Below are 54,459 nucleotides of genomic sequence, written 5' to 3' on the forward strand. Positions count from 1 at the left end.
TCTGGTGCCAGGACGAGCCGCAGAACCAGGGCGCCTGGTTCTTCGTGCAGCACTACATCCACGAGAACATGCAGGAAGGCCAGAAGCTCGGCTACTCCGGCCGCGCCGCTTCGGCATCGCCTGCAGTCGGCTATTCGCACCTGCACCAGGAACAGCAGAAGGCGCTGGTCGATGGCGCATTTGGCAAGCTCAAGGGCTTCGTGCTGACCAAGTAATTCCAAGCCTCTTTTTCACACGAACACCTGAAGAACAAAACGGAGCTCACTCCAAATGTCTATCGTAGAAGTCAAAGTCCCCCAGCTTTCCGAATCCGTGGCCGAAGCCACCATGCTCACCTGGAAGAAGAAGGCCGGCGAAGCCGTCGCCGTCGATGAAATCCTGATCGAGATCGAGACCGACAAGGTCGTGCTCGAAGTGCCCGCGCCCTCGGCAGGCGTGCTGGCGGAAATCGTGCAGCCCGATGGCGCCACCGTGGTGGCCGACCAGCTGATCGCGAAGATCGACACCGAAGGCAAGGCCGGTGCCGCAGCGCCTGCAGCGGCACCTGCTGCAGCCCCGGCAGCTGCTGCGCCTGCTCCGGCGGCTGCCGCCGCCGCCGCCGTCGGTGGTTCGAAGTCCGACGTCGCGATGCCCGCCGCTGCCAAGCTGCTGGCCGACAACAACCTGAAGACCGGCGACGTGGCCGGCACCGGCAAGGACGGCCGCGTCACCAAGGGCGACGTGCTCGGCGCGGTCGCTTCGGGCGCCAAGCCCGCAGCCACCGTGGCCGCACCGGCCGCCAAGCCGGCGCTGCCGCAAGTCGCCGCGCCCACCAGCGCGCCCGACCTGGGCGAGCGCCCCGAGCAGCGCGTGCCGATGAGCCGCCTGCGCGCCCGCATCGCCGAGCGCCTGATCCAGTCGCAGTCGACCAACGCCATCCTCACGACCTTCAACGAGGTCAACATGGCGCCCGTCATGGAACTGCGCAAGCGCTTCCAGGACAGCTTCACCAAGGAGCACGGCGTGAAGCTCGGCTTCATGAGCTTCTTCGTGAAGGCCGCGGTGCATGCGCTCAAGAAGTACCCGGTGATCAACGCCTCGGTCGATGGCAACGACATCCTGTACCACGGCTACTTCGACATCGGCATCGCCGTTGGTTCGCCGCGCGGCCTCGTGGTGCCCATCCTGCGCAACGCCGACCAGATGAGCTTTGCCGACATCGAGAAGAAGATCGCCGAATACGGCAAGAAGGCGCAGGACGGCAAGCTCGGCATCGAAGAGATGACCGGCGGCACCTTCTCCATCTCGAACGGCGGCACCTTCGGTTCGATGCTCTCGACGCCGATCATCAACCCGCCCCAGTCGGCCATCCTCGGCGTGCATGCCACCAAAGACCGCGCCGTGGTCGAGAACGGTCAGATCGTGGTTCGCCCGATGAACTACCTCGCCATGAGCTACGACCACCGCATCATCGACGGCCGCGAAGCCGTGCTGGGCCTGGTGGCCATGAAGGAAGCGCTCGAAGATCCGTCGCGCCTGCTGTTCGACATCTGAGGGGAAAGAATCAGATGGCCAACAAACAATTCGACGTCATCGTCATCGGCGGCGGCCCCGGCGGCTACATCGCCGCGATCCGCGCGGCGCAACTGGGCTTCAACGTGGCCTGCATCGACGAGTGGAAGAACGGCAAGGGCGGCCCGGCACCGGGCGGCACCTGCACCAACGTCGGCTGCATTCCGTCCAAGGCGCTGCTGCAATCGTCGGAGCACTTCGAGCAGGCCGGCCACCACTTCGCCGACCATGGCATCAAGGTCGAAGGCCTGGGGCTGGACCTCGACAAGATGCTGGCCCGCAAGGACCAGGTCGTGAAGCAGAACAACGACGGCATCCTGTACCTGTTCAAGAAGAACAAGATCAGCTTCTTCCATGGCCGCGGCTCGTTCGTGAAGGCGGGCGAAGCCGGCTACGAGATCAAGGTCGCGGGCGCCGCCGAAGAGTCGATCGACGGCAAGCACGTCATCGTGGCCACGGGCTCCAACGCCCGTGCGCTGCCGGGTGCGCCGTTCGACGAGGAGAACATCCTCTCGAACGACGGCGCGCTGCGCATCGGCGCGGTGCCGAAGAAGCTGGGCCTGATCGGCTCGGGCGTCATCGGCCTTGAAATGGGCTCGGTGTGGCGCCGCCTCGGCGCCGAAGTCACGGTGCTCGAAGCGCTGCCGACCTTCCTCGGCGCGGTCGACGAGCAGATCGCCAAGGAGGCCAAGAAGGCCTTCGACAAGCAGAAGCTCAAGATCGAACTCGGCGTGAAGGTCGGCGAGATCAAGTCGTCCAAGAAGGGCGTGAGCGTGGCCTGGACCAACGCCAAGGGCGAGGCCCAGGTGCTGGAAGTCGACAAGCTGATCGTCTCGATCGGCCGCGTGCCCAACACCATCGGCCTGAATGCCGAAGCCGTGGGCCTGAAGCTCGACGAGCGCGGCGCCATTGCCGTGGACGACGACTGCAAGACCAGCCTGCCCAACGTCTGGGCCATCGGCGACGTGGTGCGCGGCCCGATGCTCGCGCACAAGGCCGAGGAAGAGGGCGTTGCCGTGGCGGAGCGCATTGCGGGCCAGCACGGCCACGTCAACTTCAACACCGTGCCGTGGGTGATCTACACCAGCCCCGAGATCGCGTGGGTCGGCCAGACCGAGCAGCAGCTCAAGGCCGCGGGCCGCGCCTACAAGGCCGGCACCTTCCCGTTCCTCGCGAACGGCCGCGCGCGCGCACTGGGCGACACGACCGGCATGGTCAAGTTCCTGGCCGACGCGGCCACGGACGAGATCCTGGGCGTGCACATCGTGGGCCCGCAGGCCAGCGAGCTGATCTCCGAGGCCGTGGTGGCGATGGAATTCAAGGCGAGCGCCGAAGACATCGCGCGCATCTGCCATGCGCACCCGTCGCTGTCGGAAGCCACGAAGGAAGCGGCACTGGCCGTGGACAAGCGCACGCTGAACTTCTGATCCATTGACCACCAGCGTCAAACAGGCCTATGAGGCGGAACTCGCCGTGCGCGGGTTCCAGAGCGATCCCGCGCAACTGCGCGCCGTGGAAGCGCTGGATCGCTGCGCCCGGGAGTGGGCCGAGTACAAGGCCCAGCGCTCCAACGCGCTGAAGAAGTTCATCAACCGGCCTGAGCTGCCGCGCGGCGTCTACATGTACGGTGGCGTCGGGCGGGGCAAGAGCTTCCTGATGGACCTGTTCTTCAACGCGGTGCCGCTCAGGCGCAAGACCCGGCTGCACTTCCACGAGTTCATGCGCGAGGTGCACCGCGAACTGCGCGAGCTGCAGGGCACGGTCAACCCGCTCGACGAGCTGGGGCTGCGCATCTCCAAGCGCTACAAGCTGATCTGCTTCGACGAATTCCACGTGGCGGACATCACCGACGCGATGATTCTTCATCGCCTGCTGGTGGCGCTGTTCGAGAACGGCGTGGGCTTTGTCACCACCTCCAACTTCAAGCCCGACGATCTTTACCCCGGCGGGCTGCACCGCGACCGCATCCTGCCCGCGATTGCGCTGCTCAACCAGAAGCTCGAGGTGCTGAGCGTGGACAACGGCACCGACTACCGGCGCCGCACGCTCGAGCAGCTGCGCATGTACCTGACGCCGAACGATGCCTCGGCCGAAAAGGAGATGCGCAAGGCCTTCGACCGGTTGGCCGAAACGGCCGATGAAAACCCGGTCCTGCACATCGAGCAGCGCGAGATCCGCGCCAGGCGCAAGGCCGGCGGCGTGGTCTGGTTCGACTTCAAGACGCTGTGCGGCGGACCGCGTTCGCAGAACGACTATCTGGAGATCGCCAGCCAGTTCCACACGGTGCTGCTGTCCGACGTGCCGCACATGCCGGTGCGCATGGCCTCCGAAGCACGCCGTTTCACCTGGCTGGTCGACGTCTTGTACGACCGGCGCGTCAAGCTCATCATGTCGGCCGAGGTACCGCCGGAGGCGTTGTACACCGAAGGGCCGCTTGCGCATGAATTCCCGCGAACGGTTTCCAGGCTCACCGAAATGCAATCGAGCGAGTTCCTCTCGCTGGAACGCCGTATCGTCGACACTCGACTGACATGAAAAAAATTGTTCTTGCCATGCTGATGGCCTTGGGCAGCCTGCCGCTCTGGGCACAGTCCAACGCGGCCGCGGGCAATGCGAACTTCGAAGCGGAGCGCAGCCGGCTGGCCGCCGAGCGCGCGGCCATCGACGCGCGCTTCGAAAAGGAGCGGGCCGCCTGCTACCAGAAGTTCGCGGTCGAGGACTGCCTGCGCGACAGCCGCAAGCGCCGCCGCGTCGAGACCGACCACATCAAGCGCCAGGAAACGGCCATCAACGACATCGAGCGCCAGCGCCGTGGCGCGGCCGAGCTCGAGAAGCTCGACCAGAAGGCCGCCACGCGGCGCCCGCAGGACACGCCCGAGAAGCAGGAAGAGGCTAAAAAAGCCCAGCAGGACCGCGAGCAGCGCGCGACCGACCATGCGGCGAGCCGCGCCACGACGGCGGCCGAGGCCGACGAGCGCCGGCGCCAGTTCGAGGCCAAGCAGAAGGCCCACGCCGACGAGCAGGCCAAGGCCGCCCAGCGGCGCGCCGAGGCACCGGCGGCGGTCGAGCGCTTCGAAAGCAAGCAGCAAAAGGCGGCCGAGCACCGGGCCAGCCGCGAGCGGCAGAACGCCGAACGCACCAAGCCGCGCGGTGCACCCTTGCCCCCGCCGCCGGCATCGCCTGCTTCGGCGCCCAGCCGCTGAGCCGCCCACCTCGCCGGGCGAGCGTCCTGCGGCGGCGGTGCTCAGTCTTGCGGAAGCGCTTCGAGCTTCAGCACCACGATCGAGATGTTGTCGCCCGTGCCGCGCGCCCGGCGGCGCGCTTCTCCCACCAGGATTTCCACCGCTTCGCGCGGCGGTTCCGCATACAGGACGCTGGCCAGCTCTTCGGGGCTGAAGTAGTGCCAGAGCCCGTCGCTGCAGGCCATCAGCAGGTCGCCCGGCTGCATTGCGGGAATGTAGTGCGGCTCGACGGGCGGGGGCGTCGTGGTCATGCCCAGGCATCCGAGGAGGATGTTGCCCTTGGGATGGACATTGGCCTCGGCCTCGGTGATTTCGCCGCGGTCGATGAGCACCTGGACATAGGAATGGTCGCGCGTGCGCCTGACGAGCTCGCCGTTCTGGAAGTGATAGATGCGCGAGTCGCCGGCATGGATCCAGGCGCAGTCGCCCCTGGGGTTCATCAGAAAGGCGGCGAGCGTGCTGTGGGGTTCCTGCTCGCTCGACAGGGCCGTGAGCTTGATGACGGTGTGCGCATCCTCCAGCAGCTGCCGCAGCACGGCCGCGGAGCTGTCGCGGTCGGGGTGGTAGCGCGTGAACAGCTGGCGCGCCGTCATCAGCACCTGGTCGGAGGCCTTGCGCCCGCCGCTGCGCCCGCCCATGCCGTCGGCAATGATGCCCAGCATGCAGCCGGGCACGCGCGGATGGCTCATCATCAGGACCTGGTCCTGCTGATAGGGGCGATCTCCCTTGTGGAGACCGGTGGCGGCGGCAAGCCGAAAGCCTTGTGTCATGAGCGCAAATGCGCCAATGGCGCGCCTTCTGTCTTCTCGTGGATTCGTAGCAGGACGTATTATCGAGTGAACACGAGCTGTGGGCGGAATACGTTCGCAGCGCCAACGTTGGACTCCAATCTTCACTCCCTTTCCCGCCAATTGATCGAGCTGCGCATCGAACACGCCGATCTCGACGCCACCATCGACCGCCTGGCCGAAGCTTCGCCGCAGGACGAGCTGCTGCTGCGGCGCCTGAAGAAGCGCCGGCTTGCGCTGCGCGACCAGATCACGCGGCTCGAGAACGTGCTCGATCCGAAAGAACCCGCGTGAGTGAAACACTCGAGGACAAGGTGCGCGACGCCTTCGCGCAGGGCGGCGTCCTGTCGCGTGCCGCCGAGCAGTTCCGCGAGCGCTCGGGGCAGACCGAAATGGCGCTGGCCGTTGCCCGCACCATCGAGGACGGCGGCGTGCTGGTGGTCGAGGCCGGCACCGGCGTGGGCAAGACCTTTTCCTACCTCGTTCCGGCATTGCTGAGCGGCGAGCGCGTGCTGCTGTCGACCGCCACCAAGACCCTGCAGGACCAACTGTTCGGCCGCGACCTTCCGCGTCTGGTCGAGGCGCTCGAACTGCCGGTGCGAACGGCGCTGCTCAAAGGGCGCGCGAGCTACCTGTGCCTGCACCGGCTCGACCTGGCGCGCCACGATGCGTCGCTGCCGGAGCGCGGCAGCCTGCGAACGCTTGCCAAGATCGAGCAGTGGTCCAAGGCCACGCGAACCGGCGACCTGGCCGAGCTGCCCGGGCTGGACGAGCGCTCGCCGCTCATCCCCCTGATCACCTCCACGCGCGAGAACTGCCTGGGCGCCCAGTGCCCGCAGTTCAAGCCCTGCCACGTCAACCTGGCGCGGCGCGAGGCGCTGGCGGCCGACGTGGTGGTCATCAACCATCACCTGTTCTTCGCCGATCTTGCGGTGCGCGAGACCGGCATGGCGGAATTGCTGCCGACCGTGAGCGTGGTCGTGTTCGACGAGGCGCACCAGCTCAATGAAACCGGCGTGCAGTTCCTGGGCGCGCAGCTCGGCAGCGGGCAGGCCCTGGACTTCGCGCGCGACCTGCTTGGTGCGGGCTTGCAGCATGCGCGCGGACTGGTCGACTGGCAGCAGTTGGTGGCGGCCGTCGAACGCGCCGCGCGCGAGCTGCGGCTTGCGGTCGGCAAGCAGTGGCCCGGCACCAAGCTGCGCTGGGTCGGGCCGTCGCCGGAAGGCATCGATGCGCAGGCCTGGCAGGACGCACTCGAAGCCCTGCAGCATGCCTTTGAAATGGCCGCCGAAGGGCTCGACACCGTCAGCGAGATATCGCCCGATTTCGTGCGCCTGTACGAACGGGCGCAGCAGCTCGCCAAGCGCGCGGCACGCTTCGCGCTGCCCTGCGAAACCGATTCGGTGCGCTGGGTCGATGTGGGCACGCAACTGCGCCTGGTCGAATCGCCGCTCGACATAGCCGAGGCCATGCGCACGCGCGTGCTCAAGATCGGCAGCGGAGCTGCCCATGAAGACGGCGACGAGCAAGAAGGCCGCGCCGCGCCGGAAGACAACGGACGCGCCTGGGTCTTCACCTCCGCCACGCTGGGCGACGAACCCACGCTGCGCTGGTTCACCGAGCCGTGCGGCCTGGGCGATGCGCAGGTGCTGCGGGTGCAGAGCCCCTTCGACTATGCCGCGCAGGCCGGGCTCTATGTGCCGCGTGCCTTTCCCAAGCCCAACGATGCCGCCCACAGCACGCGGGTTGCGCAGCTGGCCGCGCGCGGCGCCGCCGAGCTCGGCGGCCGGACCCTGGTGCTGACGACCACGCTGCGCGCGCTGCGCGCGATCGGCGACGAAATGAAGCAGCAGTTCGAGCGGCTCGAGGCGGACGTGCGGCCCGAGGTGCTGGTACAGGGCGAGCTGCCCAAGCGCGTGCTCATGGACCGCTTCCGCGAAGGCGCGGAGGGTGGGCGCGCCGGCTGCGTGCTGGTGGCATCCGCATCGTTCTGGGAGGGCTTCGATGCGCCCGGGGACGCATTGCAGCTGGTGGTGATCGACAAGCTGCCGTTCCCTCCGCCCAACGACCCGCTGGTCGAGGCGCGCTCGCAGCGTCTCGAAGCCCAGGGACGCAGTTCATTCAGCGACTACTCGCTGCCCGAGGCGGCCGTGGCGCTGAAGCAGGGGGCAGGGCGGTTGATCCGCCGCGAAACGGACTGCGGCGTGCTTGCCATTTGCGACACCCGCCTGGTTGCCATGGGCTATGGCCGGCGGCTGCTGGCCGCGCTGCCGCCGATGCGCAGGCTGGAAAGCGAAGCCGACTTCGAGGCGGCGATCGGCGAACTCAGGAATTCGCTCTCGGCCTGAAGGGCGCAGACGAAAAAAAAGCCCCGAAGGGCTTTTTTTCGTTCCAGCGGATTACCAGACCTTCCACCAGGGATCGTCCTTGCCCTTGAAGCCGCGCGCGAGGTATTCGCTGTTCGGGTAGTTGGTGGTCAGCACGCGCTGGGCGTCGTCGCGCAGGTCCTTCATGCCGAGCGCATCGTAGGAGCGCACGATGATGTACAGCGCTTCTTCGAGCGCGGGCACCTCGCGGTAGTCGGACAGCGCAAGCTGCGCCCGGTTGATCGCTGCGAGGTAGGCGCCGCGCGAGTAGTAGTAGCGCGCCACGTGCACTTCGTACTGCGCGAGCGAGTTCACGATGTAGTTCATGCGCTGGCGCGCGTCGGGCGCGTAGCGCGACTCGGGGAAGCGCGTCACCAGTTCCTTGAACGACTCGAACGATTCCTTGGCGGCCTTCTGGTCGCGCTCGGACAGGTCCTGGCGCGTGAGGAACGCGAACATGCCGAGGTCGTCGTTGAAGTTGATCACGCCCTTGAGGTAGAGCGCGTAGTCGATGGCCGGGCTGGCCGGATGCAGCTTCAGGAAGCGGTCGATCGTGGCGATGGCATTGGCCTTTTCGCCGGACTTGTACTGGGCGTAGGCCTTCTCGAGCTGGGCCTGCTGCGCGAGCGGCGTACCGGCTGCGCGGCCTTCGAGCTTTTCGTAAAGCGGCACGGCCTTGTCGTAGGCGCCGGAACCTGCTTCGTCCTTGGCTTCGGCGTAGATGCGGTTGGGGCTCCAGTTGGCGGTCTTGTCGACGGAGGTGGAGGAGCAGCCGGCTGCAAGCAGCGCTGCCGCGCTGAGCGCGATCCAGGAGGGGACCGATAATTTGGCGCGAAACATCACATACGGCTTTCGTGAAACAGTTGCCCTCAATTATATCGACCGCCCCCCTGGACACGGTCCCCGACCCAGCCGAGGCCGACGAGGGCGCCGACCCGGTCGAATCCAGCGAACTGCGGCCCTTCACGGTGGGCCAGGCCGAGCATGGCCAGCGGCTGGACCGCGCGCTGGCCGCCCTGGTGCCGGAATTTTCTCGCAACTATCTGCAACAGCTGATCGAAGCCGGCGCCGTGGAACTGCAGGGACGCACCCTGCTGAAGGCCTCCGCGACGGTGCGCGTCGGGCAGACCGGGCGCATCGAGCTGCGCCCGACGCCCCAGAGCCAGGCCTTCCGGCCCGAGGCGATGGACATCGTCACGGTGCACGAGGACGAGCATCTGCGCATCATCGACAAGCCGGCCGGCCTGGTGGTGCATCCGGCGCCGGGCCATTGGAGCGGCACGCTGCTGAACGGTTTGCTCGCGCTCGACCCCAAGGCCGCGTTGCTGCCGCGCGCGGGCATCGTGCACCGGCTCGACCGCGACACCAGCGGGCTCATGGTCGTGGCGCGCACCCGGGCCGCGATGGATGCCATGGTGGCGCTGATCGCGGCGCGCGAAGTCAAGCGGCAGTACCTCGCGCTCGGCCACAAGCCCTGGGCCGGTGCGGCAGCCCGGCAGGTCGACGCGCCGATCGGCCGCGATCCGCGCAACCGTTTGCGCATGGCCGTGGTCGACCTCGAACGCCATGCCGGCAAGACGGCGCGAACGCTCATCGAGCGCCTGGACAGCAACGCCGAGGCTTGCGCCGTGCGGTGCACGCTCGAAACGGGCCGCACGCACCAGATCCGTGTGCACATGGCGTCCATCGGGCATCCGCTGATCGGCGATGCGCTCTATGGCGGGGCTCCGGCCGCGGGGCTGGGGCGGCAGGCGCTGCACGCCTTCAGGCTCGCGTTCGTGCATCCCGTCACGCAAGCGGCGCTGGAACTGCGCTCCCTTCCGCCGGCCGATCTGGTTCAGGCGTTCCAGGCCCTGGGGCTGGATTACAATCGCGCCTGACGGCCCGAGGGCCGCGCCGGCCACCCCGATGCCGGCCTTGCGTTGCACTCGCCGCGTGCCGGCAGCGCCTCCTTTCATCCTTCTGAACAAGCGTCCCCGAGACGCCTTTTCCCGGATAACGCAAACCATGAATACGGCGGATGCCAAGCGCATTCTCGAAACCGCCTTGATCTGTTCGAGCCAGCCGCTGCCAGTGCGCGACATGCGCGTGCTGTTCGACGACGAGCTGGGCGTGGACACCATCAAGGTGCTGTTGCTCGAACTGCAGGAAGACTGGGCGCAGCGCGGCCTGGAACTGGTGAACGTTGCCAGCGGCTGGCGCTTCCAGAGCCGGCCCGAGATGCGCGACCACCTCGACCGCCTGCATCCCGAGAAGCCGCCGCGCTACACCCGCGCCGCCCTCGAGACGCTGGCCATCATTGCCTACCGCCAGCCGGTCACGCGCGGCGACATGGAAGACATCCGCGGCGTCACCATCAACTCCCTCATCCTCAAGCAGCTCGAGGACCGCGGCTGGGTCGAGGTCATCGGCCACCGCGAAACCGTCGGCCGGCCGGCGCTGTACGCCACCACGCGGCAGTTTCTCGACGACCTCGGCCTTGCGTCGCTCGACCAGCTGCCGCTGATCGAAACGCCGGCCCAGCAGGCGGCGCTGGTCGACGCGCTCGACCAGGCATCGGGCAACCAGCCCGGGCTGCCGATGGACGTGCCGAACGAATCCGACGCCGATGCCTCGGCCATGCCGGAGGCCGACTCGGAAACGGGTGCGCCAGCCGGCCTGGCCGCCGCCGAGGCTCCTGAAGCCGTCGAAGCCGCCGCTGCGCAGTTCGCCGAGGACGCGGCCGCTCCCGAAGAGCCCGCCGACATCCCGGCTCCCCCGGAAGTCGAGCCATCCGTCGAGCTCGAAACCGAAGCCCCGTCGCCCGACGAGACCGATCCCTACGCTGTTCCCCCCGGAAAAACCTCATGAGCCCCTCCGACATCGACGACGCGGCCATCGTGCCGGCCCAGCCCGAATCCAAGAAAAAGAAGGCGAAGGCGGCTGTCTCCGGCCCGTCTGCGGACGCCGAAGCGGGCGTGCCCGCGGCCGAGGCTCCAAAGAAGCCGCGCGCCCCGCGCCGCAAGAAGGTCGTGGAACCGGCGGCCGGCGAGAGCGAGCCTGCGGCAACCGAAACTTCCGAATCCGCGGTCCAGGTGGCCGATGCGGCGCCTGCCGCCGCGCCGGCCGTGCCCGTCGAGCCCCTGGTGCATCGCGCGCAAGACCGCGCCGAAGAAGATGCTCGCGCGCCTTCCTACGACGACGAAGATGAGGAAGAAGAACCCGACGAGGAAGAGGACGACCTCGACCGCGCACGCCGCGCCGCCGAGCGCGAGCAGCGCAACGCGCCGCCGCCCGAGCCGATCCGCTTCGCAGACGTCATCTCGGGCCAGTTCGACGCCGACGAAGAGAGTCCCGAAGTCCCGCCGCTCAAGCGCGTGCTGCTGCCGGAGGCCGATTCGCCCAAGCTGCACAAGGTGCTTGCGCAGGCGGGCCTGGGCTCGCGGCTCGAGATGGAAGCGCTCATTCTCCAGGGCCGCATCTCGGTGAACAACGAGCCGGCCCACATCGGCCAGCGCATCCAGTACGGCGACCAGGTCAAGATCAACGGCAAGCCGATCCGCTACCGCATCGCGCCGCCGCCGCCGCGCGTGATCGCCTACCACAAGCCGGTGGGCGAAGTCGTGACGCACGACGATCCGCAGAACCGCCCGACGGTGTTCCGCAAGCTGCCGCGCCTGCAGCAGGGCAAGTGGCAATCGGTCGGCCGGCTCGACCTGAACACAGAAGGCCTGCTGCTGTTCAGCAGCTCCGGCGACCTCGCCAACCAGCTGATGCACCCGCGCTTCGGCCTGGAGCGCGAATACGCCGTGCGCGTGCTGGGTGCGCTCAATGCCGAGGAAAAGAAGAAGCTGCTCGAAGGCGTTCGCCTGGACGATGGCATGGCCCAGTTCGGCACCATCGAGGAGGGCGGCGGCGAGGGCTCCAACCACTGGTACCGCGTCACCATCTCCGAGGGCCGCAACCGCGAAGTGCGGCGCCTGTTCGAATCGGTGGGCCATGCGGTCAGCCGGCTGATCCGCATCCGCTACGGCGCCATGGTGCTGCCGCGTGGCCTGAAGCGCGGCGCCTGGATGGAGCTCGACGAGCGCGACATCAACGCGCTGTTCCAGGCCTCGGGCGGCGGCGCGCCGCGTCCGCCGCAGCAGCAGCGCGGCCCGGGCCAGGACGGTGCCGGCGGCGGGCGCAACGGACGCAACAAGAAGCGGCGCGGCAACCGCAATGCCGGCGGCGGACAGCAGCAGCCGCGCGACATGCGCGATGACGGCCGCGAGGCGCCCATTCCGAGTCCGCTGGGCGACGGCCGCCCGCCGCGCGGCGGGCGTGGCAACCGCGGCGGTGGCGGCGGCAACGCCGGCATGCCGCCGCAGGGGCGCCGTGGCAACAGCAACAACCGCGGCAACCGCCAGGGCGAGGAGCGTCCGCCGAGCGGCGCGAACCAGCCCGATCCGATGAAGACCTCGCTCGGCTACATCGGCGCCGACAGCTTCTCGCGCCAGCGCAAGGAGCAGCGGCAGGGTCCGGGACGCCGCGGCGGCGGCCCGGGCGGCGGCGGCGGCTTCGGCGGCCAGGGCGGCCCCGGCGGAAACCGGCGCCGCGGGCGCTGAAAGCCAGTTCTCCAGCGCAGCCTTTCGCGGGGTTTTCACCAATCCCGGGGGCTGCGCCGGTTAAAATCAGAGGCTTTGTCGACTTACGATGCAACATGTTTGTTGCAATTGTGACAAATCACTTCAAAATCAAAGCTCAGGAAGCACTTCAATGGCTATCGAACGTACCCTTTCCATCATCAAGCCCGACGCCGTCGCCAAGAACGTCATCGGCAAGATCGTTTCCCGCTTCGAAGCTGCCGGCCTCAAGATCGTCGCCGCCAAGCTCGTGCACCTGTCGCGCAACGAAGCCGAGCAGTTCTACGCGGTCCACAAGGAACGTCCGTTCTTCAAGGACCTGGTCGATTTCATGATCTCCGGCCCGGTGTTCGTGCAAGTGCTCGAAGGCGAGAACGCCATCGCCAAGAACCGCGACCTGATGGGCGCCACGGACCCCAAGAAGGCGGCCCCGGGCACCATCCGCGCCGACTTCGCCGACAGCATCGATGCCAACGCCGTGCACGGTTCGGATGCGCCCGAAACCGCCGCCAACGAAGTGGCGTTCTTCTTCGCCGGCCTCAACGTCTACGCGCGCTGAAGCCGCGCGCCAGCTGATTTCATGACCACGGCCAACCTGCTCGAATTCGATCTCGAGGGGCTGGCTGCGTTCTGCGAAAAGCTCGGCGAGAAACGGTTCCGCGCCACGCAGCTGTTCCGCTGGATCCACCAGCGTGGCGCCAGCGACTTCGCCCAGATGACCGATCTGGCCAAGTCGCTGCGCGAAAAGCTCGCCACCACCGCTCGCGTCGAGGCCTTGCCGGTCATCACGCAGCACGAATCCAAGGACGGCACGATCAAGTGGCTGTTCGACGTCGGCGACGGCAATGCCGTCGAAGCCGTATTCATTCCCGAGGACGACCGCGGCACGCTGTGCGTGTCGTCCCAGGCCGGCTGCGCGGTAGGTTGCCGCTTCTGCTCCACGGGGCACCAGGGCTTCAGCCGCAACCTGAGCACGGGCGAAATCGTCGCCCAGCTCTGGTTTGCCGAACATTTCCTGCGCAAGCATCTGAAGCGCGACGACCGCGTCATCTCCAACGTGGTGATGATGGGCATGGGCGAGCCGCTGCAGAACTACACCGCGCTGGTGCCGGCGCTGCGCACCATGCTCGACGACAACGCCTACGGGCTGTCGCGCCGCCGCGTGACCGTCTCGACCTCCGGTGTCGTGCCGATGATCGATCGCCTGGGCGCCGATTGCCCGGTGGCCATGGCCGTGTCGCTGCATGCACCCAACGATGCGCTGCGCGACGACCTCGTGCCGCTCAACCGCAAGTATCCGATCGCCGAGCTGCTCGAGGCCTGCAAGCGTTACCTGGCGCATGCGCCGCGCGACTTCATCACCTTCGAGTACTGCATGCTCGATGGCGTCAACGACCAGCCCGAGCATGCGCGGCAGCTGGTGGAGCTCGTGCGCAGCCACAACATCTCGTGCAAGTTCAACCTGATTCCGTTCAATCCGTTTCCGGCTTCGGGGCTGCTGCGTTCGCCGCAGCCGCGGGTCCTGGCCTTTGCCAGGGCGCTGAGCGAGGCTGGCCTCGTGACCACCGTGCGCAAGACGCGCGGCGACGACATCGATGCGGCCTGCGGACAACTGGCCGGCGACGTCAAGGACCGTACGCGCGCGGCCGAACGCATGGCCCAGCGCCGAGTCTCCGAGCGCACCGTTGTTCTGCATCCGGTTCGCAAGACCGCCCCCCAGGAGCATTGACCTAATGAGGATGGCCTTTCCGATGACGACCGCGAGCGCGCAGCGGCTTCTGGCTGCAAGCTTTGCCGGCGTCGCCGCGGCGTTTCTGCTTGCGGGCTGTGTCAACACGCGAACCACCACCACCAGCCTGGCCGACACCAGTTCGGGCAAGGGTGCCGAGATCGTGACCGAGTCCGACGAGAGCAGCCGGCAGCGCCGCGCGCGCCTTCGCATGGAGCTCGCGGCCGGCTACTTCGAGCAAGGCCAGACCACCGTGGCGCTCGACGAGATCAAGCAAGCGCTGGTCGCCGATCCCAACTACGCAGACGCCTACAACCTGCGCGGCCTGGTCTACATGCGCCTGGAAGACCCCGGGCTGGCGGAAGACAGCTTCCGCCGTGCCATTGCCATCAATCCGCGCGATCCCAACACGCGCCACAACTATGGCTGGCTGCTGTGCCAGCAGAACCGCTATGGCGACGCAGCCCAGCAGTTCACCGAGGCCCTGGCGATGCCGAGCTACACCGACCGCCCCAAGACGCTGATGACCCAGGGCGTCTGCCAGCTCAGGGCGGGCCAGCGTGCCGAGGCGGAGCGCAGCCTCATGAAGGCCTACGAGATCGACGCCGGAAATCCGGTGGTCGGATTCAACCTGGCCTCGCTGCTGGCGCAGCGCGAGGAGTGGTCGCGTGCGCAGTTCTACATCCGCCGCGTCAACAACAGCCCTTCGGCCAGCGCCGAGACGCTCTGGCTCGGCATCAAGATCGAACGACGGCTCAACAACCGCGAAGCAGTGGCGCAGTTGGGAGGGCAACTGCAGCGGCGCTTCCCGCAGTCCCGGGAGGCAATAGCGTACGAGCGCGGGAATTTCAATGACTGAACGGGTTTCGGAGTTCGGCACTTCCGCGGCACTGCCGCTCGGGGAAGGCGACATCACGCACAAGACAGCCGGCGACATGCTCCGCGAAGCGCGCGAGGCGCACGGCCTGCACATCGAAATGGTGGCCGCGGCGCTCAAGGTGCCGCCGCAGAAGCTCATTGCACTCGAGGCGGACGACATCGCTTCGCTGCCCGACCCGGTCTTTGCGCGGGCCCTGGCCAGCAGTGTCTGCCGAGCCCTGCGCATCGATCCCGGTCCGGTGCTCGCAAAGCTGCCGGGCGCGCAGCGTGCGGCGCTGGCCGATGCCGACCGCACGCTCAAGGGCAATATCGTTTCCGGAACGCCGCGCTGGAATGGCGGGCGCTCCAGCGGGCTTCCGTCGCGCGCGTTGCTGACGGTGGTGGGGCTGCTGCTGGTTGGCGCGGCCGTGCTGTTCTGGCTGCCCCAGTCGGTGTTCGACCAGGTCGGGGCCTCGGTGTCGCGCTGGACATCGCGTGGCGATGGCGACACCAGTGCTGCGGCCGAGGCACCGGCGGCTGCGCCGGCTTCGGGCGGACCGTCCGTCGTGGTCGAGAACGCGCCGGTGTCGCCGGTGGTCCCCCCGACATCGGCTGCACCCGCGGCGCCGGGCGCGCCCTCCGCGGCAGCTCCGCCGGCGGGCAGCGCGACCGCTGTGGCAGCGGCTTCGCCTGCTGCCGTTGCCGCGGCACCTGCCAGCAGCCAGCAGCTGGTCTTCGTCGCGCGCGAGGAATGCTGGATCACCGTCACCGAAGCCGGCGGCAAGCAGCTGCTGCGCCGCAGCCTGCAGGCTGGCGAAACGGTGGCGTTGTCGGGAACGCTGCCGCTGTCGGTGGTGGTGGGGCGTGCATCGGCGGTCGATGTGCAGGTGCACGGAAAGCCCTACGATCTGAAGCCTGTCACGCGCGGCGGCGGCGTGGCGCGTTTCGAGGTGAAATCGTGACCGATTGCGCTCCACAACCCATCGAATCGGCGGCGCCCAAGGCGCGCCGTTCGCGCCAGGCCCAGGTGGTCTGGGGACCGCGCACCGTGACGGTGGGCGGCGATGCGCCCGTGCGGGTGCAGTCCATGACCAACACCGACACCGTCGATGCCGTCGGCACGGCCATCCAGGTGAAGGAGCTCGCCATTGCGGGTTCGGAGATGGTGCGCATCACCGTCAACACGCCGGAGGCGGCGGCCCAGGTGCCGTACATCCGCGAGCAGCTCGACCGCATGGGCATCGACGTGCCGCTGATCGGCGACTTCCACTACAACGGCCACCGCCTGCTCACCGACTATCCGGCCTGCGCCGAGGCGCTGAGCAAGTACCGCATCAATCCCGGCAACGTGGGCAAGGGCGACAAGCGCGATCGCCAGTTCGGCCAGATGATCGATGCGGCCATGCGCTGGAACAAGCCGGTGCGCATCGGCGTCAACTGGGGCAGCCTCGACCAGGAACTGCTGGCCAGCCTGATGGACACCAACAGCCAGCGCGCCGAGCCGTGGGATGCGAAGCAGGTGATGTACGAGGCGCTCATCACCTCGGCCATCGAATCCGCCAAGCTCGCCGAATCGATGGGCATGGCCGGCAACCAGATCATCCTGTCGTGCAAGGTGAGCGGCGTGCAGGACCTGATTTCGGTCTACCGCGAACTCGCGAAGCGCTGCGACTATCCGCTGCACCTGGGGCTCACCGAGGCCGGCATGGGCACCAAGGGCACGGTGGCATCGGCCACGGCGCTTTCCATCCTGCTGCAGGAGGGCATCGGCGACACCATTCGCGTGTCGCTCACGCCGCAGCCGGGGGAGTCGCGCACGCAGGAGGTGCTGATCGCCAACGAGATCCTGCAGGCGCTGGGCCTGCGCGTGTTCGTGCCGAGCGTCACCGCCTGCCCGGGCTGCGGCCGCACCACGAGCACCACCTTCCAGGAACTGGCCAAGCAGATCGACGACTACCTGCGTCTGCAGATGCCGGTCTGGCGCAAGAAGTACCCGGGCGTCGAGACGCTGAAGGTGGCCGTGATGGGCTGCATTGTCAACGGCCCCGGCGAGAGCAAGCACGCCGACATCGGCATCAGCCTGCCCGGCACCGGCGAGGCGCCCGCCGCCCCGGTCTTCATCGACGGCGAAAAGGCGCTCACGCTGCGCGGCGACAATATCGCCAACGAGTTTCACCAGCTCGTCGAAACCTACATTCAAAAGCGCTTCGGCCAGCACCAGGCTGCCGACGTCGCCTGACCACTTTCTCCCATGGCTGACAAGATCAATGCCGTCAAAGGCATGAACGACATATTGCCGGCGAGCGTGCCGCGCATCGACCGCCTGCCCGATTCGGCCCTCTGGTCGTGGTTCGAGCAGACGGTGCGCGGGCTCCTGGCCCGCTACGGCTACCAGTACATGCTGACGCCGGTGGTCGAGCCCACGGCGCTGTTCGTGCGCGGACTGGGCGAGGTGACCGACATCGTCGAGAAGGAGATGTACTCCTTCACCGATGCGATGAACGGCGACAAGCTCACGCTTCGGCCCGAGGCCACCGCCGGCATCGTGCGTGCCATGGTCGAGCACAACGCGCTCTACAACGGCCCGCTGCGCCTGTGGACGATGGGGCCGATGTTCCGCCACGAGCGTCCCCAGAAGGGGCGCTACCGCCAGTTCCACCAGCTCGACGTCGAGGCGCTGGGCTTTCCCGGCCCGGACGTGGACGCCGAGCTGATCCTCATGGTGCGGGCGCTGTGGCGCGAGCTCGGGCTGGTGGAGGGCGAGCACGTGCGCCTGGAGATCAACAGCCTGGGCCAGCCGGCCGAACGCCAGGCGCACCGCGAAGCGCTGATCCGCCATTTCGAGGCGCATGCCGACGTGCTCGATGCCGACGCGCAGCGGCGCCTGCACAGCAATCCGCTGCGTATCCTCGATACCAAGAATCCCGCCATGCAGGCAGTGGTGGAGGCCGCCCCCCAGCTGATGGACTTCCTCGGCGAGGAGTCGCGCGCGCACTTCGATGCGGTGCGTGCCGTGCTCGACGCCGCGGGGCTGGCCTACCGCGTCAACCCGCGCCTGGTGCGCGGGATGGACTATTACAACCTGACGGTCTTCGAGTGGGTCACCGACCAGCTCGGCTCTCAGGGCACCGTCTGCGGAGGAGGGCGCTATGACGGCCTCATCGGACAGATGGGCGGCAAGCCTGCACCGGCCGTCGGCTTCGGCTTGGGCATCGAGCGGCTGCTGCTGCTGATCCAGGAACTCCGCCTGCCGGTGCCCGCCGCGGCGCCCGCGGCCTACGCGGTCGTCCCGGTGGCGGCCGCGCTGCCGCAGGTCATGGCCGTGCTCGAGCAGTTGCGCGCCGCCGGGGTCAGCGTGCTGCAGCATGCTGGCGGCGGCAGCATGAAGGCGCAGTTCAAGAAGGCCGACGCGAGCGGAGCGCGCTATGCGCTGATCTTTGGCGAAGACGAGCTGTCGCGTGGCGAAGTCACCATCAAATCGCTGCGCGAGGGCGGCGCTGAACAGGTGGCGCGGCCGCTCGCCGAGGTGGCCACCTGGGCCGCCACCCTACAATCGCCGGCTTCCAACATCTGACACGCATGGCAACCCATCTCGATCTCGACGAACAGGAACAGCTCGACCAGCTCAAGCATTTCTGGAACACCTACGGCACCCTGATCACCTGGGTGGTGTTGCTCGTGGCCGGGGCCTTCGTGGCCTGGAACGGCTGGCAGTATTTCCAGCGCAACAAGGCGGCGCAGGCCGCGGCGCTCTACGACGAGGTCGAGCGCAGCACGCAGTCCGGCGACGTGGAACGCATCCAGCGCGTGCTGGGCGACATGAAGGAACGCTTCGCCGGCACCGCCTATGCGCAGCAGGCTGGCCTGCTGGCCGCCAAGGCGCTGTACGAGAAGGGCAAGCTCGAGGCCTCGCAGGCGGCACTCGGCTGGGTTGCGCAAAGCGCGGTCGATCCGGGCTACAAGGCCGTTGCCAAGCTTCGGCTGGCAGCCGAGCTGCTCGACAGCAAGTCCTACGACGAAGCGCTCAAGCAGCTCTCGGGCGACGTGCCCAAGGAGTTCGAGCCGCTCGTGGCCGATCGCAAGGGCGACATCTACATGGCCCAGGGCAAGCGCGCCGAAGCGCAGGCCGAATACCGCAAGGCCTGGACCGGCCTTGGCACGGCGTCCGATTACCGGCGCCTGGTCGAATTCAAGCTCAACGCCGCCGGCGTCGATCCGAAGAGCCTGGCACCTGTGATCACGGTCACGCCGGCAGCCCCCAAAAATTCCTGATCGCACTATGAATTTCAAGCGTTTCATGCCTGAGTCGTCCGTCCTGCGTGCAGGTTCGGCCATTGTCCTGGCCGCGATGCTGGCAGCCTGCTCGGGCACCAGCAAGCCCAAGCCGGCCGAACTGCCCGCCAACCCCGCGTTGTTCGGCGTGCGCCAGGCCTGGAGCGTGCGCATCCCGGCCGTGGGCTTCCCGCTGGCCACCGACGTCAGCGGCGACATCGTCACCGTGGCCGGCAGCGACGGCACCGTGGTGGCCATCGACGCCCGTGCCGGCCGCGAAAGCTGGCGCGCGAACGCGGGCGCCAAGCTCGCAGCCGGCGTCGGCAGCGACGGTTCGCTGGCCGCGGTGGTCACCACCGACAACGAACTCGTGGCCATCGAAGGCGGCAAGGTCCTGTGGAAGCAGCGGCTCTCGGCCCAGGCCTTTACCGCACCGCTGGTGGCCGGCCGCCGCGTCTTCGTGCAGACCGCCGACCGCAGCATCAGCGCCTGGGATGGCCAGAGCGGCCGCCGCCTCTGGCTGCAGCAGCGCACGGCGGAAAACCTCGTGCTCAAGAAGTCGGGCGTGCTGATCGCCGTGGGCGATACGCTGATCTCGGGCATCGGCGGCCGGCTGGTCGGCATCAACCCGGCCAACGGCACCTCGCGCTGGGAAGCGCCCATTGCCGCGCCGCGCGGCACCAACGACGTGGAGCGCCTGGTCGACCTGACCGGCAGCGTGAGCCGCGTCGGCGACACGGTGTGCGCGCGTGCCTACTACGCCAACGTCGGCTGCGTCGACACCTTGCGCGGCCAGTTGCTCTGGAGCAAGCCTGCGGTGGGCGCCGAGGGCGTCAGCGGCGACGAGGGCTTCGTCTACGGCACCGAGTCCGACGGCAGCGTCGTGGCCTGGCGCCGCGCCGATGGCGAGCGGGCCTGGCAGTCGACCCGCTTCAAGAACCGCGTCCTGACCGGGCCGCTCGCGGTGGGCCGCTCGCTGGTGATCGGCGAGGACAACGGAACGCTGCACTTCGTCTCGCGCGAAGACGGTGCGCTTCTCAATCGCGTCACGCCCGATGGCTCCGCCATTGGCGTCACCCCGGTGATGGCCGGCAACACGGTGGTCGTGGTGACCGCCAACGGCGGTGTGTTTGGATATCGCCCTGAATAACTCTTTGCAAGGCCCGACCATGAAAACCGCGCCCCTGAAAGGCCGGCCATGAAGCCGGTCGTGGCCCTGGTCGGGCGGCCCAACGTCGGCAAGTCGACCCTCTTCAACCGCCTGACGCAGACGCGCGACGCCATCGTCGCCGACTTTGCCGGACTCACGCGCGACCGCCACTATGGCAACGGCCGCCTGGGCAAGCACGAGTTCATCGTGATCGACACCGGCGGCTTCGAGCCCGATGCGGGCAGCGGCATCTACAAGGAAATGGCCAAGCAGACGCGGCAGGCCGTGGCCGAGGCCGATGTCGTGATCTTCGTGGTCGATGCGCGCGAAGGCCTTTCGGCGCAGGACCACGACATTGCCAACGAACTGCGCCGGCTCGGCAAGCCCTGCGTGCTGGCGGCCAACAAGGCCGAAGGCATGCACGACGGCACCAAGCTGGTCGATTTCTACGAACTCGGCTTTGGCGACGTGCATGGCGTGTCCGCAGCGCACGGGCAGGGCATGCGCGACCTGGTCGAGCTGGCGCTCGCGCCGCTGAACCTGCCCGATCCCGACGACGAGGCGGACGAGGACGACGTCAACAAGCCCATCAAGCTGGCGGTGGCCGGACGGCCGAACGTCGGCAAGTCCACGCTGATCAACACCTGGCTCGGCGAAGAGCGACTGGTGGCGTTCGACTTACCGGGTACCACGCGCGACGCCATCTCGGTGCCGTTCGAGCGCAACGGCCAGCGCTTCGAACTGATCGACACCGCCGGCCTGCGCCGCAAGGGCAAGGTGTTCGAGGCGATCGAGAAGTTCTCGGTGGTCAAGACGCTGCAGGCCATCGAGTCGGCCAACGTCGTGCTGCTGCTGCTCGATGCCACGCAGGGCGTGACCGACCAGGATGCGCACATTGCCGGCTACATCCTCGAAAGCGGCCGCGCGGTGGTGATTGCCATCAACAAGTGGGACGCGGTCGACAGCTACCAGCGCGAGCAGATCCAGCGCCAGATCGAGACCCGGCTGCCGTTCCTCAAGTTCGCGTCGCTGCATTTCATCTCGGCCATCAAGCGCCAGGGCCTCGGGCCGGTGTGGCAGGCCATAGCACAGGCCCACAAGTCGGCCACGCGGAAGATGTCGACGCCCGTGCTGACCCGGCTGCTGCTGGAGGCGGTGCAGTTCCAGTCGCCCAAGCGCGCGGGCATGTTCCGGCCCAAGCTGCGCTATGCGCACCAGGGCGGCATGAATCCACCGGTGATCATCATCCACGGCAATTCGCTGGAGCACGTCACCGAGGCCTACAAGCGCTTTCTCGAAGGGCGCTTCCGCAAGGAATTCGACCTCGTGGGTACGCCCTTGCGCATCCAGTTCAAAAGCTCGCAAAATCCCTTTGCGGACAAGGACGATTGAGCACGCTTGGCTGCCGATGGCGGCCGATGAGCCATGGCCGGGTCGAAAGTTCCGCCTTTTGAGAGACGTTATTTTTCAAAGGCTTTTGACCCTGATTGCTGCAGCGCAGAAACCCTGTGTTAAGGTCATCTCTCCAACAACTACTCTTGAACACGGAGAATATCGTGAGCAATAAAGGGCAACTTCTACAAGACCCGTTTCTGAACACCCTGCGTCGCGAGCATGTGCCGGTCTCCATTTATTTGGTGAACGGTATCAAGCTGCAGGGCCAGATCGAGTCTTTCGACCAGTATGTCGTGCTGCTTCGCAACACGGTGACGCAAATGGTCTACAAGCACGCCATCTCCACCATCGTGCCGGGTCGTGCCGTCAACTTCTCGGCTGCCGAGAACGACGACGCCGCAGCCTGATCGCGCGGAGCGCGGCGGCTAACCCCGCCGCGCTTTTTCCATATTGATCCCGCTTGTCTGAATTGAACTCCCGCCAGGAAGGCGCCGCCGTTCTCGTCGGCGTCGATTTCGGGTTGCCCCATTTCGACAGCGAACTCGAGGAACTCGGCCTGCTCGCGCAGACCGCGGGCCTCGCGCCTGTCGCGCGCCTCGTCTGCAAGCGCAAGGCGCCCGACGCGGCCCTGTTCGTCGGCAGCGGCAAGGCCGAAGAAATCAAGGAACTGGCCGCCATGCACCAGGCCAGCGAGGTCATCTTCGACCAGTCGCTGAGCCCGGCGCAGCAGCGCAACCTCGAGCGCCAGCTCGACGTGGCGGTGTACGACCGCACCTTCCTCATCCTCGAGATCTTCGCCCAGCGCGCCCGCTCCCACGAGGGCAAGCTGCAGGTCGAACTGGCTCGGCTGCAATACCTGAGCACGCGCCTGGTTCGCCGCTGGTCCCACCTCGAGCGCCAGACGGGCGGCGCGGGCGTGCGCGGCGGCCCCGGTGAAAAGCAGATCGAACTCGACCGCCGGATGATCAGCGAATCGATCAAGCGCACGCGCGAGCGCCTGGCCAAGGTGCAGAAGCAGCGTGGCACGCAGCGCCGCCAGCGCGAGCGCCGCGAGACCTTCAACATCTCGCTCGTGGGCTATACCAACGCCGGCAAGTCCTCGCTGTTCAATGCGCTGGTCAAGGCCCGCGCCTATGCGGCCGACCAGCTCTTTGCCACGCTCGACACCACCACGCGCAACCTCTACCTGGGCGACGCCCGCAGGCAGGTCTCGATTTCCGACACCGTCGGCTTCATCCGCGAACTGCCGCACGGGCTGGTCGATGCCTTCAAGGCCACGCTGCAGGAGGCCGTCGATGCCGACTTGCTGCTGCACGTGGTGGACGCCTCCAATCCGCATTACCCGGAGCAGATGGCCGAGGTGCAGTCCGTTCTTCGCGACATCGGCGCCGACTCTGTTGCGCAGCTTCTGGTGTTCAACAAGCTCGATGCCCTTGAAACTGCGCAGCACCCGCTGCATCTGCAGGACGACATGGAAGTCGACGGCGTGCGGGTTCCGCGCATCTTCCTCAGCGCCCGCAGCGGCGAGGGCCTGCCCCTGCTGCGCGCCGAGCTGGCCCGCCGGTCGGGCTCCCTGGGCGACGCGATGACCCCAGAGGCCGACACTGAATTGCACGACACCGCCAATTGATTGGGCACAATCCCGCCACTGACAAGAGAACGAAGCGAATGAATGCAAAGCCAGCGTGGAGAGGGTTTCTGGGCATGTTCAACCTGAACGATGGCCGATGGGGCCGTGGCGACGAGCCGTCGTCCAACGGCGACCGCCCAACCGGCAACCGGCCTCCCGACGCAGACCCGCCGGGCGCGCCGACGCCACCACCCTCGGGCAACAACAACGGCAACCGCCCTCGCGGCCAGGGCCCGAACCAGGGGCCGCCCGACCTCGATGAACTCTGGCGCGACCTCAACCGCAAGCTGGGCGGCTTCTTCGGCGGCAAGGGCGGCGGCAATCGTCCCACCGGCGGCAATGGCGGTGGCGGCAACGGCTATCGGCCGGACATGAAGAATGCCGGCTTCGGCCTCGGACTGGTGGCAGCGGTTGCCGTTCTCATCTGGCTCGGGACCGGCTTCTTCATCGTGAACGAAGGCCAGCAGGCCGTGGTGACGCAGTTCGGCCGCTACAAGTCGACGGTGAATGCCGGCTTCAACTGGCGCCTGCCGTATCCCATCCAGCGCCACGAAGTGGTGGTGGTCACGCAGATCCGATCGACCGACGTCGGCCGCGACGCGATCGTGCGTTCGACCGGCCTGCGCGAGTCGGCCATGCTGACCGAAGACGAGAACATCGTCGAAATCAAGTTCGCCGTGCAGTACCGCCTGAGCAATGCGCAGGCCTGGCTCTACGAGAGCAAGTCGCCGGCCGAAACCATCGTGCAGGTGGCCGAGAGCTCCGTGCGCGAAGTGGTCGGCAAGATGAAGATGGATGCGGCGCTGGCCGAGGAGCGCGACCAGATCGCTCCGCGCGTGCGGCAATTGATGCAAACCATCCTCGACCGCTACAAGATCGGTGTCGAAGTGGTCGGCATCAACCTGCAGCAGGGGGGGGTGCGTCCTCCCGAGCAGGTGCAGGCAGCGTTCGACGACGTGCTCAAGGCCGGCCAGGAGCGCGAGCGCACCAAGAACGATGCCCAGGCCTACGCCAACCAGGTCATCCCGCTTGCCGCCGGTACATCCTCGCGTCTCAAGGAAGAGTCCGAAGCCTACAAGGCGCGCATCGTCGCACAGGCACAGGGCGATGCCGGCCGCTTCAGTGCGGTGCTGGCCGAATACCAGAAGGCGCCGCAGGTGACGCGCGACCGCATGTACACCGACGCCATGCAGCAGATCTACGCCAGCACCACCAAGGTGCTGGTCGATACCAAGCAAGGCTCCAACCTGCTGTACCTGCCGCTGGACAAGCTCATGCAGCTGAGCGGCAACAACCCGGCCGCAACGCCGGTCGATGCGGCCAGTCCCAGCGTGGCGGGGACCGCGCCCGCCCAGTCGTCGGTGATTCCGGTGGTGCCGCCATCGAGCGAGAGCCGCGCCCGCGATGGCCGTTCGCGTGACCGCGACGTGCGTTGAAAAGGCCAGGAAAAACATGAACAGAATCGGATTCATCGCCTCGTCGATCCTCGTCTTGCTCGTGCTGCTGAGCTCGACCCTCTTCGTGGTCGACCAGCGCCAGTTCGGCGTGGTCTATGCCCTGGGCCAGATCAAGAGCGTCATTACCGAGCCGGGCCTCAACTTCAAGCTGCCGCCACCGTTCCAGAACGTGTCGTACATCGACAAGCGGCTGCTCACGCTCTCCAGCCTCGACACCGAGCCGATGCTCACGGCCGAGAAGCAGCGCGTGGTGATCGATTGGTACGTGCGCTGGCGCATCACCGATCCGCAGGCCTACATCCGGAACGTCGGCCTCGACGAAAACGCGGGCGCCACCCAGCTCAACCGCGTGGTGCGCAATGCCTTCCAGGAAAACATCAACAAGCGCACTGTGCGCGACCTGATCTCGGTGCGCCGCGAAGCGCTCATGGCCGACGTGCAGCGCGAAGTGCTGGCCGTGGTGAAGGGCTCCAAGCCCTGGGGCGTGGACGTGGTCGACGTGCGCATCACGCGCGTGGACTATGTGGAAGCCATCACCGAATCGGTCTACCGCCGGATGGAGGCCGAGCGCAAGCGCGTGGCCAATGAACTGCGTTCGACCGGTACGGCTGAAGGTGAAAAGATCCGCGCCGACGCCGACCGCCAGCGCGAAGTGATCGTGGCGAACGCCTACCGCGATGCCCAGAAGATCAAGGGCGAGGGCGATGCCCAGGCTGCTGCTGCGTACAGCGAGGCCTTTGGCCGCGACCCGCAGTTCGCACAGTTCTATCGCAGCCTCGAGGCCTACAAGCAAAGCTTCAACAAGAAGAGCGACGTGATGGTGCTTGACCCATCCTCGGACTTCTTCCGGGCCATGCAAAGCTCGGGCACGCCGGGCAACGCTCCCCGCCGCTAAGTCGGTCCTGGAGCCGTGAGCGCCGAGACCTTCTGGAGTGCGCTGGCGCTCGTCCTGGTGATCGAGGGCATCCTGCCTTTCGTCTCGCCGGGCGGGTGGCGGCGCGGCTTCGGGCAGCTCATGCAGCTGCGCGACGGCCAACTGCGCTTCTTCGGACTTTGCAGCATCTTGCTGGGTTTGGCCCTTCTTTGGCTGCTGGGGTAGCGCGGCCCGGTAGAATCCCGGTTTAACCACGCCCCCGATCCCCATGTCCGCCTGGGTCCTCCCGGATCACATTGCCGATGTGCTGCCTTCCGAGGCGCGCCACATCGAAGAACTTCGACGCCAGCTGCTCGATACCGCCCGTGGCTATGGCTACGAGCTGGTGATGCCGCCGCTGCTCGAGCACCTCGAGTCGCTGCTGTCCGGCACCGGCGAGGCGCTCGACCTCCAAACCTTTAAGCTGGTCGACCAGCTCTCCGGCCGCAGCATGGGCCTCAGGGCCGACACCACGCCCCAGGTGGCGCGCATCGACGCCCACCTGCTGAACCGCGAAGGCGTGGCACGGCTGTGCTACTGCGGACCAGTGCTGCACACCCGCCCCGACCGGCCGCACGCCACCCGCGAGCCGCTGCAGTTCGGGGCCGAGATCTATGGCCATGCGGGGCTCGAGGCCGACACCGAAGTGCTGCTGCTGGCGCTCGATTGCCTGCATGCGTCGGGCCTGAGCGACGGCGTGATCGTCGACCTGGCCGACGCGCGCATCGTGCGGGCGCTGTTCGCCGGCGTGCCGGTCGATGCCACCGTGCTGGCGCGCGTGCACGCGGCGCTGGTTGCCAAGGATGCGAGCGAACTGCACGCGCTCACGCGCGATTTCCCGGCTGCGTCGCGCGATGGCCTGCGCGCACTGGTCCAGCTTTATGGCGATGCGTCGGTGCTCGACGAGGCCGCCAAGGCCCTCAAGGGCACGCCGGCGGTGAGCGCGGCGCTGGCCGGATTGAAGCAGCTGGCCGCGAGCCTCGGCGCCGGGCCGGCGCGCCAGATCAGCTTCGACCTGGCCGACCTGCGCGGCTACGCCTACTACAGCGGCATGCGCTTCGGCATCTACGTGCCGGGCGCGGCCGATGCGCTGGTGCGCGGCGGCCGCTACGACGAAGTCGGCGCCGTGTTCGGCCGCAACCGGCCGGCGGTCGGCTTCAGCCTGGACGTGCGCGAACTGGTCGGCGTGCTGCCGGCGCGTCCGCTGCGCGCAGCCATCCGCGCGCCCTGGAGCGACGCGGCCGGCCTGCGCGAGGCCATTGCCGGGCTGCGCAGGGCCGGCGAGATCGTGGTCTGCGCGCTGCCGGGCCACGGCAGCGAAATCGATGAATTCCATTGCGACCGCGAGCTCGTCGAGCACGCCGGGCAGTGGCAAGTCCGAGCCCTCTGAATTTTTGAAGTAATGGAACGAGCATGAGCGTAACCACCGGAAGAAACGTGGTCGTCGTCGGCACCCAGTGGGGCGATGAAGGCAAGGGCAAGCTGGTCGACTGGCTGACGGAAAGCGCCCAGGGCGTGGTCCGCTTCCAGGGCGGCCACAACGCGGGCCACACGCTGGTCATCAACGGCGTGAAGACCGCGCTGCACCTGATCCCGAGCGGCATCATGCGGCCCGGCGTCAAGTGCTACATCGGCAACGGCGTGGTGCTGTCGGCTGCCAAGCTGTTCGAGGAAATCGAAGGGCTCGAGAAGGCCGGCGTCGAAGTGCGTTCGCGCCTGCGCATCAGCGAGGCCTGCCCGCTGATCCTGCCTTTCCACGCGGCCCTCGACATCGCACGCGAAACGTACCGCGAAAAGGGCGGCGTCGAGAAGATCGGCACCACCGGCCGCGGCATCGGCCCGGCCTACGAAGACAAGATCGCGCGCCGCGCGCTGCGCGTGCAGGACCTGAAGCACCCCGAGCGCTTCGCAACCAAGCTGCGCGTGCTGCTCGACCTGCACAACCATGTGCTGACGCAGGTGCTCGGTGCGCCCGCCATCGACTTCGACCTGGTGTTCGACGAGGCCATGCGCCACGCCGTGCTGCTCAAGCCGATGATGGCCGACGTGTCGCGCGAGCTGAACGACGCGCACAAGGCCGGTGCCAACCTGCTGTTCGAAGGCGCGCAGGGCACGCTGCTCGACGTCGACCACGGCACCTACCCCTACGTCACTTCGAGCAACTGCGTGGCCGGCAATGCCGCCGCGGGCTCGGGCGTGGGTCCGGGCATGCTGCACTACATCCTGGGCATCACCAAGGCCTACTGCACGCGCGTGGGCGGCGGTCCGTTCCCCACGGAACTCGACTGGGCCACGCCGGGCACGCCGGGCTACCACATGAGCACCGTGGGCGCAGAAAAGGGCGTCACCACGGGCCGCAGCCGCCGCTGCGGCTGGTTCGACGCCGCGCTGCTCAAGCGCTCGGCGCAGGTCAACGGGCTGTCGGGCCTGTGCATCACCAAGCTCGACGTGCTCGACGGGCTCGAAAAGCTCGAGCTGTGCACCGGCTACGAGCTCGACGGCGAGACCACCGACATCCTGCCCATGGGGGCCGACGAGATCGAGCGCTGCACGCCCATCTACGAGACCCTCGAAGGCTGGAGCGAAAGCACCGTCGGCGTCACGCAGTACGACAAGCTGCCCGTGAATGCGCGGCTCTACCTGCAGCGCATCGAGCAGATCACGGGCGTGCCGATCCACATGGTTTCCACGAGCCCCGATCGCGACCACACGATCATGATGCGCCACCCCTATCTCGCGGACTGAACAGGAACGAACCCCCACCATGTTGACCGAAGACGGCAAGCATCTCTACGTCAGCTACGACGAGTACCACAACCTGATCGAGAAGCTCGCGATCAAGATCCACCAGTCGGGCTGGCAGTTCGACACCATCCTGTGCCTTGCGCGCGGCGGCATGCGGCCCGGCGACGTGCTTTCGCGCATCTTCGACAAGCCGCTCGCGATCATGTCGACCAGTTCGTACCGCGCCGATGCCGGCACGGTGCAGGGGCACCTGGACATCGCGCGCTTCATCACCACGCCCAAGGGCGAGATCGCGGGCAGGGTGCTGCTGGTGGACGACCTGGCCGATTCGGGCCACACGCTGCATGCGGTGATGGACATGCTGCGCAACAACTACAGGCCGATCACCGAACTGCGCAGCGCGGTGATCTGGACCAAGGCACTGTCGACCTTCACGCCCGACTACTCGGTCGAGTACCTGCCGACCAACCCGTGGATCCACCAGCCCTTCGAAGGCTACGACTCGCTCGGCGCCGAGAAGCTGCTGGAGAAGTGGTCGGTCTGACCGACCTCGCTGCTGCGCCTGCGGCAGCGCCTCATCGGCATTCGGGCCGCCACGCTGTAGGCGCAGTGCGCATATGCACCGGCGCGGCTTGCAGCGGCGGCCGCAACGGCGTAGAACCATCGCGTTAAAGGCTCAATTTCACAGGCAAGCCTGGAGCCGTTCGCGGCTCCGAAGGAGTGAAGCATGTTGGCGGCCGAATGCGCGTGGGCCATCTTGCGCGCCGAGCACGTTCGCACCCGGGAGTTGCTGGCTCGCCTCGAAACGGCGATGAAGGCAGGGGGCGAAGCGGGCGTCCGGCAGCGGGCAAGGTCGGTCATCGAAGCCATCGAGCGGCTTCAGGCCTTCGAAGAAACAACGCACCGCCCCAAGGGCGTTGTCATGCTGAGAACGCTGCGCGGCAGGTCGAGCGAGGCCGACGGGCTTCTCGACCAGCTCGATTCCGAGAGCGAGTGCTGCAACGGCTTCCTTGCACAGGCAAAGATCCTCCTGGAGCGCGCCGAATCCGGCGCCACGGGCGCGGCCGCGGAGGCCGACGCGTTGCTGCGGCAGCACCGGCAATTGATGTCCGCGCATCTGGACAAGGAAGACACGCTGTTGCATTCGCACACGGCGCTGCTGCTCAGTCCGGAGGAATGGGCCGCCGTGGTGTCGTCCATCTCGACGGAGGTGGGAGCGGCAGGCAAGCGCGGACATCGCCGTTCGCCGGTGAGCGGGCAAGTCTAGAGGCCCGCGGGCTGACATTCCGTGCGATCGGTGCCTAGGCGCCTTCGGAATCGAACATCGCCGTGTAGCGCCGCTGCATTTCTTCCGGCGTCAGCTTCTCGATGCTGTGGCCCACGTTCCAGCGGTGGCCGAAGGGATCGAGGAACACGCCCGATCGCTCGCCGTAGAACTGGTCCTGCGGCGCCATGTCGAGCGTGGCGCCGGCCGCCACGGCACGCGCCACCACGGCGTCGGCGTCGTCCACGTGCAGGTGCAGCGTCACCGCGGTGCCGCCCAGCGTCTTGGCGCTGGGGATGTTGTATTCGGCGAACTCGTCCGAGATCATCAGGATCGCGCCGTTGTGGAAGTCGAGCTCCGCATGGCCGACGCGGCCGCTCGGCTCGGTGAGCCGGAAGATCTCCTTGACTTCGAAGACCTTGCAATAGAAGTCGATGGCCGCGCCGGCATCGTCGACGCAGAGATACGGAAACAGTTCGTGGATTGCCATGCGGGTTGCCTTTCGGGAGGAAGGAAGCAATGTCCTGGCGCCGATTCTGCGGCGCCGCGCCGCTAGCGTCTTGAAGGATTTTGACCCGTGGCCGCAGGTACATGCCGAGGCGACACGGCCCCGGACTGCCGCCAGGCCTGCGGCGGCATACCCGCCAGCGCGGAGAACTCGCGGCTCAGGTGCGCCTGGTCGCTGTAGCCCGCGGTGAGCGCGATGTCGGCCCAGCTTTGCGCAGGGTCGCCGGCCAGCGCCAGCGCGCGGTCGAAACGCATCACGCGCGCATATTCCTTCGGGCCGAGGCCGATGCTGCTGCGAAAAAGAGCGATGAAGCGGCGGTGGCTGTAGCCGCTGCGTGTGACCAGCGCGGCGATCGGCGGGTTCTCGCGCGCGAGCGGACCGAGCGCTGCGGCGACGGCCGGGTGCAGGCCGCGCAGGCCGGCGCTTTGCGAATCGATGGCGCGCCGGGCGAGCAAGGCTTCGAAGACCGCCAACTGCGCCTCGAGACTGCGCGCCGCATGGATCCGTTCGAGTGCGGCATTGGCCTGCTGCGCACCCCACAGCGTGTCGAGCGGCGTGTGCTGGCCGGCCAGCACGTCTTCGGGTGCGCCGAGCAGCGCGCGGGCGGCCCCGGGCTGGAGCTGCGCGCCGACCGAGCGCGTGGCCACCGAAACGTCGCGCATGTAGGAGGCGGCACGCGCACCGCCGACGATCGCATGGCCGCAGGTCTGGCCGCGCACGTCGCCCGGGCCGCCAAACAGCTTCAGCGGCGGACCCGAGAGCCGGAACACCAGGTGCATGCCCCCGGTGGGCAGCACGTGTTCGCGCGCGCCCGGCTGCCCGGCGGCCGCGCTTGCGGGGGCCGAGGCCCACATCAGCCGCACGTAGGGACGCAGGCAGGGGGCGGGGAGTCTTGTCAGCTGCGGCATGCCGCGGCCCTGGGGAAAAACCGGCTGTTGCCCATCGGCGCATTGTGCGGCGGATTGCCGCGCTAGCATCGGTGCCATGAGCAAGCCTTCCACGACCCTGATCCACCACCCCTACACGCCGCCCGCCAACTTCGCCGCGCCGCAGCCTGGCATCTACAAGGCCTCGACCGTGTTCTTTGCCGATGTGGCCGCAATGCGCGCGCGCGACTGGAAGACCAAGGCCGGCTACACCTACGGCCTGCACGGCACGCCGACCACCTTCACGCTCGAGGAGCGCCTGGCCACGCTCGAAGGCGGCACCGAGTGCCTGCTGGTGCCGAGCGGCCTGGCCGCCATTTCGCTGGTTGCCTTCGCCTTCCTGAAGAGCGGCGACGAGGTGCTGATTCCCGACAACGCCTACGGCCCCAACAAGGCGCTGGCGACCGGCGAGCTGGCCAACTTCGGCATCACGCACCGCATGTACGACGCGATGAACCCCGCCGACCTGGCCGCCAAGCTCTCGGACCGCACGCGGCTGGTCTGGCTCGAGGCGGCGGGCTCGGTGACGATGGAGTTTCCCGACCTGCCGGCGCTCGTGAAAGCCTGCCGCGCGCGCGGCGTGGTGACGGCGCTGGACAACACCTGGGGCGCGGGCCTCGCGTTCGCGCCCTTCGATTTCAACGGCAGCGGGCAGGGCGTGGACATCTCGGTGCATGCGCTCACCAAGTACCCGAGCGGCGGCGGCGACGTGCTGATGGGCAGCGTCGTCACGCGCGACGAGCGGCTGCACCGCGCGCTCAAGCTCACGCACATGCGCACGGGCTTCGGCGTCGGCGTCGGCGATGTCGAAACGCTGCTGCGCTCGCTGCCGAGCATCGGGCTGCGCTATGCCGCGCACGACCGTTCGGCGCGCGAGCTGGCGCGCTGGCTCGCCGGCCGCGAAGAGATCGCGCAGGTGCTCCATCCGGCGCTCGAAGGATCGCCCGGCCATGCCAACTGGCGTGCGCTGTGCGGCGGTGCCGACCTGGCCGCCGGCCTGTTCTCGGTCGTGTTCGACGAAAGCTACAGCACCGAGCAGGTCGACCGCTTCTGCGACAGCCTGAACCTGTTCCGGCTCGGCTATTCATGGGGCGGCCCGGTGAGCCTGGTGGTGCCCTACGACATCGGCCTGATGCGCGACGCCAGCGTGGCGCGCTGGCCGCACAAGGGCACGCTGGTGCGCTTCTCGGTCGGCCTGGAAGACGTGGAAGACCTGCGGGCCGACCTGCAGCAGGCGCTCGCGCGGATGTAAGAGAAGTTTTCCGGGCGCGGAGGCCGGCCGCTCCACCGGCTGCGGGTGCACCGTTATCGCTTACAGTTGGATGACACGCAGTCGCTTTGACTGCCTCGTTCAAGGAGAGAACAGTGGCAACACCCAATTACGGCTACGAAAAGCGCCAGAAGGAGCTGGCCAAGAAGAAGAAAAAGGAAGAGAAGCTCCGCGAAAAGGCCAATCGCAAGCTCTCCCCGAGCAGCGACGGCCTGGCCCCGGGTGACCCGGAAACCGACGTGGCCTCGCTCGAGCGCGATCCGCCGACGGTGCCCGATCTGCCGACCAAGAACGGCTGATCCCAGATCAAGGCTCTCGACAAAAAAGCCGCTGCAGGTCCTCGGGCCTGGAGCGGCTTTTTTGTTTCGGCAGGCCTAGTTGGCTGCGAGCAGCTTGCGCAGCTCCGGCCAGACGTTGTCGAGCAGCTGCGGCTGCGCCGCGGCCGTGGGATGGATGCGGTCGGCCTGAAACAGCGCAAGCGCGTCGGGCGCGTCGGCCACGCCCTTGAGCAGGAAGGGCACCAGCGCCGCCTTGGTGGTGCTGGCCACCTTGCCGAACACGGCCTCGAAGCGCCGTGTGTAGTCGCCGCCGTAGTTGGGCGGCACCTGGATGCCGACGATCAGCACCTTGGCGCCGGCCGCCTGCGCTGCCTTGGTGATCTGCAGCAGGTTGTCCTCGGTGTTCTGCAGCGGCAGGCCGCGCAGCGCGTCGTTGGCGCCCAGCTCGACCACCACGTGGCTGGGCTTGTGCTGCGCCAGCAGCGAGGCAAAGCGGGCGCGTCCACCCGAACTGGTGTCGCCGCTGATGCTGGCATTGATCACCGTGGCCGGGATCTTCTGCTGCGCGAGCCGCTTCTCGAGCAGGGGCACCCAGCCTTCGCCGCGCTTGAGGCCGTATTCGGCGCTCAGCGAATCGCCGAGCACCAGGATCACGGGCTTGCCGGACGCCGCGGCCTGGGCATGGCCCATGGTCCATGCCCCTGCGCTGCCGAATGCGGCAGCGCTCAAGATAAAGTCACGTCGTTTCAAAACGAAAAGCCTTTCCATGTCCCAACCCCCGTCGGATGCCATTGTCGCTGTCGAGCATGTGTTCAAGTCGGTGACCGACTCGACCGGTACGCTCGACATTCTGCAGAACATCGATTTCACCCTGGGCGCGCGGGAAACCGCCGCCATCGTCGGTGCCTCGGGTTCGGGCAAGAGCACCTTGCTGTCGATCATTGCCGGGCTCGACACGCCCACGCGCGGCACCGTCAGGCTCGCAGGCGATGACATCTTCGCCATCGACGAGGACGAGCGCGCCGCGCTGCGCGCCCAGCGCGTGGGCTTCGTGTTCCAGAGCTTCCAGCTGCTGGGCAACCTGAGCGCGCTCGAGAATGTGATGCTGCCGCTCGAACTGGCCGACCGCAAGGACGCGCGCAAGGCCGCCACCGAGATGCTCGGGCGCGTCGGCCTCGGCCAGCGGCTCGGCCACTATCCCAAGGTGCTCTCGGGCGGCGAACAGCAGCGCGTGGCGCTGGCCAGGGCCTTCGTGGTGCAGCCGGCCCTGCTGCTGGCCGACGAGCCCACCGGCAGCCTCGACTTCGCGACCGGCGAGCAGGTCATGCGGCTGATGTTCGACTTGAACCGCGAGCTCGGCACCACGCTCGTGCTGGTCACGCACGACCGCGGCATTGCGGCCCAGTGCGAGCGCCGCATCACCATCGAGGCCGGGCGCATGGCGCTCAACGAGTCGACGCCTGTGCTGGTGGCTTCGCTGCAGGCATGATCGTTCCCCAGTTCTGGGCCGAAGGCCGCATCCAGGAGCACGTCGCCGGCAAGCAGATCACGGTGCGGCGCTACGGCTGGTCCGACGAAAGCCCGATCGCCGCGCAGGCACATGCCGACCAGCGCACGCGGGAGGCGTTCGACCGCATCGCCGCGGGCGAGGCGCTCAACCGCCGCGAGCGCAAGCTGGCCTACAACGGGGCCGAAGGCGTGCCGATCCGCGAGGAGATCGTCGAGCGCCAGGGCGACACCGTCGTCACCCGCAACAGCTACGGCGCACGCTGCCTCAACACGCCCGACGTGCTGTTCGTCGACATCGATTTCGACGAGCCCCTGCGCGGCAGCGTGTTCGGCTTTGCGCTGGTGCCCGCGCTGATCGCCGGCATCGTCGGCGGCTGGACTGCCAAGACCTGGCTGGGCGGGCTGGTCGCGGCCCTCGTGGTCTTTGCGGTCGCCTACCGCATCGGCTTGAGCAAGAAGCGCGGCGAGGCCAGCGGCAACCCCGCGCCCGAAAAGCGCGCGGCCGAGCGCATCGGGCGCTTCATCCACCAGCACCCCGACTGGCACCTGCGCCTCTACCGCACGCCGGCCGGCTTCCGGGTCATGGCGATGCACGACGTCTTCAGCCCGGCCGACATGGCGGTGGCCGACTGCTTCCATGCGCTGGGCGTCGACAAGGTCTACGCCCGCATGTGCCGCAACCAGAACTGCTTTCGCGCCCGCCTGAGCGCCAAGCCCTGGCGCATCGGCATCGGCGAGCACCTGCGGCCGCGGCCGGGCGTGTGGCCCGTGTCGCCCGAGAAGCTGCCGCTGCGCGATGCCTGGGTCGCGCGCTACGAAAAGGCCGCCGAAGGCCATGCCGCCTGCCAGTACCTGGAAAGCGCCGGCAACAGCGCACGGGTGCATCCGAATGCGCTGGCCGTGCAGCAGCTGCACGACGAACGCACCCGCGCGCACAGCGGTCTGCCGCTGGCTTGAGGGGCGGGATCTTTCGTGGAACACCGCGGAACCGGCTTTGCCGGGCCGCTGGTGTTGCCCCCTGCCAGGGGGAGGGAGGCCACACGAAGTGGGCAAGCCTGGGGGTAGGGATAATCAGGGGATGTCTTCCCCCAAAGTGATCTTCGGCTTCCATGCCGTGGGCGTGCGCATCAAGACCGCGCCGAAATCGGTGCTCGAAGTGATGTTCGACACCAGCCGGCGCGATGCGCGCATGAAACAGTTCATCGCCCGTGCGCAGGAGGCCGGCGTGCGGCTGGTCGAGGCCGACGGGCTGCGGCTGGCCAAGCTCAGCGGCAGCCATGGCCACCAGGGCGTGGTCGCGCGGGTCGAGCCCATTGCGCAGGTCCGTTCGCTCGATGAGCTGCTCGAAGGCCTGGAGGAGGCCGGCACTGTGCCGCTCTTGCTGGTGCTCGACGGCGTGACCGATCCGCACAACCTGGGGGCCTGCCTGCGCGTGGCCGACGGCGCCGGCGCCCATGCGGTGATCGCGCCCAAGGACCATGCGGCCGGCATCAACGCCACCGTGGCCAAGGTGGCGAGCGGCGCCGCCGAGACGGTGCCGTACTTCATGGTGACCAACCTGGCGCGCACGCTGAACGAACTCAAGGAACGCAGCATCTGGTGCGTCGGCACCAGCGACGATGCGCCCGGCACCCTCTACCAGAGCGACCTCAAGCGGCCCCTGGCGCTGGTGCTCGGTGCCGAAGGCGAGGGCATGCGCCAACTCACCCGCAAGACCTGCGACGAGCTCGTGAGCATTCCGATGGCGGGCGCGGTCGAGAGCCTGAACGTTTCCGTGGCCAGCGGCGTGTGCCTCTACGAGGCCATGCGGCAGCGCAGCGCCTGACGCGGCACTGCGACCCGGGCGCGGTTCGAGTCAGGAAGGGTCTTTGCTGCGCGTGCGGCCCACCGCGCTGAAGATGCCGATGCCCAGGATGATCAGCGCACCGATGCCGATATAGAGCGTCGGCACGCCGGCCACCGAGGCGCCCCAGGCGAGGCCGGCGAGGAAGATCAGAAAACCGATCATGTAGAGCACAAAGGACATGCTTGTTCCCCCGGAAGCTTTGGATGCCTTGCAGTATCCCGGGCGGTCCCCCGGCGGGCACAGGCCGTCGTCTCCAGTCGCTGTGGGAACTTGCCTACTGCTTTCGCGCCTCTACGCGGGAGATGTGACCAGCAGGTAGCGGCAGCCCGCGCGCCCGAGCGCCTTGAAGACCAGCGGGCGGTCGACCCCGAAATCCAGGCAGTCGCCGGGCGCGAGTTCGAAGCGCTCGTCGCCGTAGTCCACCCGCAGCGCGCCCTCGAGCATCCAGAGGCACTGCCGGTACGGCTTGCCGCTCCAGCGCGGATAGGCGACCTGCGCCGAGCGCGGCAATTCGATCTCGACCATCTCCACGCCGCCGCTCGCAGCACGCTCGGCGACCTGGCGCCGCAGGTAGCCCGCCTCGGGATCGCGCCAGACCTCCTGCTCGGCCCGGGTGCGCAGCCGGCGCAGCGAGCCCTTGTCCTCCGTCAGCAGCTGCGCGAGCGGCACGCCCAGGCCGGCCGCCAGCCGGCCCAGCAGCACGGCTGTCGGGCTGCTCTCCGCGCGCTCCACCTTCGAGATCATGGCCTTGCTGACGCCGGAAAGCTCGGCCAGCTCGGCCAGGCTCAGCGCCTTGGCCTGGCGCAGCGCGAAGAGCCGGCTGGCAATGAGCGAATCGATGCCGGAGGGCTCGGCCGGCGGAGATGAAATGTTTCTCATATGAGATTATTATTCTCCTATATTGGATCGCCTGAAAGGAACGAACATGCGCCTGGTCCCCTGTACCGAGGAAGCCCACGCGGGCGCCATCCTTGCCATCCTCAACGAGGCCATCGCCAATTCGACCGCGCTCTACGACTACAAGCCGCGCACGCCCGAGAGCATGGTGGCGTGGTTCGCCACCAAGCGCGCCAACGGCTTTCCCGTGGTCGGCGCGGAAGACGAGAGCGGCAGGCTGCTGGGATTTGCGAGCTACGGCACGTTCCGTGCCTTTCCGGCCTACAAGTACACCGTGGAGCATTCGGTGTATGTCGAGGCGGGGCACCGCGGCGCGGGCCTTGGCCGCACGCTCATGGAGGCGATCATTGCCGAGGCCGTCGCACACGACGTGCACGTCATGGTCGGCGCCATCGATGCCGCGAACGCCGGCAGCATCGGGCTGCACGAACGCCTGGGTTTCGAGCATGCCGGGACCGTGCGGCAGGCCGGGTTCAAGTTCGGCCGCTGGCTCGACGTGGCTTTCTACCAGCGCATTCTCTCGACGCCGCTGAATCCGGTCGACGGTTAGGCGGCGCTCGAAACCGCCCGTTGCATGTGCGTCTCAGGCCGGGGTTTCGGCGCTGGCCCGGTCCAGCATCTGGATGGTGCCGGCATCGAGCTTCAGCTGGGTGGCCACCACCAGTTCCTCCAGCTGCGCGATCGAGGTGGCGCTGGCGATCGGCGCCGTGACCGAAGGGCGTGCGATCTGCCATGCAATGGCGACCTGGCCCGGCTTGGCGTTGTACTGCTGAGCCACCTTGTCGAGCGCCTCGAGAATGCGCAGACCCCGCGGATTCAGGTACTTCTTGATGGTGGTGGCGCCGCGCGCGCTCTTGGAGGCGTCGGCCTCGGTGCGGTACTTGCCGGTCAGGAAGCCGGCCGCCAGCGCATAGAAATTGATCACGCCCACTTCGCGCTTCAGGCACAGGGGCTCCAGTTCGTCCTCGAACACCGCGCGGTCGTAGAGGTTGTACAGCGGCTGCAGGCTCTCGTAGCGCGCAATGCCCAGCCGCTCCGACACGTCGAGCGCCTCGGCCAGCCGGGGCGCGCTGTAGTTGGAGGCGCCGATCGCGCGCACCTTGCCGGCCTTGATCAGTTCGTCGAAGGCCTGCAGCGAATCTTCGAGCGGGGTGGCGGCATCGTCGTCGTGCGACTGGTACAGGTCGATGAAGTCCGTCTGCAGGCGCTTGAGCGAGGCTTCCACCGCTTCGCGGATGTAGGCCGGCGAGAGGCCCGACTTGCCTTCGCCCATCGGCTTGCCGACCTTGGTGGCCAGCACCACGCGGTTGCGCTTGCCGCTCTGCTTGAGCCACTTGCCGATGATGGTCTCGGACTCGCCGCCGGTGTGGCCCGGCACCCAGGCCGAATAGACGTCGGCGGTGTCGATGAAGTTGAACCCCGCGTCCACCCAGGCATCGAGCAGGCGGAACGAGGTGGCCTCGTCCGCCGTCCAGCCGAACACGTTGCCGCCGAAGGCCAGCGGTGAAACCAGGAGGCCGGAGCGGCCGAGCGAGCGGAGTTGCGACATGAGTTTGTTTCCTGAGGAAGAGAACGAGGATCAGACGAAGCCCACGGCACCGAGCAGCGCACCTGCGCCCAGCAGCCAGAGCAGGTGAATGCGCGTGCGCCAGACGATAAGCGCGGCCACCGCGGTCAGCAGCCACAGATGCCAGGCAGGCGCGTCGCCGGCAGGGTTGCCCGCCGCCAGCACCCAGCCGGTGGCGATCAGCAGGCCCACCACCACCGGCGCCATGCCCTGCTTGAAGGCGCGCACGCCGCGCCGGTCGCGGTTGCGGTGGCCCCATCGCGTGGCCAGGTAGGTGAGGGTGGTGCTCGGCAGCATGATGCCGACCATGGTGACCGTGAGCCCGAACAGGCCGAGCAGCCAGGCGCCCGGCCCCGCACTGATGCCGCCGCCCGCGTTGAGCCCGACGTTCCAGCCCATCAGCGCGACGAAGAGCACGTTCGGCCCCGGCGCGGCCTGGGCAATGGCCACGGAGGAACTGAACTGCGCCTCGCTGAGCCAGCCGTGCTGCGCGACGAGGTAGCGGTGCATGTCGGGGACGGTGGTGATGGCGCCGCTGATCGACAGCAGCGACAGCAGCAGGTACTGGCCGAAGAGCGCGAGCCAGTCGTGCCATTGCATCGCGATGGTCAGCTGGCTCATGCGGCAATCCTGCGCCAGGTCCACGCACAGGCCACGCCGCCTACGGCCAGCAGCACCCAGCCGAGCGGCATCTTGAACAGCGCAATGGCGCCGAACACCAGCGCGACGAAGGCCAGGCAGGTGGCAAAACCGAGCGGGTGCTTGCGCAGTTGCGGAATCAGCTTGATGCCGGTGGCGGCGATCAGCCCGCCCGACACCGCGCCCATGCCGCGCAGCGCGGCGGCCACCTGCGGGTTGGCCGCGTAGTGGGCATAAAGAACGGCCAGCACAAGAATGACGACGAGCGGTATCGCGAGCATGCCGGCCACCGCGGCGATGGCGCCGCGCAGGCCGAAGTAGCGGTCGCCGATCATCAGCGCGAGGTTGATCACGTTCGGTCCCGGCATGACCTGGGCCACGGCCCAGTCTTCCAGGAACTGCTCGGGCGTGAGCCAGCGCTTTTTCTCCACCATCTCGCGCTGGACGATGGCCAGCACGCCACCGAAGCCCTGCAGCGCAAGCCAGGTGAATGAAACAAAAAGGTCGCGTGGCGACTTCGGTTGCGGATGGGCGGGCGGCGCCGCCGCGCCTGAAGGAGACGGATGCATGTGGGTGCGATTATCGTAGCCAGGCCTGCAACGTGCCGGGCATCGGGCTGACATGCCCCTGTATCGCTCAAAGGGAGACTCCACCGCCATGCAAATCCGTGCGCTCTTCGATCTCTGCAAGCAGGCCGTCGCCTCCTGGTCCAACGATTACGCACCCAGCATGGGCGCCGCACTGGCCTACTACACGGTGTTCTCGATTGCGCCGCTGCTGCTGATCGTGATCTCGGTGGCCGGCCTGGTGTTCGGCCAGGAGGCCGCGCGCGGCGAGATCTTCGCGCAGCTTTCGGGGCTCATGGGCGAGCAGGGCGCGGCCGCGGTGCAGGGCATGCTGCAGGCGGTCAACAAGCCGGCCGAAGGCATCGTGGCCACGGTGGTCGGCATCGGCCTGCTGGTGGTCGGTGCGACCACCGTCTTCGGCGAACTGCAGGACGCGCTCGACCGCATCTGGCGGGCGCCGGCGCGCACCAAGAGCAAGGGCATCTTCAACCTGCTGCGCGTGCGGGCGCTGTCGTTCAGTATGATCATGGCCATCGGCTTCCTGCTGATGGTGTCGCTGGTGGCCAGTGCGGCGCTGGCAGCGCTCAGCAAGTGGTGGGCGCCGGTGTTCGGCGGCTGGGCCACGCTGGCGCAGGCGGTGAACTTCGTCTTCAGCTTTGCGATGGTGACGGTGATCTTCGCGATGATCTACAAGATCATGCCGCGCGTCAGGGTGCAGTGGCGCGACGTGTGGGTGGGGGCTGCGGTCACGGCGCTGCTCTTCACCATCGGCAAGCACCTCATCGGCCTGTACATCGGCAAGAGCAGCGTGGCCTCGGGCTACGGCGCCGCGGGTTCGCTGGTGGTGGTGCTGGTGTGGGTGTACTACTCGGCGCAGATCTTCCTGCTCGGGGCCGAGTTCACCTGGGTGTATGCCAAGACCTATGGCTCGCTCAAGAACATGGAGGGCAGCGCCAAGGCGAATCCTTCGCCGACGCGCTCGGACCCGCTGCCGTAGCGCCAGCTATCCCGCGAAACCCCCTTCGTCGAGGAAGCGCTGCTCCTCGGCCGTGCTGGTGCGCCCGAGAAGCTTGTTGCGGTGCGGAAAGCGGCCGAAGCGCGCAATGATGTCGCGGTGCAGCACTGCGAAGCGCTGGGTGTTGGCATCGAGCGCGGCGTTGAGCTCGACCGAGCGCTGCTGGTCGTCCAGCGACTCGGAGTGCATGAAGGGCAGGTAGAAGAAGCGCCGCAGGTCTTCGCCGGCCTTCAGGTCGAGGCCGGCTTCGATCGCCTGGCGGGCGATGGTCAGCGCCTTGGCGTCGGTGGCCAGCATGCGGGCGTTTCCGCGCCAGGTGTTGCGCGGAAACTGGTCGAGCAGCACCAGCAGCGCCAGGGCGCCCTCGGCGTCGCGCGCCCAATGGTCGAGTTCGCCGCGCGCGGCTGCTTCGTGGGCGGCGAGAAAGCGCCCGCCGAATTCGGCGTCGAAGGCTTCGTTCTTGGCAAACCATCGTTCGGGTCCGGCATTGCGCCAGAAGTCGACGATGTCACGGGCGGTGGGCAGCTCGGCAGGGTTCATTGCCGCATTCTCTTTCAGCCGGTGCCCGGTCGCCAAAGTCGCGGTGGTGGCCGACAAGGCGAAGCGCAATGGCTGCCTATGCTGTAGCGGTTTCATAACTCAGGAGATCAAGCTCATGACCCGATATGGCAGCTTTTTGCGCGCAACCCTCATCGTCGGCGTGGCCAGTGCCGCGCTGGCCGGCTGCGGAATGATGTCCAGGTCGAACACCGCGAGCTTCAGCGGTGCGATGAACGCCGCCAGCGAAGTGCCGCCCAACATGACGCGCGGCAGCGGCCTGGCGGAAGCCTGGCTCAACAAGGACACCAATGTCCTGAAGTACAAGATCACCTACAGCGGCCTGAGCGGCCCGGCCACGGCCGCGCACTTCCACGGCCCCGCGGCCGCGGGCGCCAATGCCGGCGTGGTGCTGCCCTTTGCCAATGCGGCCAGCCCGATCGAGGGGCAGGCCACGCTCACGCCGGCGCAGGCAGCCGACCTGATCGCAGGCAAGTGGTACGCCAACATCCACACCGCCGCCAATCCGGCCGGCGAGATCCGGGGGCAGATGCTGCCCAAGATGTAAGGGCGCTCGGTCAGCTTGCCGTCGCGGGGCTGGTGTCAAATGACACCCCATGACGACGACGCAGAAGACGCCCCGGAAGCCCCGGACGGCAGGCAAGACCCTCAACACTTTTGCGGCGCGCCGCGAAGACATGCGCGCCGCGCGCAAGGCGCTGGTGCTGCAGGGCGGCGGCGCGCTCGGCGCCTACCAGGCCGGCGTGTATGCCGCGCTCAGCGAGACCGACCTGCAGCCGCACTGGATTGCCGGCGTCTCCATCGGCGCCATCAATGCGGCGCTGATCGCGGGCAATGCGCCCGAGAAACGGGTGGACCGGCTGCGCGAGTTCTGGCACCTGGTGTCCTCCGGACCGGCGCAGCGCCTGCCGGCATGGCTGGGCGACCGCGCCACGCAGAACCAGTGGAGCGCCAGCATGGCGATGCTGGTGGGCATTCCGGGCTTCTTCGAACCGCGCTGTTCGCCCGCGCTGCTGATGGGCGCGGCGGCGCCGCTGCTGAGCTACTACGACACCACGCCGCTGAAGGCCACGCTCGAGCGCCTGGTCGACTTCGACCGCATCAACGCCTGCGAGGCGCGCTTCAGCGTGGGCGCGGTTGACGTGCGCACCGGCAACTCGGTGTACTTCGACAACACGCGCCAGCGCATCGGCCCCGAACACATCATGGCCAGCGGCGCGCTGCCGCCGGGCTTTGCGCCCGTCAGCATCGACGGCGACGACTACTGGGACGGCGGCATCGTCTCGAACACGCCGCTGCAGTACGTGCTCGACATCCATCCGCGCTCCGAGCCGCTGGTGGTGCTGCAGGTCGATCTTTTCAATGCACGCGGCGAGATGCCGCGCACGCTGTCGGGCGTGATGGAGCGGCAGAAGGACATCACCTATTCGAGCCGCACCCGCATGAACACCGATGCCCTGGCCGCCAACCTGAACCTGCAGCAGGCCATCGCGGACCTGATCTCCAAGCTGCCGGCGCGCCTTCGCAATGACCCGTCGGTGCTCGCGGTGCAGGCCGAGCTCACGCACCATCCGATCGACATCTTCCACCTGATCTACCGCGACAAGCCCTACGAGGTCGAATCGAAGGACTACGAGTTCTCGCGCGCCGCCGTCGAAGAGCATTGGGAGGCCGGCGCGCGCGACATGCGGCGCACGCTGGCGCATCCCGAGACGCTGCGCAGCGACGCCACCGTGAACGGCGTGACCACCTTCGACCTCGGCGAGCCCGGCGTGGAGCGCGTCAAGCGTCCCGGGCTGTCGCGCTGACGGCGGGCTGCGCTCGCCTGATTCTTGCAATCCTTTTTTTCTTTCCAACCCTCAAGGACATTCACCATGCAACTCAAGGACAAGGTCGCCTACATCACCGGTTCGGCCAGCGGCATCGGCAAGGAGATCGCCATTCTGTTTGCGCGCGAGGGTGCCAAGGTCGTCATTGCCGACCTCAACAAGCAGGCCGCCGACGCCACCGCAGCCGAACTCCAGGCGGCGGGCGCGCAAGCGCTGGGCGTGGCGGTGGACGTGACCAGCGAAGAGCAGGTCGATGCCTCGGTCGAGGAGGCCGCCAAGGCCTTCGGCGGCATCGACATCCTGGTCAGCAATGCCGGCGTGCAGATCGTTCATCCGGTCGAGGAATTCAGTTTTGCCGACTGGAAGAAGATGCTCGCGATCCACCTCGACGGCGCCTTTCTCACCACCAAGGCCTGCCTCAAGCACATGTACGCCCAAGGCCGCGGCGGCAGCGTGATCTACATGGGATCGGTGCACTCCAAGGAAGCTTCGCTGCTGAAGGCGCCCTACGTCACCGCCAAGCACGGCCTCATCGGCCTGGCCAAGACGGTCGCGAAGGAGGGCGCGAAGCACGGTGTGCGCGCCAACGTGATCTGCCCGGGCTTCGTGCGCACGCCGCTGGTCGAGAAGCAGATTCCCGAGCAGGCGAAGACGCTTGGCATCACCGAGGAACAGGTCGTCAAGAACGTGATGCTCAAGGAAACCGTCGATGGCGAATTCACCACCACCGACGATGTGGCGCGCGTGGCGCTGCTGTTTGCGGCCTTCCCGACCAATGCGCTGACCGGCCAGTCGCTGGTGGTGAGCCACGGCTGGTTCATGCAGTAGCGAAATGACGCCGCCCTGCGCGGCGCACGATGGTTCACCCTAATGTCTCCGGCGAGCGAACTGTGCGAAAAACCTGCTTGCCCGTTCAATCGTCATACCAATGACTTTCGCCAGGAGACAAAAACCATGCGTGTTCGTTCCGCCGGCTTTTTTTCGCGCCGCTCCTTCGTGGCCCATGCCGCAGCTGTCGCGGCGGGGCTCGCCATGTTCGCCGCGGCAGCGCCCGCGGCGGCCCAGGCGTATCCCAGCCGGCCCGTCACGCTGATCGTTCCATGGGGTGCGGGCGGCGGCACCGATGCCACGGCGCGCATCATCGCGAGCCTGCTCGAAAAGGAACTCGGCCAGCCGATGACGGTGGTGAACCGTACCGGCGGCAACGGCGTGGTGGGCCATGCGGCCATTGCCGCCGCGCCGCCCGACGGCTACACCATCGGCATGGCCACGGTCGAGATCGGCATGATGCATTGGCAGGGGCTGACGCCGCTGACCAGCGCCTCGTACACGCCGATCGGCCTCGCCAATCTCGATCCGGCCGGCATCCAGGTGCGCGCCGACGCGCCCTACAAGACCGTGGCTGAACTGCTGGCGGCCATCAAGGCCAGTCCCGGCAAGCTCAAGGCTTCCGGCACGGGGCAGGGCGGCATCTGGCACCTGGCCATCGCGGGCCTCTTGCGCGACCAGAAGATCGACCCCGCGGCCGTGCCGTGGGTGCCGAGCAATGGCGCCGCCCCGGGCCTGCAGGACGTGGTCGCGGGTGGTGTCGACATCGCGCCGGTCTCGCTGCCCGAGGCGCGTTCGCTGATCGATGCGGGCAAGATCAAGAGCCTTGCGATCATGAGCGACAAGCCCTCGGCCCTGTATCCCAACGTGCCCACGCTCAAGGCGGCCATCGGCAGCGACTGGTCGATGGCGGCCTGGCGCGGCATCGTCGCGCCCAAGGGCCTGCCCGCCGACGTGCGCGACAAGCTCGCGGGCGCGCTCAAGAAAGTGGTGGCGAGCAAGGAGTACACCGACTTCATGGCCTCGCGCGGCTTTGGCGTGATCTATGCGGGCCCTGACGACTTCGCCGCCTACATGGCCAAGTCCGATGCCGAGCTCGGCGCCACGATGAAGGCCGTGGGTATCGTCAAGTGAACGCCAAAGGGCGTGCGCCCGCACCGGGCGGAGGTGCGGCGCGATGAAATTCAACGACGCGATCTTCGGTGCGATCCTGCTGGCGCTCGGTATCGTGGTGCTTGCCGTGGTGCAGGGCTATCCGGGCATACCGGGCCAGCAGGTGGGGCCGGCGCTGTTTCCGGGGCTGATTGCCGCCGGGCTGTGCGTCTGCGGCGTGATGCTGCTGGCCAAGGGCTGGCGCGAACGCCATGCCGCGGCCTGGGTGCGGCTGGGCGACTGGGCCGCTTCGCCGCGCCACGTGCTGGCCGCCGCGCTGGTCGTCGGCGCGGTGCTGTTCTACATCTTTGCCTCGGAGCGGCTCGGCTTCCTGCCGACCGCGGCGATCTCGCTGCTGGCACTGATGCTCGCCATGCGCGTGCCGCCGGGCCGCGCACTGTTGATTGCGCTGCTCGCCACGCTGGTGATCCATGCCGCGTTCTACAAGCTGCTGCGCGTTCCGCTTCCCTGGGGCGTCCTGACACCCATCGCCTGGTAACCGGAAACATCCACTCATGTCCGCAGCGCTCTTGCAGGCTTTCTCGATGGTCTTCGAGCCCTACACCATTCTCGTGATGGTGCTGGCCTCGCTCTATGGCCTGTTCGTCGGCGCGGTCCCGGGGCTGTCGGCCACCATGGCGGTGGCGCTGCTGGTGCCGGTCACCTTCTTCATGCAGCCGATTCCGGCCATCGCCGCCATGGTCACGGCCACCGCCATGGCCATCTTCTCCGGCGACATCCCGGGCTGCCTGCTGCGCATTCCGGGCACGCCCGCATCCGCCGCTTATACCGACGAGGCCTTTGCGATGACGCGCAAGGGCATGGCCGAGACGGCACTGGGCGCCGGGCTGGTGTTCTCTGCCGTGGGCGGTCTTTTCGGCACGGTGGTGCTGATCGTGGCGGCGCCCGCGCTGGCCGACTTCGCGCTCAACTTCAGTTCCTTCGAGTACTTCTGGCTCGTGCTGCTGGGCCTGACCTGCGCGGTGTTCATTACCTCCGACCGGCCGCTCAAGGGCATGATCACGCTGCTGCTCGGCCTGCTGGTGGCCTGCGTGGGGCTGGGCAATCCGGCGGGCTTTCCGCGCTTCACCTTCGGCAATGCCGAGATGACCGGCGGCATCGGCATGATCCCGATGATGATCGGCATGTTCGCCATCTCGGAGGTGATCCGCTTCGCGGTCGACACGCTGCCGCCGGGCGAGGTGGTGGTCGAGAAAGTGGGACGCGTGCTCTCGGGACAGTGGGCGCTGGCCAAGAAATACCCGGTGCAGATACTGCGCGGCAGCCTGCTGGGCACGGCGGTGGGCGCGCTGCCGGGCGCGGGTGCCGACATCGCGGCGTGGATGTCGTATGCCATGAGCAAGAAGTTCTCCAAGGAGCCCGAGAAATTCGGCACGGGCCATGTCGAAGGCATTGTCGAATCGGGTTCCGCCAACAACAGCGCGCTGGCCGGCGCGTGGATTCCGGCGCTGGTGTTCGGCATTCCGGGCGACTCGATCACGGCCATCGTGATCGGCGTGCTCTACATGAAAAACCTCAATCCGGGGCCGACGCTGTTCACCACCAACCCGCAGAACATCTATGCGGTGTTCATGCTGTTCATCATCGCCAACATCATCATGATTCCGCTGGGCATCCTGTGCATCAAGGCGGCCAAGCGCATCCTGCGGGTGCCGCGCAACGTGCTGATGCCGCTCATCCTGCTGTTCTGCATCGTCGGCGCGTTCGCCATCAACAATTCGCTGTTCGACGTGGGTGTGATGCTCGTGGCGGGCATCGTGGCCTACCTGCTCGAGGAGAACGGCTTTCCCATTGCGCCGGCGATCCTCGGCGTGGTGCTCGGCGGCATGCTCGAGGAGAACTTCATCACCTCGATGATCAAGTCGGACGGCAACCTGGCCGGCTTCGTGTCGCGGCCGATTGCCGCATCGCTGGCGGCCGTGGTGCTGCTGGTGTGGCTCGCACCCTTGCTCAAGAAGCTGTGGCACAGGGGCCGGCGCACCGCATCTACTGCAGCTTGAGCGACCAGGTCTCGCCCACGAGCTGCTGGCCGAAGCCTTCGTAGGGCTCGGCCTTGTCGAGCCTGAAGCCCCGCTTGGCGTAGATGGCGCGCGCGGCTTGCAGGCAGCTGTTGGTCCAGAGCACCATCCTGCGATAACTCTTGGCGCGCGCGAAGGCAATGCATTCGTCGGTGAGGCGCGCGCCCAGGCCCAGGCCGCGTGCCGACGGCGAGAGCAGCAGCAGCCGCAGCTGGGCCGTGGTGGCCGACTTGCGCACCACGAAGATCGCGCCCACGCGTTCGCCGTCGAGTTCGGCGATCCAGCACTTCTCCCACGCGGGCTGGAACTTGCGCACGAACTGCGCCACGATGTCGGCCACCAGCGCCTCGAACTCGATGTTCCAGCCGTACTCGCGCGCATACAGCTCGCCATGCTGCTGCACCACCCAGCCCATGTCGCCGGGCAGCGGGTCGCGCAGCACGATGGTGCGCGTGCGCACCGCCGGCGCCGCCGCGGGATCGAGCGTGCGCTCGATGCGCGCCATGGCATCGATCAGCTGCTGGCGCTCGTGCGCAGGCACCGGCGCGAGCAGGGCGGCTGCCTCGTCGCGCGATTTCTGTTGCAGCGGCGCGAATGCGGCGTGGCCGGCTTCGGTGAGGCGCAGCACGCTTTGCCGCGCATCGCGCGGGTGCGGCGCGCGCGTGAGCCAGCCGGCCGCCTCGAAGCGGCGCAGGATGCGGCTCATGTAGCCGGCGTCGAGCCGCAGGTCGCGGCCGATCTCGCTGGCCACGGGCGTTTCCCGGTGGGCCAGCTCGTACAGCACCCGGACATCGGTCAGCGACATGTCGCTGCCAAGATAGGGGTCGAGCACGCCGATGCGGCTCGTGTAGAAGCGGTTGAAGCGCCGGATCGCCTTGACCGCGGCGGCGTCGGGCGCGGCCGAAGCGGCTGAAATGGTTGCTGCTGTCATATTATTGATTGACTGAAGCAACCATTTAAAGGCCTTGCCGCGGGCGCGTCAACAGCCGCCAACGCGACAGAAGTGGTGGAAAACCCTAAAATCGCGGGTTGCCCACTGCTGCGCCGTGCCCGCCAAGCCGCCGCTGCCAACTTTCCCACTGATGAACGCCCCCGTCGACGTCTCCTTTTTTGCGCGTGCCGCCAAGCCGCTGACCAGCTACCGCAAGTACTGGGCGGCCCGTTTCGGCACGGCCAAATTCCTGCCGACCACGCGCAAGGAGATGGACGTGCTTGGCTGGGACAGCTGCGACATCATCGTGGTGACTGGCGACGCCTATGTCGACCATCCGAGCTTCGGCATGGCCGTGATCGGCCGCATGCTCGAGGCGCAGGGCTTTCGCGTGGGCATCATCGCCCAGCCCGACTGGCAGAGTGCCGAGCCTTTCAAGGCGCTGGGCAAGCCGAACCTGTTCTTCGGCGTGACCGCCGGCAACATGGATTCGATGATCAACCGCTACACGGCGGACCGGAAGATCCGCAGCGACGACGCCTACACGCCCGGCGACGTCGGCGGCGCGCGGCCCGACCGCGCGGCCATCGTGTATTCGCAGCGCTGCAAGGAAGCCTGGAACGACGTGCCGATCATCCTCGGCGGCATCGAAGGGTCGCTGCGCCGCATCGCGCACTACGACTACTGGCAGGACAAGGTGCGCCGCTCGATCGTGGTCGACTCGAAGTGCGACCTGCTCTTGTACGGCAACGCCGAGCGCGCCATCGTCGAGATCGCGCACCGGCTGGCGGCCCGCGAGCCGGTGCACGAGATCACCGATGTGCGCGGCACCGCCTTCGTGCGGCGCGACACACCTGAAGACTGGTTCGAGATCAATTCCACCAGTGTCGACGAACCCGGCCGCGTCGAAGCCCACGTCAATCCCTACCTGATGGTGTCCGAGCAGGCCAAGGCCAACGGCGCCACCTGCGCGAAGGAAGACGAGGCCCAGGCCGTGGCGCAGGCCGCCGAGGCAGGCGCCGCGGCGGCGAACCCGGTGAACCCCGCCATCAAGCCGCTGACCTTCGTGCCGAACCCCGCGCTCCAGCAGCGCGCGAGGATCAAGGTGCCGCCGCGCGACCGCAGCGTGATCCGCCTGCCGTCGTACGAGCAGGTGCGCGCCGACCCGGTGCTCTATGCCCACGCCAACCGCGTGCTGCATCTGGAGACCAACCCCGGCAACGCCCGTGCGCTGGTGCAGGCGCACGGCGAGGGCGCCACGGCGCGCGACGTGTGGATCAACCCGCCGCCCATTCCGCTCACCACGGCCGAGATGGACCACGTGTTCGACCTGCCGTATGCGCGCAGTCCGCATCCGCGCTACGCCGACGAGAACGGCAGCCACGACGGCGCCACCAAGATTCCCGCGTGGGAAATGATCCGCTTCAGCGTGAACATCATGCGCGGCTGCTTCGGCGGCTGCACCTTCTGCTCGATCACCGAGCACGAGGGCCGCATCATCCAGAGCCGCTCGGAAGAATCGATCATCAAGGAGGTCGAGGCCATCCGCGACAGCGTGAGCGGCTTCACCGGCACCATCTCCGACCTCGGCGGCCCCACCGCCAACATGTACCGGCTCGGCTGCAAGAGCCCCGAGATCGAGGCCGCCTGCCGCAAGCCCAGCTGCGTGTACCCGGGCATCTGCCAGAACCTGGGCACCAACCACGATCCGCTCATCAAGATCTACCGCCGCGCGCGTGCGCTCAAGGGCATCAAGAAGATCCTGATCGGCTCCGGCCTGCGCTACGACCTGGCCGTGCAGTCGCCCGAGTACGTGAAGGAACTGGTGCAGCACCATGTCGGCGGCTACCTGAAGATCGCGCCCGAGCACACCGAGCAGGGCCCGCTCACCAAGATGATGAAGCCCGGCATCGGCAGCTACGACAAGTTCAAGCAGATGTTCGAGAAGTTCTCGGCCGAGGCGGGCAAGAAGCAGTACCTGATTCCGTACTTCATTGCCGCACATCCGGGCACCAGCGACGAGGACATGATGAACCTCGCGATCTGGCTCAAGAAGAACGGCTTCCGCGCCGACCAAGTGCAAACGTTCTACCCGAGCCCGATGGCCACGGCCACCACGATGTACCACACCAACAAGAACCCGCTGCGCAAGATCACGCGCGAGAGCGAGACGGTGGACATCGTGCGCGGCGACAAGCGCCGCCGCCTGCACAAGGCCTTCCTGCGCTACCACGACGCCAACAACTGGCCGCTGCTGCGCGAAGCCTTGAAGAGCATGGGCCGCGCCGACCTGATCGGCAACGGCAAGCACCACCTGATCCCGACCTGGCAGCCGCTGACCGATGGCGGCTACACGAGCGCGCGGCGCAAGAACTCGACCTCCGCGCCGGTGGCGGCCAAGGCGTCGGCGCCGGTCAGGCTGGCACCGGTGAAGCCCTCGAAAGGCCGCATCCTCACGCAGCACACCGGCCTGCCGCCGCGGGACAACGGGTCGGCGCCGGCGACGCGCAAGGCCGCCGCCGGCCCGGTGCGCGGCAGCATCCGCAAGCCGCGCTGAGTTCAGCCCGCGAGCAGGCTCGCGGGCAGCAGCTTGCCGGTCCAGGCCGCCACGGCGGCAATATTCATCAGCACGGTGGCCCAGTAGACCGCCATGAAGCCCGTCTTGCGCGACTTGTGCCGAAAGAGCCGCTGTGCGCACCACGCGCCCGGCCATCCCCCCGCCAGCGAGAGCAGATGCAGCGTGCTTTCCGCCGTACGCCAGCGGCCGGCCTGCGCGGCGCTCTTGTCGAAGCCGTAGACGGCGAAGGTCAGCAGGCTGGCCAGCAGCAGCACGCCCAGGGCAATGGGCGGCAGGCGCGCGGTCCATACGCCATACCCGAGCAGCCCCGCATAGCCAAGGAGCAGCACGCCGATGGGCAGCATCGACGACGGGGAAGAAGAGGAGGCCGCTGTCGCGCGGCGGCCCCGCGGGTGGGCTGTGGCGCGACGTGCCCGGGGCTGCGCGGCACCCGCCGCGTGGACCGCCATCGCGCGCGGTCCCTTGCCGCCCACATGGATCTCGTCGAAGCCCAGTTCCATGCCGACCTGCGGCGTCAGCTGCCGGTCGACAAAGTCGCGCAGATGCACGAACACGTCGGCTGAACCCCCGGGGCTGCGGATGAAGCCGAACCCCCGTTCGGCCTCCCAGCGGACGAGCCGGCCTTGGCGCTTCATGGCGTGCGGGAAAAGGGAGGAGACATGGCCGCGATTCTCCCCTGCCGGGGCGGCGGCCGTCTCGTCTCTTGTGTATGGTGTGGTCCATGAGCAGTCCGTTCCACTTGCCGGCTTCATGGGGCCACACCCTGGCGGGCGCCATCCTGCTCGCGGTTTCTGTGCATGCGCTGGGGGCGTCGCCCGACTCCGCGCCCGCGCCGGCCCCGGCCGCGGCGCAGGCGCTGCGCGCCACCCATCAGCGCATGGGGGCCAAGCTCGCGCAGAGCGGTTTCGGGCGGCCGCTCCAGCTCGACTCGACGGAGACGCCGAACGGGCTGCAGGGCGACATCTATGCGGTGGTGGACCACTCGCTGCCGGAGATCAGCGCCGCGCTCATGGAGCCCTCCCGCTGGTGCGAGTTGCTCACGCTGCACGTCAACAATCGCCGCTGCCGCACCGGCACCGCGCCGCAAGGCGGCGAGATGCTGACGCTGTTCGTGGTGCGGCGCTACGACAAGCCGGTCGAGCAGGCGTTCCAGCTGCCCTTTGCCTATCGCGTGGCCAGCGCGACGCCGGAGTACCTGTCGGTCGAGATGAATGCGCCCAAAGGACCGCTCGGAACCAGCAACTACCGCGTCACGCTCGAGGCGGTGGCGCTCGACGGGCAGAGGAGCTTCCTGCATTTCAGCTACAGCTACGACCACAACATGATGGTTCGCATGGCCACCCAGGCGTACCTGGCGACCTTCGGCCGCAACAAGGTGGGCTTCACCGTGATGGGCAGGGACGCCGATGGCCAGCCCGACTACATCCGCGGCACGCGCGGGCTGGTGGAGCGCAATGCGATGCGCTACTTCCTCACGCTCGACGCCTATCTCTCTTCGGGAGCCGGCGTGCCGGCCGAACGGCGGGAGCGCTCCTGGTTCGCCGCGGCCGAGCAGTATCCGCGGCAGCTGCACGAGATCGACCTGGACACCTACCTCGCGATCAAGCGCGAGGACCGGCAGCGCGACGGCGCCGGCCGCTGAGCATCCACAGCCTCGTCTTCCTGGTTTCACTGGCTTGTCACACGCCGCGGTGCTAATCGCCGGGGCCTGTGCCTGTTGCGCAGGCGCACGACAAGGACAAGTGATGACGAAGAAGACAAGAGGATCGAGGATGGGCTGGCTGGCGCTCGCGGGTGCCGCTGCGCTGGTCGCCGCCTGCGGTGGCGGCAGCGGCGGTGGAGGAGGAGGGTGGGCATTTCCCGTGGCGGGCGGCGGCGGCACCACCAATCCGCCGGCAGCGCAATCGAAGACCGGCACCTTCCTCGACGCGGCCGTCGAGGGCCTCGGCTACACCGCGGGCGGCAGCGCCGCGGCCAGCACCAACGCGAATGGCGAATTCACCTGCAAGGACGGCGAGACCGTGGCCTTCAGCGTCGGCGCGCTCGCGCTCGGCAGTGCCGCCTGTGGTGACGCGATCACGCCGCTGACCCTGGCGGGTGGCAGCGACGTGAAGGCCGATGCGGTCGTCAATCGCCTGCTGGCGCTGCAGAGCTTCGACGAGGACCGCGATCCCTCGAACGGCATCCGGCTGGCGCCTGCGCTCAAGGCCGCGCTGACGGCGGGCGCGCTCGATTTCAGCGCCTCGGCCGAGAGCTTCGACACCGCGCTCAATGCGGTGCTCGCAGGGCTGCCCGCTCCCTACAATGCCCGCATTGTCGATCCAAGCCGCCGCATGCTGGCGCGCGAACACTTCGAAAACACGCTGGCCTCGCGCCTTGCCGCACCGGTGACCGAAGCCTTCACGCAGACCAACGCGCTCGGCACCATCGGGCTCGGCGTCACCCGCTACCAATTGCAGGCCGACGCCGCCTTCAACGTGCCCTACGAGGGCGACAACGAGAAGACCAGGGCCGACTTTCCGCAGGGCTTCCTGCCGGCCTACGGCTCGGGGCTCGCGTTCAAGGGCAAGGCGGACGACGGCACGCTCGAGTTCTATGCGATCACCGACCGCGGCCCGAACGGCGACGGCCCGACCGCGCCCGTGCCCGGCGGCAATGGCGCCACCAGCATCAGCAAGGTGTTCCCGGCGCCGTCGTTCGCGCCGAGCTTCGGCATCGTGCGCATCGGAAAGACGGGTGCGGTGCTTTCCTCGAGCCTGCCGCTCAGGCTCGATGCCGGCAGGAAGCTCAGCGGCCTGCCGCCGCAATCGGGCGTGGGCTCGACCGGCGAGACGCCGCTGACCGACCGCTACGTGTTCGATGCCGCCAAGGCGAACTACGACGCCAACGGCCTCGACCCCGAGACGCTGGTGCTCGACAAGGCGCGCAACGTGCTGTGGACCAGTGACGAATACGGCCCCTTCATCGCACGCATCAACATGGCAACCGGCGTGGTCGAGAAGAAATACGCACCGGGCAGCGGCGCTGCCGATCTGCCGCTGGTGCTTGCCCAGCGCCGTCCGAACCGCGGCATGGAAGGACTGACGCTCGATGCCGCCAGCGGCGTGCTGCACGGCTTCCTGCAGAGCCCGATCGATCCGCGCGACGGCAGCGGCAAGTCGATCAAGGCCAGGCCGCCGGGCGGCAGCAACACCGACGTGCGCCACATCGCGAAGTTCACGCGCTGGATCGCCTTCGACCCGGCCACCGAGACTTCGAAGCTCTACGCTTATCCGATCGACGGCAGCCAGTACGACAAGGACCGCACCGGCAATGCCAAGCTCGGCGACGTGGTGAGCCTGGGCAACGGCCGCTTCATCGTGATCGAGCAGGGCGCGCGCAAGAGCGACGGCAAGGTGTTCAACAAGCTGATGCTGGTGGAGCTGCCGGCCAACGCGACGGACATCGCGGCCTTCGACCACAACCTGGAGATCAGCAGCATCACGCAGGCGCCCTCGGGTACCGCCGACTATTCGAGCGTGGTCACGATGCGCAAGACCGAGCTGCTCGACCTCAACGC

At 67.7% G+C, this 54,459-nt stretch carries 57 protein-coding genes (2 of these 57 cut by a window edge); 44 read left to right on the forward strand and 13 right to left on the reverse strand.

Annotated features, from left to right (window positions below; all coding sequences use genetic code 11):
- The 5 genes in view from ACAM54_RS11015 to ACAM54_RS11035 are tightly spaced (at most 55 nt apart) and all read left to right on the forward strand, a layout consistent with a single transcriptional unit that may run on beyond the window.
- On the forward strand, positions 1-215 hold the 3' portion of the coding sequence (locus ACAM54_RS11015) for a 2-oxoglutarate dehydrogenase E1 component (RefSeq protein WP_369650702.1). It extends 2,662 nt beyond the left edge of the window; 215 of the gene's 2,877 nt are visible here — the last part of the coding sequence; the start codon falls outside the window, past its left edge; its stop codon occupies positions 213-215.
- A gap of 55 nt (positions 216-270) precedes the next feature.
- Complete coding sequence (gene odhB, locus ACAM54_RS11020; protein WP_369650703.1) at positions 271-1,533, forward strand: 2-oxoglutarate dehydrogenase complex dihydrolipoyllysine-residue succinyltransferase; 1,263 nt, start codon at positions 271-273, stop codon at positions 1,531-1,533.
- A 14-nt stretch (positions 1,534-1,547) separates the two neighbouring features.
- Positions 1,548-2,978 carry a dihydrolipoyl dehydrogenase gene (lpdA, locus tag ACAM54_RS11025; RefSeq protein ID WP_369650704.1) on the forward strand — a complete coding sequence of 477 codons (1,431 nt, stop codon included), beginning with the start codon at positions 1,548-1,550 and terminating at the stop codon, positions 2,976-2,978.
- A gap of 4 nt (positions 2,979-2,982) precedes the next feature.
- Complete coding sequence (zapE, locus tag ACAM54_RS11030; RefSeq protein WP_145743408.1) at positions 2,983-4,086, forward strand: cell division protein ZapE; 1,104 nt, start codon at positions 2,983-2,985, stop codon at positions 4,084-4,086.
- A complete protein-coding gene (locus tag ACAM54_RS11035) occupies positions 4,083-4,754 on the forward strand; it encodes a hypothetical protein (RefSeq protein WP_369650705.1) in 672 nt (223 codons plus the stop codon). The genes zapE and ACAM54_RS11035 overlap by 4 nt, the downstream gene beginning before the upstream one ends.
- 41 nt (positions 4,755-4,795) lie before the next feature.
- On the opposite strand, the gene ACAM54_RS11040 is transcribed toward ACAM54_RS11035, so the two are convergent.
- Entirely contained in the window at positions 4,796-5,563 is a 768-nt protein-coding gene (locus ACAM54_RS11040) for a PP2C family serine/threonine-protein phosphatase (protein ID WP_209503416.1), read from the reverse strand.
- Positions 5,564-5,671: 108 nt separating this feature from the next.
- On the opposite strand from ACAM54_RS11040, the gene ACAM54_RS11045 reads away from it, so the two are divergent.
- Positions 5,672-5,875, forward strand: a complete 204-nt coding sequence (locus ACAM54_RS11045) for a YdcH family protein (RefSeq protein ID WP_012747296.1) — start codon at positions 5,672-5,674, stop codon at positions 5,873-5,875.
- Positions 5,872-7,929, forward strand: coding sequence for an ATP-dependent DNA helicase (locus tag ACAM54_RS11050; protein ID WP_369650706.1), 2,058 nt, complete (start codon positions 5,872-5,874; stop codon positions 7,927-7,929). Before ACAM54_RS11045 ends, ACAM54_RS11050 begins: the two co-directional genes overlap by 4 nt.
- A 51-nt stretch (positions 7,930-7,980) precedes the next feature.
- Here ACAM54_RS11050 and ACAM54_RS11055 read toward each other — a convergent pair whose 3' ends face one another.
- On the reverse strand, positions 7,981-8,787 hold the full coding sequence (locus ACAM54_RS11055; RefSeq protein WP_145743864.1) for an outer membrane protein assembly factor BamD: 807 nt from the start codon (positions 8,785-8,787) through the stop codon (positions 7,981-7,983).
- A 23-nt stretch (positions 8,788-8,810) separates the two neighbouring features.
- Between ACAM54_RS11055 and ACAM54_RS11060 the strand changes: the two genes are divergently transcribed.
- The 21 genes from ACAM54_RS11060 to ACAM54_RS11160 all read left to right on the forward strand — a co-directional run bounded on the left by ACAM54_RS11060 (position 8,811) and on the right by ACAM54_RS11160 (position 29,967).
- The gene (locus ACAM54_RS11060) at positions 8,811-9,827 is read left to right on the forward strand and encodes an RluA family pseudouridine synthase (RefSeq protein ID WP_369650967.1); all 1,017 of its coding nucleotides are present in this window, start codon (positions 8,811-8,813) and stop codon (positions 9,825-9,827) included.
- Between the two features lie 127 nt (positions 9,828-9,954).
- The gene (scpB, locus tag ACAM54_RS11065; protein WP_369650707.1) at positions 9,955-10,797 is read left to right on the forward strand and encodes an SMC-Scp complex subunit ScpB; all 843 of its coding nucleotides are present in this window, start codon (positions 9,955-9,957) and stop codon (positions 10,795-10,797) included.
- Positions 10,794-12,533 carry a pseudouridine synthase gene (locus tag ACAM54_RS11070; protein ID WP_369650708.1) on the forward strand — a complete coding sequence of 580 codons (1,740 nt, stop codon included), beginning with the start codon at positions 10,794-10,796 and terminating at the stop codon, positions 12,531-12,533. Before scpB ends, ACAM54_RS11070 begins: the two co-directional genes overlap by 4 nt.
- 151 nt (positions 12,534-12,684) lie before the next feature.
- Positions 12,685-13,110, forward strand: a complete 426-nt coding sequence (gene ndk, locus ACAM54_RS11075; RefSeq protein ID WP_021006972.1) for a nucleoside-diphosphate kinase — start codon at positions 12,685-12,687, stop codon at positions 13,108-13,110.
- Positions 13,111-13,131: 21 nt separating this feature from the next.
- Positions 13,132-14,280: a 23S rRNA (adenine(2503)-C(2))-methyltransferase RlmN gene (gene rlmN, locus ACAM54_RS11080; RefSeq protein ID WP_369650709.1), complete on the forward strand. Its 1,149-nt coding sequence runs from the start codon at positions 13,132-13,134 to the stop codon at positions 14,278-14,280.
- A 4-nt stretch (positions 14,281-14,284) separates the two neighbouring features.
- The gene (pilW, locus tag ACAM54_RS11085) at positions 14,285-15,139 is read left to right on the forward strand and encodes a type IV pilus biogenesis/stability protein PilW (RefSeq protein ID WP_307698656.1); all 855 of its coding nucleotides are present in this window, start codon (positions 14,285-14,287) and stop codon (positions 15,137-15,139) included.
- A complete protein-coding gene (locus tag ACAM54_RS11090; protein ID WP_369650710.1) occupies positions 15,132-16,100 on the forward strand; it encodes a helix-turn-helix domain-containing protein in 969 nt (322 codons plus the stop codon). Before pilW ends, ACAM54_RS11090 begins: the two co-directional genes overlap by 8 nt.
- Positions 16,097-17,377, forward strand: coding sequence for a flavodoxin-dependent (E)-4-hydroxy-3-methylbut-2-enyl-diphosphate synthase (ispG, locus tag ACAM54_RS11095; protein ID WP_369650711.1), 1,281 nt, complete (start codon positions 16,097-16,099; stop codon positions 17,375-17,377). The genes ACAM54_RS11090 and ispG overlap by 4 nt, the downstream gene beginning before the upstream one ends.
- 12 nt (positions 17,378-17,389) lie before the next feature.
- Complete coding sequence (gene hisS / locus ACAM54_RS11100) at positions 17,390-18,712, forward strand: histidine--tRNA ligase (protein WP_145743429.1); 1,323 nt, start codon at positions 17,390-17,392, stop codon at positions 18,710-18,712.
- A gap of 5 nt (positions 18,713-18,717) precedes the next feature.
- Positions 18,718-19,410 (forward strand): YfgM family protein, encoded by a 693-nt coding sequence (locus ACAM54_RS11105; protein ID WP_369650712.1) that lies wholly within the window; start codon positions 18,718-18,720, stop codon positions 19,408-19,410.
- A gap of 7 nt (positions 19,411-19,417) precedes the next feature.
- Complete coding sequence (bamB, locus tag ACAM54_RS11110) at positions 19,418-20,560, forward strand: outer membrane protein assembly factor BamB (protein WP_369650713.1); 1,143 nt, start codon at positions 19,418-19,420, stop codon at positions 20,558-20,560.
- Between the two features lie 48 nt (positions 20,561-20,608).
- Positions 20,609-21,952, forward strand: coding sequence for a ribosome biogenesis GTPase Der (gene der, locus ACAM54_RS11115; RefSeq protein WP_018902785.1), 1,344 nt, complete (start codon positions 20,609-20,611; stop codon positions 21,950-21,952).
- Positions 21,953-22,098: 146 nt separating this feature from the next.
- Positions 22,099-22,362 (forward strand): RNA chaperone Hfq, encoded by a 264-nt coding sequence (gene hfq, locus ACAM54_RS11120; protein WP_018902784.1) that lies wholly within the window; start codon positions 22,099-22,101, stop codon positions 22,360-22,362.
- 53 nt (positions 22,363-22,415) lie between these two features.
- A complete protein-coding gene (gene hflX / locus ACAM54_RS11125) occupies positions 22,416-23,585 on the forward strand; it encodes a GTPase HflX (protein WP_369650714.1) in 1,170 nt (389 codons plus the stop codon).
- 74 nt (positions 23,586-23,659) lie between these two features.
- Positions 23,660-25,021 (forward strand): FtsH protease activity modulator HflK, encoded by a 1,362-nt coding sequence (gene hflK / locus ACAM54_RS11130; RefSeq protein ID WP_369650715.1) that lies wholly within the window; start codon positions 23,660-23,662, stop codon positions 25,019-25,021.
- Between the two features lie 16 nt (positions 25,022-25,037).
- Positions 25,038-25,937 (forward strand): protease modulator HflC, encoded by a 900-nt coding sequence (gene hflC, locus ACAM54_RS11135; protein WP_145743439.1) that lies wholly within the window; start codon positions 25,038-25,040, stop codon positions 25,935-25,937.
- A 15-nt stretch (positions 25,938-25,952) separates the two neighbouring features.
- Positions 25,953-26,141, forward strand: a complete 189-nt coding sequence (locus tag ACAM54_RS11140) for a DUF2065 domain-containing protein (RefSeq protein ID WP_145743441.1) — start codon at positions 25,953-25,955, stop codon at positions 26,139-26,141.
- 43 nt (positions 26,142-26,184) lie between these two features.
- Entirely contained in the window at positions 26,185-27,345 is a 1,161-nt protein-coding gene (locus ACAM54_RS11145; RefSeq protein WP_369650716.1) for an ATP phosphoribosyltransferase regulatory subunit, read from the forward strand.
- Positions 27,346-27,368: 23 nt separating this feature from the next.
- A complete protein-coding gene (locus ACAM54_RS11150; RefSeq protein ID WP_021006985.1) occupies positions 27,369-28,700 on the forward strand; it encodes an adenylosuccinate synthase in 1,332 nt (443 codons plus the stop codon).
- A 19-nt stretch (positions 28,701-28,719) separates the two neighbouring features.
- On the forward strand, positions 28,720-29,244 hold the full coding sequence (locus ACAM54_RS11155; RefSeq protein ID WP_145743445.1) for a phosphoribosyltransferase: 525 nt from the start codon (positions 28,720-28,722) through the stop codon (positions 29,242-29,244).
- A gap of 183 nt (positions 29,245-29,427) precedes the next feature.
- Positions 29,428-29,967 carry a hemerythrin domain-containing protein gene (locus tag ACAM54_RS11160; RefSeq protein WP_369650717.1) on the forward strand — a complete coding sequence of 180 codons (540 nt, stop codon included), beginning with the start codon at positions 29,428-29,430 and terminating at the stop codon, positions 29,965-29,967.
- A gap of 34 nt (positions 29,968-30,001) precedes the next feature.
- Here the strand turns inward: ACAM54_RS11160 and ACAM54_RS11165 are convergent, their stop codons facing one another.
- Together ACAM54_RS11165 and ACAM54_RS11170 are read right to left on the reverse strand one after the other, a co-directional pair.
- On the reverse strand, positions 30,002-30,454 hold the full coding sequence (locus ACAM54_RS11165; protein WP_369650718.1) for a VOC family protein: 453 nt from the start codon (positions 30,452-30,454) through the stop codon (positions 30,002-30,004).
- A gap of 62 nt (positions 30,455-30,516) precedes the next feature.
- Positions 30,517-31,380: a helix-turn-helix domain-containing protein gene (locus tag ACAM54_RS11170; protein ID WP_369650719.1), complete on the reverse strand. Its 864-nt coding sequence runs from the start codon at positions 31,378-31,380 to the stop codon at positions 30,517-30,519.
- A gap of 76 nt (positions 31,381-31,456) precedes the next feature.
- Between ACAM54_RS11170 and ACAM54_RS11175 the strand changes: the two genes are divergently transcribed.
- Both ACAM54_RS11175 and ACAM54_RS11180 read left to right on the forward strand, forming a co-directional pair.
- Positions 31,457-32,650, forward strand: coding sequence for a cystathionine beta-lyase (locus ACAM54_RS11175; RefSeq protein ID WP_369650720.1), 1,194 nt, complete (start codon positions 31,457-31,459; stop codon positions 32,648-32,650).
- 113 nt (positions 32,651-32,763) lie between these two features.
- Entirely contained in the window at positions 32,764-32,967 is a 204-nt protein-coding gene (locus ACAM54_RS11180) for a hypothetical protein (protein WP_012747323.1), read from the forward strand.
- Positions 32,968-33,042: 75 nt separating this feature from the next.
- Here ACAM54_RS11180 and ACAM54_RS11185 read toward each other — a convergent pair whose 3' ends face one another.
- Entirely contained in the window at positions 33,043-33,714 is a 672-nt protein-coding gene (locus ACAM54_RS11185) for an arylesterase (RefSeq protein WP_369650721.1), read from the reverse strand.
- On the opposite strand from ACAM54_RS11185, the gene ACAM54_RS11190 reads away from it, so the two are divergent.
- From ACAM54_RS11190 to rlmB, 3 genes are all read left to right on the forward strand, one after another.
- The gene (locus tag ACAM54_RS11190) at positions 33,713-34,435 is read left to right on the forward strand and encodes an ABC transporter ATP-binding protein (protein WP_012747325.1); all 723 of its coding nucleotides are present in this window, start codon (positions 33,713-33,715) and stop codon (positions 34,433-34,435) included. The two genes, ACAM54_RS11185 and ACAM54_RS11190, sit on opposite strands and share 2 nt — an antisense overlap.
- Complete coding sequence (locus ACAM54_RS11195; RefSeq protein ID WP_369650722.1) at positions 34,432-35,412, forward strand: hypothetical protein; 981 nt, start codon at positions 34,432-34,434, stop codon at positions 35,410-35,412. The genes ACAM54_RS11190 and ACAM54_RS11195 overlap by 4 nt, the downstream gene beginning before the upstream one ends.
- 121 nt (positions 35,413-35,533) lie before the next feature.
- Positions 35,534-36,280, forward strand: a complete 747-nt coding sequence (gene rlmB / locus ACAM54_RS11200) for a 23S rRNA (guanosine(2251)-2'-O)-methyltransferase RlmB (RefSeq protein ID WP_012747327.1) — start codon at positions 35,534-35,536, stop codon at positions 36,278-36,280.
- Positions 36,281-36,310: 30 nt separating this feature from the next.
- Here the strand turns inward: rlmB and ACAM54_RS11205 are convergent, their stop codons facing one another.
- Together ACAM54_RS11205 and ACAM54_RS11210 are read right to left on the reverse strand one after the other, a co-directional pair.
- Positions 36,311-36,481 carry a hypothetical protein gene (locus ACAM54_RS11205; protein WP_018902777.1) on the reverse strand — a complete coding sequence of 57 codons (171 nt, stop codon included), beginning with the start codon at positions 36,479-36,481 and terminating at the stop codon, positions 36,311-36,313.
- Between the two features lie 111 nt (positions 36,482-36,592).
- Positions 36,593-37,180, reverse strand: coding sequence for a helix-turn-helix domain-containing protein (locus ACAM54_RS11210; protein WP_369650723.1), 588 nt, complete (start codon positions 37,178-37,180; stop codon positions 36,593-36,595).
- 46 nt (positions 37,181-37,226) lie between these two features.
- On the opposite strand from ACAM54_RS11210, the gene ACAM54_RS11215 reads away from it, so the two are divergent.
- Positions 37,227-37,748: an N-acetyltransferase family protein gene (locus tag ACAM54_RS11215; protein WP_369650724.1), complete on the forward strand. Its 522-nt coding sequence runs from the start codon at positions 37,227-37,229 to the stop codon at positions 37,746-37,748.
- A 33-nt stretch (positions 37,749-37,781) separates the two neighbouring features.
- Here ACAM54_RS11215 and ACAM54_RS11220 read toward each other — a convergent pair whose 3' ends face one another.
- Genes ACAM54_RS11220 through ACAM54_RS11230 form a run of 3 tightly spaced genes read right to left on the reverse strand, consistent with a single transcriptional unit; the run spans position 37,782 to position 39,973 of the window.
- Positions 37,782-38,747, reverse strand: coding sequence for an aldo/keto reductase (locus ACAM54_RS11220; RefSeq protein ID WP_145743461.1), 966 nt, complete (start codon positions 38,745-38,747; stop codon positions 37,782-37,784).
- A 30-nt stretch (positions 38,748-38,777) separates the two neighbouring features.
- Entirely contained in the window at positions 38,778-39,386 is a 609-nt protein-coding gene (locus ACAM54_RS11225) for a chromate transporter (protein ID WP_369650725.1), read from the reverse strand.
- Complete coding sequence (locus ACAM54_RS11230) at positions 39,383-39,973, reverse strand: chromate transporter (RefSeq protein ID WP_018902772.1); 591 nt, start codon at positions 39,971-39,973, stop codon at positions 39,383-39,385. Before ACAM54_RS11230 ends, ACAM54_RS11225 begins: the two co-directional genes overlap by 4 nt.
- Before the next feature lie 88 nt (positions 39,974-40,061).
- Here ACAM54_RS11230 and ACAM54_RS11235 point away from each other — a divergent pair, with 88 nt between their 5' ends.
- Positions 40,062-40,967 carry a YihY/virulence factor BrkB family protein gene (locus tag ACAM54_RS11235; protein WP_369650726.1) on the forward strand — a complete coding sequence of 302 codons (906 nt, stop codon included), beginning with the start codon at positions 40,062-40,064 and terminating at the stop codon, positions 40,965-40,967.
- 6 nt (positions 40,968-40,973) lie between these two features.
- Here ACAM54_RS11235 and ACAM54_RS11240 read toward each other — a convergent pair whose 3' ends face one another.
- Complete coding sequence (locus ACAM54_RS11240; protein ID WP_369650727.1) at positions 40,974-41,525, reverse strand: DUF924 family protein; 552 nt, start codon at positions 41,523-41,525, stop codon at positions 40,974-40,976.
- 115 nt (positions 41,526-41,640) lie between these two features.
- Here ACAM54_RS11240 and ACAM54_RS11245 point away from each other — a divergent pair, with 115 nt between their 5' ends.
- From ACAM54_RS11245 to ACAM54_RS11270, 6 genes are all read left to right on the forward strand, one after another.
- A complete protein-coding gene (locus ACAM54_RS11245) occupies positions 41,641-42,090 on the forward strand; it encodes a CHRD domain-containing protein (RefSeq protein ID WP_145743469.1) in 450 nt (149 codons plus the stop codon).
- A gap of 49 nt (positions 42,091-42,139) precedes the next feature.
- A complete protein-coding gene (locus tag ACAM54_RS11250; protein WP_369650728.1) occupies positions 42,140-43,351 on the forward strand; it encodes a patatin-like phospholipase family protein in 1,212 nt (403 codons plus the stop codon).
- 66 nt (positions 43,352-43,417) lie between these two features.
- Positions 43,418-44,200 (forward strand): 3-hydroxybutyrate dehydrogenase, encoded by a 783-nt coding sequence (locus tag ACAM54_RS11255; RefSeq protein ID WP_145743471.1) that lies wholly within the window; start codon positions 43,418-43,420, stop codon positions 44,198-44,200.
- A gap of 126 nt (positions 44,201-44,326) precedes the next feature.
- Positions 44,327-45,334, forward strand: a complete 1,008-nt coding sequence (locus ACAM54_RS11260) for a tripartite tricarboxylate transporter substrate binding protein (protein ID WP_145743473.1) — start codon at positions 44,327-44,329, stop codon at positions 45,332-45,334.
- 43 nt (positions 45,335-45,377) lie between these two features.
- Positions 45,378-45,851, forward strand: a complete 474-nt coding sequence (locus tag ACAM54_RS11265) for a tripartite tricarboxylate transporter TctB family protein (RefSeq protein ID WP_369650729.1) — start codon at positions 45,378-45,380, stop codon at positions 45,849-45,851.
- Between the two features lie 16 nt (positions 45,852-45,867).
- Positions 45,868-47,373, forward strand: a complete 1,506-nt coding sequence (locus ACAM54_RS11270; protein ID WP_369650730.1) for a tripartite tricarboxylate transporter permease — start codon at positions 45,868-45,870, stop codon at positions 47,371-47,373.
- Here the strand turns inward: ACAM54_RS11270 and ACAM54_RS11275 are convergent.
- A complete protein-coding gene (locus ACAM54_RS11275) occupies positions 47,360-48,322 on the reverse strand; it encodes a GNAT family N-acetyltransferase (RefSeq protein WP_369650731.1) in 963 nt (320 codons plus the stop codon). The genes ACAM54_RS11270 and ACAM54_RS11275 overlap by 14 nt on opposite strands.
- A 151-nt stretch (positions 48,323-48,473) precedes the next feature.
- On the opposite strand from ACAM54_RS11275, the gene ACAM54_RS11280 reads away from it, so the two are divergent.
- Complete coding sequence (locus tag ACAM54_RS11280; RefSeq protein WP_369650732.1) at positions 48,474-50,879, forward strand: YgiQ family radical SAM protein; 2,406 nt, start codon at positions 48,474-48,476, stop codon at positions 50,877-50,879.
- Positions 50,880-50,881: 2 nt separating this feature from the next.
- Here the strand turns inward: ACAM54_RS11280 and ACAM54_RS11285 are convergent, their stop codons facing one another.
- The gene (locus ACAM54_RS11285; protein WP_369650733.1) at positions 50,882-51,535 is read right to left on the reverse strand and encodes a DUF1294 domain-containing protein; all 654 of its coding nucleotides are present in this window, start codon (positions 51,533-51,535) and stop codon (positions 50,882-50,884) included.
- 86 nt (positions 51,536-51,621) lie between these two features.
- On the opposite strand from ACAM54_RS11285, the gene ACAM54_RS11290 reads away from it, so the two are divergent.
- Together ACAM54_RS11290 and ACAM54_RS11295 are read left to right on the forward strand one after the other, a co-directional pair.
- Positions 51,622-52,542: a hypothetical protein gene (locus tag ACAM54_RS11290; protein ID WP_369650734.1), complete on the forward strand. Its 921-nt coding sequence runs from the start codon at positions 51,622-51,624 to the stop codon at positions 52,540-52,542.
- A 103-nt stretch (positions 52,543-52,645) separates the two neighbouring features.
- Positions 52,646-54,459, forward strand: partial view of an esterase-like activity of phytase family protein gene (locus ACAM54_RS11295; RefSeq protein ID WP_369650735.1) — the 5' portion only. 295 nt of this gene lie beyond the right edge of the window; 1,814 of the gene's 2,109 nt are visible here — the first part of the coding sequence; the start codon lies at positions 52,646-52,648; its stop codon lies off the right edge, out of view.

This window comes from Variovorax sp. V93, assembly GCF_041154485.1.
In the GTDB taxonomy this organism is placed as follows: Bacteria; Pseudomonadota; Gammaproteobacteria; order Burkholderiales; family Burkholderiaceae_C; genus Variovorax; species Variovorax beijingensis_A.

What these genes read in the sequence shown, in the direction of transcription:
- odhB (WP_369650703.1), top strand. Translation starts at nt 271, where the DNA reads ATGTCTATCGTAGAAGTCAAAGTCCCCCAGCTTTCCGAATCCGTGGCC.
- lpdA (WP_369650704.1), top strand. Translation starts at nt 1,548, where the DNA reads ATGGCCAACAAACAATTCGACGTCATCGTCATCGGCGGCGGCCCCGGC.
- ACAM54_RS11035 (WP_369650705.1), top strand. Translation starts at nt 4,083, where the DNA reads ATGAAAAAAATTGTTCTTGCCATGCTGATGGCCTTGGGCAGCCTGCCG.
- ACAM54_RS11040 (WP_209503416.1), bottom strand. Translation starts at nt 5,563, where the DNA reads ATGACACAAGGCTTTCGGCTTGCCGCCGCCACCGGTCTCCACAAGGGA.
- ACAM54_RS11055 (WP_145743864.1), bottom strand. Translation starts at nt 8,787, where the DNA reads ATGTTTCGCGCCAAATTATCGGTCCCCTCCTGGATCGCGCTCAGCGCG.
- scpB (WP_369650707.1), top strand. Translation starts at nt 9,955, where the DNA reads ATGAATACGGCGGATGCCAAGCGCATTCTCGAAACCGCCTTGATCTGT.
- ACAM54_RS11070 (WP_369650708.1), top strand. Translation starts at nt 10,794, where the DNA reads ATGAGCCCCTCCGACATCGACGACGCGGCCATCGTGCCGGCCCAGCCC.
- ndk (WP_021006972.1), top strand. Translation starts at nt 12,685, where the DNA reads ATGGCTATCGAACGTACCCTTTCCATCATCAAGCCCGACGCCGTCGCC.
- rlmN (WP_369650709.1), top strand. Translation starts at nt 13,132, where the DNA reads ATGACCACGGCCAACCTGCTCGAATTCGATCTCGAGGGGCTGGCTGCG.
- pilW (WP_307698656.1), top strand. Translation starts at nt 14,285, where the DNA reads ATGAGGATGGCCTTTCCGATGACGACCGCGAGCGCGCAGCGGCTTCTG.
- ACAM54_RS11090 (WP_369650710.1), top strand. Translation starts at nt 15,132, where the DNA reads ATGACTGAACGGGTTTCGGAGTTCGGCACTTCCGCGGCACTGCCGCTC.
- hisS (WP_145743429.1), top strand. Translation starts at nt 17,390, where the DNA reads ATGGCTGACAAGATCAATGCCGTCAAAGGCATGAACGACATATTGCCG.
- ACAM54_RS11105 (WP_369650712.1), top strand. Translation starts at nt 18,718, where the DNA reads ATGGCAACCCATCTCGATCTCGACGAACAGGAACAGCTCGACCAGCTC.
- bamB (WP_369650713.1), top strand. Translation starts at nt 19,418, where the DNA reads ATGAATTTCAAGCGTTTCATGCCTGAGTCGTCCGTCCTGCGTGCAGGT.
- der (WP_018902785.1), top strand. Translation starts at nt 20,609, where the DNA reads ATGAAGCCGGTCGTGGCCCTGGTCGGGCGGCCCAACGTCGGCAAGTCG.
- hflK (WP_369650715.1), top strand. Translation starts at nt 23,660, where the DNA reads ATGTTCAACCTGAACGATGGCCGATGGGGCCGTGGCGACGAGCCGTCG.
- hflC (WP_145743439.1), top strand. Translation starts at nt 25,038, where the DNA reads ATGAACAGAATCGGATTCATCGCCTCGTCGATCCTCGTCTTGCTCGTG.
- ACAM54_RS11145 (WP_369650716.1), top strand. Translation starts at nt 26,185, where the DNA reads ATGTCCGCCTGGGTCCTCCCGGATCACATTGCCGATGTGCTGCCTTCC.
- ACAM54_RS11150 (WP_021006985.1), top strand. Translation starts at nt 27,369, where the DNA reads ATGAGCGTAACCACCGGAAGAAACGTGGTCGTCGTCGGCACCCAGTGG.
- ACAM54_RS11155 (WP_145743445.1), top strand. Translation starts at nt 28,720, where the DNA reads ATGTTGACCGAAGACGGCAAGCATCTCTACGTCAGCTACGACGAGTAC.
- ACAM54_RS11160 (WP_369650717.1), top strand. Translation starts at nt 29,428, where the DNA reads ATGTTGGCGGCCGAATGCGCGTGGGCCATCTTGCGCGCCGAGCACGTT.
- ACAM54_RS11165 (WP_369650718.1), bottom strand. Translation starts at nt 30,454, where the DNA reads ATGGCAATCCACGAACTGTTTCCGTATCTCTGCGTCGACGATGCCGGC.
- ACAM54_RS11170 (WP_369650719.1), bottom strand. Translation starts at nt 31,380, where the DNA reads ATGCCGCAGCTGACAAGACTCCCCGCCCCCTGCCTGCGTCCCTACGTG.
- ACAM54_RS11175 (WP_369650720.1), top strand. Translation starts at nt 31,457, where the DNA reads ATGAGCAAGCCTTCCACGACCCTGATCCACCACCCCTACACGCCGCCC.
- ACAM54_RS11190 (WP_012747325.1), top strand. Translation starts at nt 33,713, where the DNA reads ATGTCCCAACCCCCGTCGGATGCCATTGTCGCTGTCGAGCATGTGTTC.
- ACAM54_RS11185 (WP_369650721.1), bottom strand. Translation starts at nt 33,714, where the DNA reads ATGGAAAGGCTTTTCGTTTTGAAACGACGTGACTTTATCTTGAGCGCT.
- ACAM54_RS11195 (WP_369650722.1), top strand. Translation starts at nt 34,432, where the DNA reads ATGATCGTTCCCCAGTTCTGGGCCGAAGGCCGCATCCAGGAGCACGTC.
- rlmB (WP_012747327.1), top strand. Translation starts at nt 35,534, where the DNA reads ATGTCTTCCCCCAAAGTGATCTTCGGCTTCCATGCCGTGGGCGTGCGC.
- ACAM54_RS11205 (WP_018902777.1), bottom strand. Translation starts at nt 36,481, where the DNA reads ATGTCCTTTGTGCTCTACATGATCGGTTTTCTGATCTTCCTCGCCGGC.
- ACAM54_RS11210 (WP_369650723.1), bottom strand. Translation starts at nt 37,180, where the DNA reads ATGAGAAACATTTCATCTCCGCCGGCCGAGCCCTCCGGCATCGATTCG.
- ACAM54_RS11215 (WP_369650724.1), top strand. Translation starts at nt 37,227, where the DNA reads ATGCGCCTGGTCCCCTGTACCGAGGAAGCCCACGCGGGCGCCATCCTT.
- ACAM54_RS11220 (WP_145743461.1), bottom strand. Translation starts at nt 38,747, where the DNA reads ATGTCGCAACTCCGCTCGCTCGGCCGCTCCGGCCTCCTGGTTTCACCG.
- ACAM54_RS11225 (WP_369650725.1), bottom strand. Translation starts at nt 39,386, where the DNA reads ATGAGCCAGCTGACCATCGCGATGCAATGGCACGACTGGCTCGCGCTC.
- ACAM54_RS11230 (WP_018902772.1), bottom strand. Translation starts at nt 39,973, where the DNA reads ATGCATCCGTCTCCTTCAGGCGCGGCGGCGCCGCCCGCCCATCCGCAA.
- ACAM54_RS11235 (WP_369650726.1), top strand. Translation starts at nt 40,062, where the DNA reads ATGCAAATCCGTGCGCTCTTCGATCTCTGCAAGCAGGCCGTCGCCTCC.
- ACAM54_RS11240 (WP_369650727.1), bottom strand. Translation starts at nt 41,525, where the DNA reads ATGAACCCTGCCGAGCTGCCCACCGCCCGTGACATCGTCGACTTCTGG.
- ACAM54_RS11245 (WP_145743469.1), top strand. Translation starts at nt 41,641, where the DNA reads ATGACCCGATATGGCAGCTTTTTGCGCGCAACCCTCATCGTCGGCGTG.
- ACAM54_RS11250 (WP_369650728.1), top strand. Translation starts at nt 42,140, where the DNA reads ATGACGACGACGCAGAAGACGCCCCGGAAGCCCCGGACGGCAGGCAAG.
- ACAM54_RS11255 (WP_145743471.1), top strand. Translation starts at nt 43,418, where the DNA reads ATGCAACTCAAGGACAAGGTCGCCTACATCACCGGTTCGGCCAGCGGC.
- ACAM54_RS11260 (WP_145743473.1), top strand. Translation starts at nt 44,327, where the DNA reads ATGCGTGTTCGTTCCGCCGGCTTTTTTTCGCGCCGCTCCTTCGTGGCC.
- ACAM54_RS11265 (WP_369650729.1), top strand. Translation starts at nt 45,378, where the DNA reads ATGAAATTCAACGACGCGATCTTCGGTGCGATCCTGCTGGCGCTCGGT.
- ACAM54_RS11270 (WP_369650730.1), top strand. Translation starts at nt 45,868, where the DNA reads ATGTCCGCAGCGCTCTTGCAGGCTTTCTCGATGGTCTTCGAGCCCTAC.
- ACAM54_RS11275 (WP_369650731.1), bottom strand. Translation starts at nt 48,322, where the DNA reads ATGACAGCAGCAACCATTTCAGCCGCTTCGGCCGCGCCCGACGCCGCC.
- ACAM54_RS11280 (WP_369650732.1), top strand. Translation starts at nt 48,474, where the DNA reads ATGAACGCCCCCGTCGACGTCTCCTTTTTTGCGCGTGCCGCCAAGCCG.
- ACAM54_RS11285 (WP_369650733.1), bottom strand. Translation starts at nt 51,535, where the DNA reads ATGAAGCGCCAAGGCCGGCTCGTCCGCTGGGAGGCCGAACGGGGGTTC.
- ACAM54_RS11290 (WP_369650734.1), top strand. Translation starts at nt 51,622, where the DNA reads ATGAGCAGTCCGTTCCACTTGCCGGCTTCATGGGGCCACACCCTGGCG.